Source organism: Lentzea sp. NPDC036955, from assembly GCF_055608005.1.
On sequence record NZ_JBVJRC010000009.1, the window covers coordinates 112,134 to 169,314 of the forward strand.

47 protein-coding genes and 2 pseudogenes (1 of these 49 running past the window's edge) are annotated in these 57,181 nt (G+C 72.4%); 20 read left to right on the top strand and 29 right to left on the bottom strand.

Translation table 11 applies throughout. The features are described 5' to 3' along the window. The 3 genes in view from ACZ7CF_RS29845 to ACZ7CF_RS29855 are tightly spaced (at most 3 nt apart) and all read left to right on the top strand, a layout consistent with a single transcriptional unit that may run on beyond the window. On the top strand, positions 1-1,667 hold the 3' portion of the coding sequence (locus ACZ7CF_RS29845) for a SpoIIE family protein phosphatase (RefSeq protein ID WP_470371125.1). It extends 2,542 nt beyond the left edge of the window; 1,667 of the gene's 4,209 nt are visible here — the last part of the coding sequence; its start codon lies beyond the left edge, outside the window; its stop codon occupies positions 1,665-1,667. Further along, positions 1,597-1,890, top strand: a complete 294-nt coding sequence (locus ACZ7CF_RS29850; RefSeq protein ID WP_470371126.1) for an STAS domain-containing protein — start codon at positions 1,597-1,599, stop codon at positions 1,888-1,890. The genes ACZ7CF_RS29845 and ACZ7CF_RS29850 overlap by 71 nt, the downstream gene beginning before the upstream one ends. Before the next feature lie 3 nt (positions 1,891-1,893). Next, the gene (locus tag ACZ7CF_RS29855) at positions 1,894-2,334 is read left to right on the top strand and encodes an SRPBCC family protein (protein WP_360392992.1); all 441 of its coding nucleotides are present in this window, start codon (positions 1,894-1,896) and stop codon (positions 2,332-2,334) included. Between the two features lie 4 nt (positions 2,335-2,338). On the opposite strand, the gene ACZ7CF_RS29860 is transcribed toward ACZ7CF_RS29855, so the two are convergent. Both ACZ7CF_RS29860 and ACZ7CF_RS29865 read right to left on the bottom strand, forming a co-directional pair. Further along, positions 2,339-3,682, bottom strand: a complete 1,344-nt coding sequence (locus ACZ7CF_RS29860) for a cryptochrome/photolyase family protein (protein ID WP_470371127.1) — start codon at positions 3,680-3,682, stop codon at positions 2,339-2,341. Continuing rightward, entirely contained in the window at positions 3,667-4,506 is an 840-nt protein-coding gene (locus tag ACZ7CF_RS29865) for a YhjD/YihY/BrkB family envelope integrity protein (RefSeq protein ID WP_360392986.1), read from the bottom strand. The genes ACZ7CF_RS29860 and ACZ7CF_RS29865 overlap by 16 nt, the downstream gene beginning before the upstream one ends. Before the next feature lie 55 nt (positions 4,507-4,561). Here ACZ7CF_RS29865 and ACZ7CF_RS29870 point away from each other — a divergent pair, with 55 nt between their 5' ends. Beyond that, a complete protein-coding gene (locus ACZ7CF_RS29870; RefSeq protein ID WP_360392983.1) occupies positions 4,562-5,275 on the top strand; it encodes a CDP-alcohol phosphatidyltransferase family protein in 714 nt (237 codons plus the stop codon). Here ACZ7CF_RS29870 and ACZ7CF_RS29875 read toward each other — a convergent pair. The 5 genes from ACZ7CF_RS29875 to ACZ7CF_RS29895 all read right to left on the bottom strand — a co-directional run bounded on the left by ACZ7CF_RS29875 (position 5,237) and on the right by ACZ7CF_RS29895 (position 10,607). Then, entirely contained in the window at positions 5,237-6,709 is a 1,473-nt protein-coding gene (locus ACZ7CF_RS29875; RefSeq protein WP_470371128.1) for a phytoene desaturase family protein, read from the bottom strand. The genes ACZ7CF_RS29870 and ACZ7CF_RS29875 overlap by 39 nt on opposite strands. Before the next feature lies 1 nt (position 6,710). Next, positions 6,711-7,829, bottom strand: coding sequence for a glycosyltransferase family 2 protein (locus tag ACZ7CF_RS29880; RefSeq protein ID WP_470371129.1), 1,119 nt, complete (start codon positions 7,827-7,829; stop codon positions 6,711-6,713). Beyond that, a complete protein-coding gene (locus tag ACZ7CF_RS29885) occupies positions 7,826-8,845 on the bottom strand; it encodes a carotenoid biosynthesis protein (RefSeq protein WP_470371130.1) in 1,020 nt (339 codons plus the stop codon). The genes ACZ7CF_RS29880 and ACZ7CF_RS29885 overlap by 4 nt, the downstream gene beginning before the upstream one ends. Further along, the gene (locus tag ACZ7CF_RS29890; protein ID WP_470371131.1) at positions 8,842-10,359 is read right to left on the bottom strand and encodes an FAD-dependent oxidoreductase; all 1,518 of its coding nucleotides are present in this window, start codon (positions 10,357-10,359) and stop codon (positions 8,842-8,844) included. Before ACZ7CF_RS29890 ends, ACZ7CF_RS29885 begins: the two co-directional genes overlap by 4 nt. 95 nt (positions 10,360-10,454) lie before the next feature. Beyond that, on the bottom strand, positions 10,455-10,607 hold the full coding sequence (locus tag ACZ7CF_RS29895; RefSeq protein ID WP_360392972.1) for a hypothetical protein: 153 nt from the start codon (positions 10,605-10,607) through the stop codon (positions 10,455-10,457). Between the two features lie 245 nt (positions 10,608-10,852). On the opposite strand from ACZ7CF_RS29895, the gene ACZ7CF_RS29900 reads away from it, so the two are divergent. The 3 genes from ACZ7CF_RS29900 to ACZ7CF_RS29910 all read left to right on the top strand — a co-directional run bounded on the left by ACZ7CF_RS29900 (position 10,853) and on the right by ACZ7CF_RS29910 (position 13,983). Then, the gene (locus ACZ7CF_RS29900) at positions 10,853-11,059 is read left to right on the top strand and encodes a CsbD family protein (protein WP_470371132.1); all 207 of its coding nucleotides are present in this window, start codon (positions 10,853-10,855) and stop codon (positions 11,057-11,059) included. Between the two features lie 121 nt (positions 11,060-11,180). Then, positions 11,181-12,224 carry a TerC/Alx family metal homeostasis membrane protein gene (locus ACZ7CF_RS29905; RefSeq protein WP_470371133.1) on the top strand — a complete coding sequence of 348 codons (1,044 nt, stop codon included), beginning with the start codon at positions 11,181-11,183 and terminating at the stop codon, positions 12,222-12,224. A gap of 235 nt (positions 12,225-12,459) precedes the next feature. Then, positions 12,460-13,983: an anti-sigma factor antagonist gene (locus ACZ7CF_RS29910; protein ID WP_470371134.1), complete on the top strand. Its 1,524-nt coding sequence runs from the start codon at positions 12,460-12,462 to the stop codon at positions 13,981-13,983. Between the two features lie 9 nt (positions 13,984-13,992). Here the strand turns inward: ACZ7CF_RS29910 and ACZ7CF_RS29915 are convergent, their stop codons facing one another. From ACZ7CF_RS29915 to ACZ7CF_RS29925, 3 genes are all read right to left on the bottom strand, one after another. Continuing rightward, entirely contained in the window at positions 13,993-14,181 is a 189-nt protein-coding gene (locus ACZ7CF_RS29915; protein ID WP_360392963.1) for a hypothetical protein, read from the bottom strand. A gap of 332 nt (positions 14,182-14,513) precedes the next feature. After that, positions 14,514-14,825, bottom strand: a complete 312-nt coding sequence (locus ACZ7CF_RS29920; protein WP_360392960.1) for a hypothetical protein — start codon at positions 14,823-14,825, stop codon at positions 14,514-14,516. 139 nt (positions 14,826-14,964) lie between these two features. Next, positions 14,965-15,201 (bottom strand): hypothetical protein, encoded by a 237-nt coding sequence (locus tag ACZ7CF_RS29925; protein WP_360392957.1) that lies wholly within the window; start codon positions 15,199-15,201, stop codon positions 14,965-14,967. 332 nt (positions 15,202-15,533) lie between these two features. Here ACZ7CF_RS29925 and ACZ7CF_RS29930 point away from each other — a divergent pair, with 332 nt between their 5' ends. After that, complete coding sequence (locus ACZ7CF_RS29930) at positions 15,534-15,887, top strand: STAS domain-containing protein (protein WP_458434366.1); 354 nt, start codon at positions 15,534-15,536, stop codon at positions 15,885-15,887. Here the strand turns inward: ACZ7CF_RS29930 and ACZ7CF_RS29935 are convergent. From ACZ7CF_RS29935 to ACZ7CF_RS29950, 4 genes are read right to left on the bottom strand one after another with little or no spacing between them, the layout of a single operon-like run. Then, entirely contained in the window at positions 15,859-17,028 is a 1,170-nt protein-coding gene (locus ACZ7CF_RS29935; protein WP_470371135.1) for a glycosyltransferase, read from the bottom strand. The two genes, ACZ7CF_RS29930 and ACZ7CF_RS29935, sit on opposite strands and share 29 nt — an antisense overlap. Then, positions 17,025-17,912: a DUF3152 domain-containing protein gene (locus ACZ7CF_RS29940; RefSeq protein ID WP_458431441.1), complete on the bottom strand. Its 888-nt coding sequence runs from the start codon at positions 17,910-17,912 to the stop codon at positions 17,025-17,027. Before ACZ7CF_RS29940 ends, ACZ7CF_RS29935 begins: the two co-directional genes overlap by 4 nt. Positions 17,913-17,925: 13 nt before the next feature. Continuing rightward, positions 17,926-18,663 (bottom strand): hypothetical protein, encoded by a 738-nt coding sequence (locus tag ACZ7CF_RS29945; RefSeq protein ID WP_458431440.1) that lies wholly within the window; start codon positions 18,661-18,663, stop codon positions 17,926-17,928. Continuing rightward, positions 18,660-20,264 carry a hypothetical protein gene (locus ACZ7CF_RS29950; RefSeq protein ID WP_470371136.1) on the bottom strand — a complete coding sequence of 535 codons (1,605 nt, stop codon included), beginning with the start codon at positions 20,262-20,264 and terminating at the stop codon, positions 18,660-18,662. The genes ACZ7CF_RS29945 and ACZ7CF_RS29950 overlap by 4 nt, the downstream gene beginning before the upstream one ends. Positions 20,265-20,479: 215 nt before the next feature. On the opposite strand from ACZ7CF_RS29950, the gene ACZ7CF_RS29955 reads away from it, so the two are divergent. Beyond that, positions 20,480-20,848: a hypothetical protein gene (locus tag ACZ7CF_RS29955; RefSeq protein ID WP_360392943.1), complete on the top strand. Its 369-nt coding sequence runs from the start codon at positions 20,480-20,482 to the stop codon at positions 20,846-20,848. 63 nt (positions 20,849-20,911) lie between these two features. Here ACZ7CF_RS29955 and ACZ7CF_RS29960 read toward each other — a convergent pair whose 3' ends face one another. Then, positions 20,912-21,349 carry a hypothetical protein gene (locus ACZ7CF_RS29960; RefSeq protein ID WP_360392940.1) on the bottom strand — a complete coding sequence of 146 codons (438 nt, stop codon included), beginning with the start codon at positions 21,347-21,349 and terminating at the stop codon, positions 20,912-20,914. 3 nt (positions 21,350-21,352) lie between these two features. Further along, positions 21,353-22,159, bottom strand: coding sequence for a lysozyme (locus ACZ7CF_RS29965; RefSeq protein ID WP_360392938.1), 807 nt, complete (start codon positions 22,157-22,159; stop codon positions 21,353-21,355). 216 nt (positions 22,160-22,375) lie between these two features. Here ACZ7CF_RS29965 and ACZ7CF_RS29970 point away from each other — a divergent pair, with 216 nt between their 5' ends. Next, entirely contained in the window at positions 22,376-24,823 is a 2,448-nt protein-coding gene (locus ACZ7CF_RS29970) for a penicillin-binding protein (protein ID WP_470371137.1), read from the top strand. Positions 24,824-25,066: 243 nt separating this feature from the next. Here the strand turns inward: ACZ7CF_RS29970 and ACZ7CF_RS29975 are convergent, their stop codons facing one another. The 6 genes and pseudogenes from ACZ7CF_RS29975 to ACZ7CF_RS30000 form a co-directional block, all read right to left on the bottom strand. Continuing rightward, positions 25,067-27,199, bottom strand: coding sequence for a helix-turn-helix transcriptional regulator (locus ACZ7CF_RS29975; protein ID WP_470371138.1), 2,133 nt, complete (start codon positions 27,197-27,199; stop codon positions 25,067-25,069). 215 nt (positions 27,200-27,414) lie between these two features. After that, positions 27,415-27,879 (bottom strand): annotated as a pseudogene (locus ACZ7CF_RS29980) (AAA family ATPase); the annotation flags it as partial. A gap of 141 nt (positions 27,880-28,020) precedes the next feature. Beyond that, complete coding sequence (locus tag ACZ7CF_RS29985) at positions 28,021-29,583, bottom strand: hypothetical protein (protein ID WP_470371139.1); 1,563 nt, start codon at positions 29,581-29,583, stop codon at positions 28,021-28,023. Between the two features lie 156 nt (positions 29,584-29,739). Next, a complete protein-coding gene (locus tag ACZ7CF_RS29990) occupies positions 29,740-30,612 on the bottom strand; it encodes a helix-turn-helix domain-containing protein (protein ID WP_360392927.1) in 873 nt (290 codons plus the stop codon). Between the two features lie 146 nt (positions 30,613-30,758). Then, positions 30,759-31,970, bottom strand: a complete 1,212-nt coding sequence (locus ACZ7CF_RS29995) for a S8 family peptidase (protein WP_470371140.1) — start codon at positions 31,968-31,970, stop codon at positions 30,759-30,761. A gap of 199 nt (positions 31,971-32,169) precedes the next feature. Beyond that, complete coding sequence (locus ACZ7CF_RS30000) at positions 32,170-32,754, bottom strand: TetR/AcrR family transcriptional regulator (RefSeq protein WP_470371141.1); 585 nt, start codon at positions 32,752-32,754, stop codon at positions 32,170-32,172. Between the two features lie 93 nt (positions 32,755-32,847). Between ACZ7CF_RS30000 and ACZ7CF_RS30005 the strand changes: the two genes are divergently transcribed. Then, a complete protein-coding gene (locus ACZ7CF_RS30005; protein WP_360392919.1) occupies positions 32,848-33,882 on the top strand; it encodes an NAD(P)-dependent alcohol dehydrogenase in 1,035 nt (344 codons plus the stop codon). 37 nt (positions 33,883-33,919) lie between these two features. On the opposite strand, the gene ACZ7CF_RS30010 is transcribed toward ACZ7CF_RS30005, so the two are convergent. Further along, a complete protein-coding gene (locus ACZ7CF_RS30010; protein WP_360392916.1) occupies positions 33,920-34,627 on the bottom strand; it encodes a TetR/AcrR family transcriptional regulator in 708 nt (235 codons plus the stop codon). A 52-nt stretch (positions 34,628-34,679) separates the two neighbouring features. On the opposite strand from ACZ7CF_RS30010, the gene ACZ7CF_RS30015 reads away from it, so the two are divergent. From ACZ7CF_RS30015 to ACZ7CF_RS30035, 5 genes are all read left to right on the top strand, one after another. After that, a complete protein-coding gene (locus tag ACZ7CF_RS30015; protein ID WP_470371142.1) occupies positions 34,680-36,113 on the top strand; it encodes an MFS transporter in 1,434 nt (477 codons plus the stop codon). Positions 36,114-36,191: 78 nt separating this feature from the next. Further along, on the top strand, positions 36,192-37,457 hold the full coding sequence (locus ACZ7CF_RS30020) for a glycosyltransferase 87 family protein (RefSeq protein ID WP_360392911.1): 1,266 nt from the start codon (positions 36,192-36,194) through the stop codon (positions 37,455-37,457). Positions 37,458-37,541: 84 nt separating this feature from the next. Then, the gene (locus tag ACZ7CF_RS30025; protein WP_360392908.1) at positions 37,542-38,096 is read left to right on the top strand and encodes an RNA polymerase sigma factor; all 555 of its coding nucleotides are present in this window, start codon (positions 37,542-37,544) and stop codon (positions 38,094-38,096) included. Further along, complete coding sequence (locus ACZ7CF_RS30030; protein ID WP_360392905.1) at positions 38,093-39,190, top strand: CU044_5270 family protein; 1,098 nt, start codon at positions 38,093-38,095, stop codon at positions 39,188-39,190. Before ACZ7CF_RS30025 ends, ACZ7CF_RS30030 begins: the two co-directional genes overlap by 4 nt. Before the next feature lie 95 nt (positions 39,191-39,285). After that, positions 39,286-40,713 (top strand): phenylacetate--CoA ligase family protein, encoded by a 1,428-nt coding sequence (locus ACZ7CF_RS30035; protein ID WP_470371143.1) that lies wholly within the window; start codon positions 39,286-39,288, stop codon positions 40,711-40,713. On the opposite strand, the gene ACZ7CF_RS30040 is transcribed toward ACZ7CF_RS30035, so the two are convergent. Together ACZ7CF_RS30040 and ACZ7CF_RS30045 are read right to left on the bottom strand one after the other, a co-directional pair. Continuing rightward, a complete protein-coding gene (locus ACZ7CF_RS30040) occupies positions 40,708-42,801 on the bottom strand; it encodes an ATP-binding protein (RefSeq protein ID WP_470371144.1) in 2,094 nt (697 codons plus the stop codon). The two genes, ACZ7CF_RS30035 and ACZ7CF_RS30040, sit on opposite strands and share 6 nt — an antisense overlap. Positions 42,802-43,138: 337 nt before the next feature. Then, positions 43,139-43,726 (bottom strand): annotated as a pseudogene (locus tag ACZ7CF_RS30045) (glycosyltransferase family 87 protein); the annotation flags it as partial. Positions 43,727-44,144: 418 nt separating this feature from the next. Between ACZ7CF_RS30045 and ACZ7CF_RS30050 the strand changes: the two are divergent. The 4 genes from ACZ7CF_RS30050 (at position 44,145) to ACZ7CF_RS30065 (ending at position 50,746) form a co-directional block, all read left to right on the top strand. After that, on the top strand, positions 44,145-46,487 hold the full coding sequence (locus ACZ7CF_RS30050; protein WP_470371145.1) for an ATP-binding protein: 2,343 nt from the start codon (positions 44,145-44,147) through the stop codon (positions 46,485-46,487). A 253-nt stretch (positions 46,488-46,740) separates the two neighbouring features. After that, positions 46,741-48,228 (top strand): sigma-70 family RNA polymerase sigma factor, encoded by a 1,488-nt coding sequence (locus ACZ7CF_RS30055; RefSeq protein ID WP_360392892.1) that lies wholly within the window; start codon positions 46,741-46,743, stop codon positions 48,226-48,228. Between the two features lie 410 nt (positions 48,229-48,638). Next, positions 48,639-49,658 (top strand): LacI family DNA-binding transcriptional regulator, encoded by a 1,020-nt coding sequence (locus tag ACZ7CF_RS30060; RefSeq protein ID WP_360392889.1) that lies wholly within the window; start codon positions 48,639-48,641, stop codon positions 49,656-49,658. Positions 49,659-49,771: 113 nt separating this feature from the next. Next, positions 49,772-50,746 carry a LacI family DNA-binding transcriptional regulator gene (locus ACZ7CF_RS30065; RefSeq protein ID WP_458431424.1) on the top strand — a complete coding sequence of 325 codons (975 nt, stop codon included), beginning with the start codon at positions 49,772-49,774 and terminating at the stop codon, positions 50,744-50,746. On the opposite strand, the gene ACZ7CF_RS30070 is transcribed toward ACZ7CF_RS30065, so the two are convergent. The 4 genes from ACZ7CF_RS30070 to ACZ7CF_RS30085 form a co-directional block, all read right to left on the bottom strand. Then, positions 50,715-52,061, bottom strand: coding sequence for a pyridoxal phosphate-dependent decarboxylase family protein (locus tag ACZ7CF_RS30070; protein WP_470371146.1), 1,347 nt, complete (start codon positions 52,059-52,061; stop codon positions 50,715-50,717). The genes ACZ7CF_RS30065 and ACZ7CF_RS30070 overlap by 32 nt on opposite strands. Before the next feature lie 49 nt (positions 52,062-52,110). Continuing rightward, on the bottom strand, positions 52,111-53,496 hold the full coding sequence (locus ACZ7CF_RS30075; protein WP_470371147.1) for a radical SAM protein: 1,386 nt from the start codon (positions 53,494-53,496) through the stop codon (positions 52,111-52,113). Further along, on the bottom strand, positions 53,496-56,018 hold the full coding sequence (locus ACZ7CF_RS30080; RefSeq protein WP_470371148.1) for a glycosyltransferase: 2,523 nt from the start codon (positions 56,016-56,018) through the stop codon (positions 53,496-53,498). Before ACZ7CF_RS30080 ends, ACZ7CF_RS30075 begins: the two co-directional genes overlap by 1 nt. Positions 56,019-56,348: 330 nt before the next feature. Then, the gene (locus tag ACZ7CF_RS30085; protein ID WP_360392860.1) at positions 56,349-57,125 is read right to left on the bottom strand and encodes a DUF1684 domain-containing protein; all 777 of its coding nucleotides are present in this window, start codon (positions 57,123-57,125) and stop codon (positions 56,349-56,351) included. Between the last annotated feature and the right edge of the window lie 56 nt (positions 57,126-57,181).

Genomic DNA, 57,181 nt, shown 5'->3' on the forward strand with positions numbered 1-57,181 from the left:
GCGCCCTGATGAACCCGGCTCGCGACCCGGACAGCGGCGACACGATGACGGTCGGCACCTTCCGCGACGTCACCGCAGAGCACCACGCCCGCAGGCGGGAGGCCGCGCTCGCGGAGATGAGCATGCGGCTGTCGCAGGCCACGGACACCGGCGACGCGCTGACGAGTGCGATCGAGCAGCTGGAGGGTCTCTGGCGGACGGAGCACGTCCTGGCCGTCGTGTTCGCACGGCACCACGACCCGCTGGTCGTCAACGGGTCCGCCGGCTTCGTCTGGGAGGACATGCCGGAGCACGAGCGGGTGGTGCTGACGTCGTTCCGGGAGCACCAGGCGCTGGTCCCGGTCGTGCTCGGCGACGGCAGCGTCGTGGTCACCGTCGAGCACCCGGACGGACCGATGGTGCTGTGGCTGCGCATCGACGCGTTGCAGCAGTTCACCGAGCAGGACGAGCTGCTGTTGTCGGTGCTGGCCGGTCACCTCACGCAAGGCCTGTCCCGCGCGCACCAGATCGACCAGCAGCGGGAGACCGCGATCGCGTTGCAGCGGGCCATCCTCGGTCCGTCGCTCCTGCCGGGCGGGTTCGCCGTGCGCTACGAGCCGGCCGCACGGCCGCTGGAGGTCGGCGGCGACTGGTACGACACGTTCGAGCTGCCGGACCGGCGCATCGGCATCGTCGTCGGCGACTGCGTGGGCCGCGGGCTCACCGCGGCGGCCGTGATGGGCCAGCTGCGCAGCGCCTGCCGCGCCCTGCTGCTGCAGGAGATCGGTCCCGCCCGCGCGCTGGAGGCGCTCGACCAGTTCGCCGCCGGGGTGCCGGGGGCGTTGTGCACCACGGTGTTCTGCGGTGTCCTCGACCCCACGACCGGTCACCTCGTCTACTCCAGCGCCGGGCACCCGCCCGCGATCCTGGCGCTGCACGACGGCACCACCCGGCTGCTGGAGGACGGCCGGTCCATCCCGCTCGCGGTCAAGCCGGGCGTGCGGCGCGCGGAGGCCGAGTGCACCCTGCCGCCCCGCTCGACCCTGCTGACCTACACCGACGGCCTGGTGGAACGCCGGCGCCGCTCGCTGACCGAGGGCATCGAGAAGGCGGCGGAAGCGGTGCAGCAGGGCCGGTCCAGCGGCCTGGAGGACCTCGCGGGCGAGATCATGCAGACCCTGGCCCCGGCCGGCGGCTACGACGACGACGTCGCGTTGCTGCTCTACCGCCACCCGGCGCCGCTGGAGCTGAACTTCGCTGCCGAGCCGAACCAGATGCACGGTGCGCGCAACACGCTGCGCACCTGGCTGGGCCAGTGCGGACTGTCCACGACGCTGGCGCAGGGCGTGCTGCTGGCCGTGGGCGAGGCCTGGACCAACGCCATCGAGCACGCCTACCGCGACGAGACCCGCGAGAACGTGCGGGTGCGCGTCGAGTCCGCCGGCGACACCGGGCTGCTCGTGACCGTGGTCGACACCGGCACCTGGAAGACCCCGAACACCGACCCGGCCGCGCGCCGCGGCATGGGCACGACGATCATGCGGACGATGATGGACGAGGTCGCCATCCTCCCCGAACCGACCGGTACGACCGTGACGATGCAGGTGATGATTCCTGATGACGACGCCGCTGAAGCTGACCAAGACCACCGCCGCGGACGGCCGATCGGTGGTCAAGGCAGCGGGTGAGATCGACCTGAGCAACACCGGGGCGTTCGCCGCCGCGCTCTCCGGCACCACCGGCCCGCTCGTGGTGGACCTGACCGAGGTCCACTACATCGACAGCGCCGGCATGAGCGTCCTGTTCGCGCACGCCGAACGGGCGGAGCTGATCGCGACGCCGCTGCTCACGCCGATCCTGGAGATGTCGGGCCTGACCTCGTTGACGACCGTCCGCGGCACGGAGGGGTAGCCGGTGCGCAGCACCTCGGTGACCAGGACGGTGCCCGCGGCGGCGGAGCGGATCTTCGACCTGCTGGCGGACCCGGCGAAGCACCCGCTGATCGACGGGTCGGGTACGGTGCGCGCTCCCCGGCCGGGCGCGCCGGCCCGGTTGTCGCTCGGCGCGACCTTCGGCATGGACATGCGCATCGGTGTGGCGTACCGGATCGAGAACACCGTGGTGGAGTTCGAGGAGGACCGGCTCATCGCCTGGCGCCACTTCAACGGCCACCGGTGGCGGTGGCGGCTCGTCCCGCTCGGCGACGGCACGACCGAGGTGACCGAGACGTTCGACTGGTCGACCGCGCGCACGGCGTGGCTGCTCGGGCTGTCCGGGATTCCCCGGCGGAACGAGGTGGCGATGAAGCGGTCGCTCGACCGGTTGGCGGGGCTGTTCGGCGCGGCGGCGGCCTGAGCGGTCAGCGCCTGCGGTTCTGCTGTTTGCCCTGCTTGTGCTTCCTGCGGGCGCTGACGAACCGCGCGTACCCCTCTTCCAGCCCCACCACGGGTCCCGGGTAGTCGAGTCCACTGCGGACGGACGCGTCGAGCTCCCACGGCCGGTGCACGAGCGGACCGGGCACGGACCGCAGCTCGGGCACGTACCGGTGGACGTAGGCGCCGTCCGGGTCGTGCTGCTCGCCGTGCCACACCGGGTCGAACACCCGGCCGGGGCGGGTGTCGGTGCCGGTTCCCGCCACCCACTGCCAGTTGAGCTGGTTGCTCGCGAGGTCGCCGTCGACGAGGTGGTGCAGGAAGAACGCGGCGCCCGGCCGCCAGTCGAGGTACAGGGTCTTGCAGAGGAAGCTCGCGGCCAGCAGGCGGGCGCGGTTGGGCAGCCAGCCCTCGGTGGTGAGCTGGCGCATGGCGGCGTCGACGACCGGGTAGCCGGTGCGGCCCCGTTGCCAGGCGAGCAGGTCGGCCGGGGCGTGGCGCCACCGGTCACCGCGGTCGCGGTAGTCCTGCCACGCGGCGTCCGGTCGTGCGGCGAGGACCCGGAGGTAGAAGTCGCGCCACGCCAGCTGGCGCACGAACTGGCCGGCGTGCGCGCCGACGGCGTGACGGGTCTCGGCCGCGGAGAGCGAGCCGAAGTGCAGGTGTGCGGACAGGTGTGACGAGCCCTGGCGGGCCAGGTCGTCGCGGTCGTCGGCGTACCGGTGCACTCCGGTTCGCGCCCAGGAGTCCAGCAGGGCCCGGCCGTGGCGTTCGCCGCCGGGTGGCAGGCCGGGTGCCGGGATGCCGCGGGAGAAGGTCTCGGCCGAGGGGAGCTCGCCGGGGTCGACGCTGGGCAGCCGCAGGCCGCCGGGTGCGGGCAGCGGGGTGCGTGGCGGGACCTCGTTCCAGCGCTGGAAGAACGGTGTGAAGACCGGCTCGAACGGACCGGTCGGTGCCACGGCGGGAACGACGTCGTCGTGCACCACGAGCCGGTCCCCCACCGCCTCGCGCAGGGCGCGCTCGCGGCGGTGGGCGTATGCGCTCGCGTCGGCGGACACGTGGACGCGGGTGATGTCGTGCTCCCGCACCAGGTTCGCGACGACGGCCGCGGGGTCGCCGTGCCGGACGACCAGTGCGCTGCCCCGGTCGGCGAGGCCGCGGGCGAGGTCGCGCAGGCAGCCGGTGAGGAACGCGGCCCGGTTCGGCCCGGCGAAGTCCGTGCGGGAGACCACGAAGAGCGGGAGCACCTCGCCGGCGGTGGCCGCGGCGGTGAGCATCGCGTTGTCGTGCACGCGGAGGTCGCGCGTGAAGAGCGCTAGCGAGACGGGCAACGAACCCCCTGCGGCTGGGCGGTGAGCACCTCGTGCGTGCTCAGTGTCGCCCGGTACCCGAACAACAGCAGGGCGTGCAGCAGGAACAGCCACAGCGCGAGCGCCGCCACGACGCCGGGACCGGCCAGGCCGCCGTAGGGGATCGCCCAGTCCACCGGGATGGCGAGGAACAGCACGAACCCGTGCAGGAAGCCGGTGAGGACCGCGCCGACGGCGACACCGGCCGCGAAGCTCGTCCTGGCAGGCAGGTCGACGGGTCCGGCGAGGGCGAACACCAGGCCGACGGTCGCGCAGACCGGCACGAGGTCGGCGTGGAACGACAGCACGACCCCGAGCACCGCGGACCAGCCGCCCTCCGCGTACAGCGGGGCGACGACGGGGGTCACCGCGAGCGGCAGCGCGATCAGCAGCGGCGCCAGCGCGAGCACCGGCAGGAACGCGATGCGGCCCGCCCACCCGGTCCACTTGGTCACCTTCTCACCGGCCGCCTGGCCCAGGCCGCGGCGCAGCCCCTCGCCGTAGAGCGACGCGGGCAGCAACGACGCCGCCAGCAGCGGCCACGGCGCGGTCACCGCCGCCTCGGCCAGCCGCACGAGCCCCTCGGTCGGGTTCCGCGCGGCCGCCGGGAGCGCGTCACCGAGCAGGCGGGCGCTGTCGAGCACGAACCCAGGCCCGAACAGCAGTGCCGCGCCGCGCAGGGCCAGCAGCAGCAGCGGGACCAGGCCCAAGCCGGCGAAGAACGTCAGACCGGCCGCCCACAGCAGGAGGTCCCGGCCGTGCAGCGCCGAGCGGGTGGCTGCCACCACAGCGCGGAGTACCTGCATGATCGGGAGGTACCCGAACCTGCGTGATGTCACCCCTCCGCCTACGGTTGTGGTTGTGACCGGTGCTGAGCGAAATCCCGTCGCCGAGTGGTCGCGGGTGCACGGCGAGGACGTGTCCGGCAGCCGGCTGGTCGTCGGCTGGCTGCGGTTCGTGCACGCGCTGGCCCGCCCGTTCGACCGGGTCCACCCCGACGTGTTGTCCGCGGCCGGTGTCGTCGTCGCCCTGGGTGCCGTCGGTGCCGCCGCGGCGGGCGGGTGGTGGGCCCTGCTGGCGTTGCTGCTCGTGGTGGGCACCGGGGTGCTCGACGGGCTGGACGGCGCGGTCGCCCTGCGCACCGGCCGGGTGCGGCCGCTGGGTGCGGTGGTCGACGCGGTCGCCGACCGGCTGGCCGACGTGTGCCTGGTGCTGGTGCTGCTGGTGCTCGGGGCGCAGGCGTGGTGGTGTGCCGGGATCGCGATGTCGTTGCTGCTGCACGAGTACGCGCGGGCCAAGGCGCAGGCCGTGGGGATGACGTCGGCGGGTGCGATCACCGTCGCGGAGCGGCCGACGCGGGTGGTCGTGGTCGCGGTCGCCTGCGCGGGAACGGCCCTGTCGCCCGGTGGCACGCCCGTCACCGGGTGGGGCTGGGCGGCGGTGTCGGTGGTGCTGTGGGCGGTGTGCGCGGTCGTGGGGTTCGGTCAGCTCGCGGCCGGTGTCCGGCGGGAGCTCGCCGGCCGGCCGTGGACCGGGTCAGGCCGGGCCCACCAGCCGAGCGACGATCTGCGCTGACATCGCCACGAGCGGCAGCCCGCCGCCGGGGTGGGCGGAGCCGCCGACGAGGAACAACCCCGGTACCGGCGACCGGTTGGCCGGGCGCAGCAACGCCGCCCGCGGCCCGTTGGACGACGAGCCGTAGATCGACCCGCCGACCGAGCCGGTGTCGCGGGCCCAGTCGGCCGGGGTGCGGATCTCCCGCAGCCGCACCCGGTCGCGCACGTCGAGGCCGCGGTCGGCCATCACCCGCAGGACGCGGTCGGCGTAGGCGGTGGCCAGCCCCGGCTCCGTCCAGTCCACCGGGCTCTGCCGGGGCGCGTTGACCAGCACGAACCACGCCTCGTCGCCCTCGGGTGCCACGGCGGGGTCGTCCGGTGCGCACACGTAGACCGTCGGGTCGGTCACCGGGTGCGGGTGCCTGCCGAAGATCGCGTCGAACTCGGCGTCGTAGTCGGCGGGGAACAGCACGCGGTGGTGGGCCGGGTCCGGTGTCCGGCCCCGCAGCCCGAGCAGCAGCACGAACCCCGACAGCGACGGCTGGGTCTTGGCGAGCATCCGGCGCGGGCGGCGGGCGCGCCGTTCGGTGAGCAGCTCGCCGTAGAGGTGTTCGGCGTCCACATCGGACACGACGACGTCGGCACCGTGCCGTTCGCCGCCGGGCAGCAGCACGCCGGTGACGCCGCTCGCGTCGGTGTCGACGCCGAGGACCGGTGTGTCGAACCGGAAGCGCACGCCCAGCTCGGCGCAGCGTTCGAACAACGCGTCGCCGAGCCGGCGCAGCCCGCCGCGGACGTACCAGCCGCCGAACCGCTGCTCGATGAACGGGACGACCGTCATCAGCGCCGGGGTGCGGCGCGGGTCGGACCCGCTGTAGGTGGCGTAGCGGTCGAGCAGCATGCGCAGCCGCGGGTCGGTGAACCGCCGCTCCCCCACCCCGCGCAGCGTGCGCCACGGCGCGATCGCCATCAGGTCGCGGACGCTCGCCGAGCGGCGCACGAGGTCGCGCACACCGCCGAGCGGGTTCTGCAGCACCGGTTCGCCGACGAGGTCCCACAACCGTTCCGCGTCGGTCATCACCGCGCGCCACTGCCGGGCGGCCTGCGGTCCGAACGCGTCGGCGATGGCGTCGTCCACCTGCTTCTCGGCGTGCGGCAGGTCGAGCTCGGAGCCGTCGGGGAAGCGGTAGCGGCAGGTCGGTTCCACCGGCACGACGTCGACGAGGTCGTCGAGCGGGGCGCCGGTGGCGGCGAAGAGGTCGCGGTAGACGTGCGGCAGGGTCAGCAACGAAGGCCCGGTGTCGAAGGTGAAACCGCCGCGCCGCACCGTGCCGAGCTTGCCGCCGTGCCCGGCCGCCTGCTCGAACGTCGTGACCTCGTGCCCGGCCTTCGCGAGCCGTGCGGCCGCGGCCAGTCCGCCCATGCCCGCGCCGATGACCACCACCCGTGCCACGTCAGCTGCTCCCCTTCAACGAACGGCCCTTCCAGTGCAGGCTGCCCGCCCGCCGGGCCCGCCACGACCGGGCGACCAGGGTCAGGAACACCCCCACCGACACCGGGTGCGCGAGCGCGTCCGGCCAGACCCGGCCACCGGTGTGCCGGGCGGCCACCACGCGGCTGAGCACCCCCGCCGCGTACCCGACCGCACCCGCGCGCGACCCGGTGAGCGCCGCCAGCGGTGGCAGGACGTACAGCCAGGCGAACAACGCCGACACGGCGACCGCCGCCGCCGGGGTGCCGGTGGCCGACCACAGCGACTTCTCGTAGCCCTGCCGCACGTCCGCCCAGTCCTCGTACATCCGGCAGGCCGCCACCGTGCTGCCGTCGACGACCACACCGCGGCCGCCGCTGCGTTTGACCGCCCGCATCAGCGCGATGTCGTCGAGCACGGCGGTGGCGACACCGGCGAAGCCACCGCAGCGGTGGTAGGCCTCGGCGTCCACGACGAGGAACTGGCCGTTGGCCGCGGACAGCGCGGGCCGCGGCGAGGTCTCGGCCAGCCGCAGCGGCAGGAACACGAGCCACGACCACTGCAGCAGCGGCTGCACGAGCCGGGTCGCGGCACCGTCGGCGAGCTGCCGCGGGAACGGCGAGACGATGTCGAGCCGGTTGGCGCGCAACAGCTCCACGGCCGCGGCCACCGCGTGCGGGGCGAGCACGACGTCCGCGTCGACGAACACCAGCACCCGCCCGCGGGCCAGCTCGGCCAGCTGCGCGCAGGCGTGCGGCTTGCCCGGCAGCCCGGCGGGCGGCCCGTCACCGGTGACGACCTTCAGCCGCGGGTCGCCGGCCGCCACCCGGCGCACCTCGTCGGCGGTGCCGTCGGCCGAACCGTCGTCGAGCACGACGACCTCCAGGTCGGGCACGCCCTCCTGCTCCAGCACCGAGCGGATGGTCGGCGCGATCCGATGGGCCTCGTCGCGTGCGGGCACCAGCACGGACACCGGTTCCACGCACTCGCGCGGGTCGGCGGGCGGCACGCGCATCAGCCGCGCGTTGACCACGGTGTGCACGGCGGCGGCAACGGCCCCGACAGCGGCACCGCGCACCGCGGCGGTGACCAGTCGCCTCATCGGTGCGCTCGCCACAGCGCCACCGCGAACGGCATCGCCACCGCACCCATCAGCAGACCGGCGACCACGGACACCATGGGGCGGCCGAAGAACGCCGTGTGCGCCCACACCGACGACCCGTACGTCCACAGGTACAGCACCGGCGCCGGTCCGGACCGCAGGTCCAGCTCGTGCGACCGGCGCGCTTCGGCCGCCGCGTGCGGCACCGGCGCCCGGTCCAGCTCACCCGACCGGCGCGCCTCGGCAGCCCGGTGCGGCACCGACGCCCGGTCCAGCTCACCCGACCGCGTCCCGACGCCCCGGTGGGGCACCGGTTCGCGCGTCCGGATCAGCTCCACGACCCGCCGCCCCAGCGGCACCCGGTGCAGCTCGCGCGCTTCCCCGACGGTGCGCTGCAACGCGGTCATCATCAGCACGGCGACCAGCAGCCAGCCCGCGTAGTTCGTCAGCGGCACGTCGGCCACACCGGGCAGCGCAGGGGTGGGGTGCGCCCACTCCCAGTGGCCGGCGTCGACCATCTGCGGGTCCAGGAACACGTCCCACGCCGCCAGCGCCCACGCACCGAGCGCGACCACCGGCCACACCGGCCGGTCCGCGCGCAGCCACCGCGCCAGCGCCCGGCCGGCGAGCAGCGCGGGCCAGCACATCATCACCCAGGCCAGCGGCACGACCACCGGCACTCCGGCGACCTCCAGGCCCAGCGTGCCGGTGTAGCGGTACTCGCCGAACGGGAACCCGGTGTGCACGCCGATCGTCTCGGCCAGCAGACCGCCACCGCCGGCGACGGCCACCAGCAGTCCCGCCGCACGCGGGCCGAACCGCGCGTACGCGTCGCACACCGACGCGACGGCGAACGCGAGCACCGAGCCGACCGTCGTGAACAGGCGGTCGGCCGGGTCGGTCATGGAGTAGACGATCTGCGCCAGCACCACCAGCGCGCCGAACAGCCACGCGACCGCTGCCGCCGCCCGTGCGCCGGTGGCCCCTCTGCCGGTCGGCTGCCCGGCCGCGGTCACGCGGACCTCCGCCGGCGGGCCGCGGCGCGCAGCAACGGCACGCGGCCCTCGGACGGCACGGTCCACAGGTCCGTGCCGGTGACGCCCCAGCGGCCGAGCAGCTGGTTGGCGGCGACGAACCCGGTGGTGGCCGCGCGTTCCATCAACGCCACCGGCAGGTCGACCCGCACGAGGTCACCGGCCAGCACGACGAAGTCGTCCGGTGTGCGCACGCGCGGCCGGTGCTCGTAGCCACCGGCGGGGAACAGCGGGCAGTCCTCGCGCCATTCGTGCCGTTCGTCGACGACGGTGGCCCGTTTGGTCTCGGGGTAGATCTCGGTGAGCTGCTGCCAGAGCCGTTGGCGGGCCTCGGCCTCGTCCACGTCGGCCGGAATGGCGTACCCGTGCAGCTCCACGACGGAGCCGCCGGTGCGCGCTGCCCACGCCCGTGCCTCGTGCTCGTAGTTGTCGAGCACGCTGACGTTGTCGAGCAGGTCGTACCCGCTCGTGCCGACGAAACCGGGCCGGTCCACGGGTTCGTCGAGCCAGTACCGCGACACCAGGAACGGCGGCGCGGTCCGCAGCGCCGCGATCCGCTCCCGCCACGGGGCGTCGCCCAGGTCCGGGGACGCGGCCACGACCTTGCGCAGACCGGGCACCTCGGCGGCGAGGACCACGGCGTCGGCGTCGATCGTGCCGCCGGCGGTGGTGACGGTGAACCGCCGCTTCCCGCCGCGGGCCACCGACCGCACCTCGGTGCCGGTGCGGACGTCGGCACCGAGCTCGACGAGCCGGCGTCCCAGCGGGTCCCACAGGCCGTGCGGGAACGGGTCCGCGGCGACGTCGAAGAGCAGGCCCTCGCTGGAACCGAGGAAGTAGATGTGGAACATGACCGCGAGCTCGGCGGCCGACATGTCCCGCGGGTGCGCGAAGAAGCTGCGGGAGAACACCTCGAACGCCAGCGCGTGCGCGGCTTTCGGGAACCGGACGCGTTCCAGGTACTCGACGGCGTCGATGCGGTCCAGGTCGTCGTAGACCTCCGGCACCGACACGTCCAGCAGCTTGAGCGCCGCCTCCGGGTTGATGCCGGGCAGGTCGCGCCACCGGAACGTGGGACTGCTGCGCAGGAACGCGAGCACGTTCCACGGCGCGGTCGTCGGCAGCCCGGCGAATGAGTCGCGGTCGCCACCGGCGTGCCACAGCGGGTAGTCCGGCATCGGCGTGAGCGCCCTGCCGCCGGGGTCGACCCGCCCGAGCAACGCGCGCAGGTTGTAGTACTGCCGGAAGAACGCGTGGAAGCCGCGGGTCATCGTGACCTCGCTGCCGTCCTTCAGCCGCGTGCTCCAGCCGCCGACCCGCCCGCCGAGGTAGTCCTCGCGTTCGCACAGCACCACCCGCGCGCCGCGCTCGGCGAGCACGGTGGCCGCCGAGAGCCCCGCGATCCCGCCACCCACGACGACGACGGCGGGAACGTCGTCGGTGAACCCCGGCCGTCCCGCGGGCGCGGCGATCCGCACCGCCTTGCGATCCCTCACCGCTGCTCCTGTCCAGCCCCAAGCCCTTTGGTCGACCGTATGGGTGACCGGGCCGGTGTGCACGACGAGCGGGTCAGCGACGTCGAAAGCGCTGGTCAGGAAGTGGGCTCGCGGAACAGGTCGGTGTAGAACCCCTGCTTGGCCGCGACGGCGGTCTTCGTGGTGGCCGGCTGCACGTCCGGGTGGCTGAAGAGCCCGTCCGCGACGACGTCCGCCGTCGACTGCGCCGAGGCACGCTGCGAAACCATCTGGTTGTTCATGGGAATGCGACTCTCCGAGTGCTGTGCCCGCCGGCGGCAGGCGGTGGTGCTCCAGCTTTCCCGCGCGGGACCCACCGGAAACCGGGAACGGCGACGAATTCGTCCATAATGGAATGCAGGGGTCCGCGGCCGGCCCGTGACGACGCTCACCCGGTGTTCACCTGATCAGGGCGTGACGCCCGCCGCGGAGCACGTGTCCTCAAGACATCCGGAACTCGACTGAGGAGGACGCGATGTCGCTGGCGGACAAGTTCGGCAACAAGGCGGAGGACCTGGGAGGCAAGGCCAAGGAGGCCGCCGGCGAGGCCCTGGGCGACGAGCGGCTCGCCGACGAGGGCCGCGCCGACCAGGCCAAGGCTGCGCTCAAGGACGGTGTCGAGAAGGTGAAGGACGCGGTCGGCGGCATCGTCGACAGCGTCACGAAGAACCTCAAGAAGTAACCGGAGCGAGCCGGGACGCCCGCGCCGGGGTGTCCCACCCGCTCGCGGGGAGCACGGAGGTTCGCGGACACCGGTCACCGGGAACCCGGTGCGACATGGACACGCGAACGGCGACGGCCCCATGAACGCCCAGCAGCTCGACATCAGCTTTCTGACCTGGGCGGTGACGGTCGGTCTGGTCGTGCTGCTGCTCGCGGTCGACCTGCTCGTCGCGGCCAAGCGCCCGCACCACGTCGGGTTCGGCGAGGCGACGGCATGGTCGGTGTTCTACGTGGCGGTGGCCCTCGGGTTCGGCGTCTGGTTCACGCTGCACTACGGCGGCGGGCCGGGTTCGGAGTACTTCGTCGGCTACCTGGTCGAGAAGAGCCTGTCGGTCGACAACCTGTTCGTGTTCGTCATCATCATGTCGACGTTCGCGGTGCCCGACCAGCACCGGCACAAGGCGCTCACGTTCGGCATCGTGCTCGCGCTCATCATGCGGACGATCTTCATCGCGCTCGGCGCCACGCTGCTGTCGTTGTTCTCGTTCGTGTTCCTGCTGTTCGGGCTGCTGCTGATCTACACGGCGGTCCAGCTGTTCCGCCACCGCGACGAGGACCCCGACATCGAGGACAACGTCGTGGTCAAGACCTCGCGCCGGGTGCTGCCGGTGACCGACGACTACGTGGACGGCAAGCTGTTCACCCGCGACAACGGCAAGCGCATGGTCACGCCGCTGTTCGTGGCGCTGGTGGCGATCGGGACCATCGACCTGCTGTTCGCGCTCGACTCGATCCCCGCGGTCTTCGGCATCACCGCCCAGCCCTACGTCGTCTTCGCCGCGAACGCCTTCTCGCTGCTCGGGTTGCGCGCGTTGTTCTTCCTCGTGCAGGGGTTGCTGGACCGGTTGGTGTACCTGTCGGTCGGGCTGTCGCTGATCCTCGCCTTCATCGGCGTGAAGCTGATCCTGCAGTGGCTGCACGAGGACGTCGACGAGAGCGTCCCGGAGATCCCCACGCTGCTCAGCCTCGGGGTCATCGCCGTGGTGCTGCTGGTGGTCACGGTGGCGAGCCTGGTCAAGACCAAGCGCGACCCGTCCGCGAAGGCCCGCCCCGCCTCGCTGCGGACCCGGCGCGCGTCCGCCGGACGGACCCGGCGCGAGGAAGACGACCGGGCGCGTCGCTGACCGTTGCGGCGGGCCGGTTCTTGGACACTCCACAGTGGACTTGCCTCCCGCGTCGAGATCACCACGCGTGACCCCTTCCTCCCGGTCGGGCGGAAGTGCGCACCTCTCCCGGGTGACAGTCGCACGTCGAGTTGTGGGCCCTGCCGTTCCGGGCCTAGGTTCGGAGTCCTGACGACCTGACGTGCGAGTTGAGCCTGCAGCTCGGTGACCGGCCTCGTGCGAGGGAGAACCCGAGATGCCGCACCCCGTTCCAGGGCTGACCGACCGCTGGTCGCTCCACTCGACGTCGCACGACGGGATCACCGTGGTCGCCGTGGCCGGCGAAGTGGATACAACCGCGGCCCCGGCACTGGCGGCCGAGCTGACCGCACAGGCCGAGCAGCAACCCCGTGCCCTGCTGGTGGACCTGGGACAGGTCGTCTCGCTCAGCCCGTGCGGGGTCGGCGCCCTGCTCGACGCGCACGACCAGACGGCGAACCGGGGCGTTCCGCTGCACCTGGTCGCCGCCGGGCCGGAGGTGCTGCACGCGTTGGAGGTCAGCGGCCTCGCCGACCTCGTGCCGCGGCACCGGACGCTGCTCGACGCGTTCCGCTCGGCCGGCCCGGCGGTGGTGCGGCGCATGCGCGTCGCCCTGGTGTCGGAGCAGGCAAGCCCGCTGGTGGCCGACCACGGGCAGGGGGAGCACGTCGGACAGCTGTCGGCCGCGTTGAGCGGGCTGGGTCACGAGGTGGTGGTCTACACCCGGCGGAACGGCCCCTCACCCCTGGACCGCGTGCGGACCGCCGAGGGCTACGACGTCGTCCACGTGCCGGCCGGGCCACAGCACCCGCTCACCGAGGACGAGACCGTGCCGCACCTCGGCGAGTTCGCGGAGTTCCTGGCGCGGGAGTGGCGGGCGCGTCCGCCGGACGTGGTGCACACCCACCACTGGACCTCCGCGCTGGTGGGCGTGATCGGCGCCCACCTGGTCGGGGTCCCGGTCGTGCACACGTACACCGCGGTGGGGGCGGAGCGGACCGGCCGGCGGGCCGATGCCGAGGTGCTGGTCGCGCACAGGGCGTCGGCGATCGTGGCGATGAGCGCGCAGGAGGCGCAGGAGCTGTGGCGGCTGGGGTTGCGCCGCACGCAGGTCTCCGTGCTGCCGTGCGGGGTCGACCCGGTGCTGTTCCGCCCCGAGGGCCCGGTTGCGGTGCGCAACGCCCTGCGGCGGGTCCTCGTGACCGGCGGGCCGGCGCACCGCGGCGGGGTCGCCGACACCCTCACCGCCGTGTCCACGATGGACGACACCGAGCTGGTGGTCGCCGGGAGCTGCGGTGACGACGCGGACCTGCGCGAGCTGGCGGGCCGGCTCGGCGTGCGGGACCGGGTGGTGTTCGCGGGCGCGGTGCCGCGGGCCGAGCTGCCGCGACTGCTGCGCTCGGCCGACGCCGTGGTGTGCGTGCCGTCGGCGGAACCGTTCGGTGTCGCGGCGTTGCAGGCGATGGCGTGCGGCGTTCCGGTGGTGGCCACCGCGGTCGGCGCGTTGCTCGACGTCGTGGTGCACAACGTCACCGGCCTGCACGTGCCCGCCGGCAAGCCCGCCACACTGGCCAGGGCGTTGCGGCGGCTGCTGGCCGACGACACCTGGCGGGAGGAGTTCGGCGTCGCCGGACGGGACCGGGTGCTGGCGCGCTACTGCGGTGACCGGATCGCGAGGGAGGCCGTGGCGGTCTACGAACGGGTCGCGGCGTGCCGGGGTGTCACGACGAAGTCCGACTGAACCGGGTGCTCAGCTCGGCCACACGAACGCCTCGTGCTTGGCCGCGTGGTGGTGCTGCGCCGCGGGCGGGTGCTGTCGCTCGTCTCTCGCCGTCGCCGGAGGAGGCAGGACGGGCCGTTCCGCGACCGCCGCCCCGGCGCGAGGCGCGCCGGTGACGTACTTGGCGTACAGCTCATCGAAGATCGGCGTACCAGTCATGCGGACATTGTGGCGGCAAGAATCGCGGAAAAGGACCGAAAACCTGCAAACCGCGAGATCGGGTGACGCCACGTCGTGGCAAGCGGAACAATGTCGTTGCCCGGCTGCGGAGGTCACCGGCAAATCTACGGGTTCCGAACGCGAAGCAGCGCCCGGCTGGTTTGCCCAGCCGGGCGCTGCTTGGTGGGGACCACCGGTCCGCTGAACCGCGAACCGGCACCCGCCGACCTCAGTCGCGATGTTCGCCCAGGTCACCCGCGTCGTGTTCGAGAAAACGGAACCGGACGTCCGGACATCGCCGAAACGGTCGGGGTCACGCAGCGGTCAGACGATCAGTCGTCGTCGCCGTCGTGGGCGTGGGCCTCGACCACGTCGATGTCGGTGTCCGGGTTCGCGCAGACGCCGCTGTCGTTGTTCGAGAGGATCGGCACCGCGATGACGTTGACGTCGACGTGGCAGACGTTGATGTCGCTGAGGACCTCGGAGTCCTCCAGGTTCAGCAGGCCGACCTGGTGGGTGTGGTCGTACTCGGCGGCCATCGCCATCATGTGGCCGAAGTCCTCGGACTCACCCGCGAACGCCGGCGTGCCGACCAGCAGGAAAGCAGCACCGACAACAGCAGCGGCAACAGTCTTCTTCAGCATGGAGAATCGCTCCTCTTCGAGCACTCGTGGTTGGGTCTGACTACGTGCAGGTGCTGGAGAAGGGGAACGGAGTGCGGCACCCCGGCCTCGGCCCCGCTCCCACCCACGACAACGGCGCAACCTGGGTTGCGCCGTCGCGTCACTTGTCGTCGGGGTTGCCGCACAGACCGCTGTCGTTGTCCGACAGGACCGGCACCGCGATGACGTTGACGTCGATGAAGCAGGCGTTGAGGTCGCTGAGGACCTCGGAGTCGTTCAGGTCCGCAACACCCACCTGGTCGGTGATGTCCAGCTCGGGGGTGTCGGCCAGCGCCTGCGAACCGAAACCGAGGAAAGCGCCCGCGATAGCGACGGCCGCCCCTGCCTTCTTCAGCACGAAAATCTCCTTGAGTGATTGAATCGATCGGAATGCGCCGAGAAAATCGAACCGGCCGCAACTCCGCGAGAACCGTATCCAAGTGCTCTCGGAACGCAAAATCAGACATCACGCGATGGTGTGAACGAATACAATTCACCACTCGATCGAGTGATCTTGCGTTTCCCGCGTTTGGGGAATTTTCGGCACAGGAACCGGACTGGTGCCGGAAATGGCGGCGGGGATGGCCGGTGCGCCGGCCGCCGGCCGCCGGCCCGCGTCGTCACGGACACCGGTCGTGCATCGCGCGTCCGCGACCGGGATGCTTGTCGGGAGCGGAAGGCGGACTGGTGATGCGGATAGCGGTCTCGGCGCAGGACGGTGTCGCCGTCGTGCGGCTGGCCGGCGAGGTCGACATGACCAACGCCGACCAGGTGCACGGCGCACTGGCGAAGGAGCTGGAGGCGCGCCCGCGGGGTCTGGTGCTGGAGCTCGCGGTGGAGTTCTTCGACTCGGCGGGCCTGTCCGTGCTCGTGGCGGTCAACCGGCTCGCGGCGGAGTCCGGGGTCGCGTTCGGCGTCGTGGCGAGCGAACGCGCCGCGCGGCAGCCCATCGAGATGACCGGGCTGCACGAGCTGCTGACGATGTTCGCCGATGTGCCGACCGCGGTCGGGGCGTTCACACCGGCGTCTTCTGCCACCGAGTGACCACCGGTCCGCTCGCGGACATCACCCGTTCGTAGGTCGTGGCCGTCTCCAGCGCCACCCGCTCCCACGCGTAGCGCACGCGGGCGCGGTCCTGGGCTGCGAAGGAGAGCTCCTGGCGCCGGACGTCGTCGCGCAGCAGTGACCGCAGCGCCCGTGCCAGCAGGCCGGGTTCCCGCGGTGGCACGAGCAGTCCGGTGGCGCCGTGCACGACGCTCTCGGCCAGGCCGCCCACCGCCGAGGCCACGACCGGCACACCGCAGGCCATCGCCTCCAGCGCGGCCACGCCGAACGGTTCGCGCCGCTGCGGGCACGCCACGACGTCCGCGGAGCGGTAGAGGGCGGGCAGCTCCGCGTGCGGGACGGGGCCGCGGAAGGTGACGCGGTCGGCGACGCCGAGCTTGACGGCCAGGGCGCGCAGCCGGCGCAGCTCGGGGCCGTCCGCGCCGCCGGCGACGACGAGCTCGGTCCACGCCACCGCGGGCAGCGCGCCGATGAGGTCGTCCACCCCCGCGTCGGGGCCGAGCTCGCTCACCGCGAGAACGCGGCACATCCCGGTGCGCGGTGCGGCCGGGCCGGTCGGCGTGAAGACGTCCGCGTCGACACCCCACGGCACCGTGGTGATCGCGGAACGGCGCAGGCCCAGCCGGACGAGCTCGTCCACCTCGTGCCCGGACGTGGCGATCACGGCCGCTGCCGTGCGCCCGACCAGCCGCTCCGGTCCGGCGGAGTCGCCGCCGACGGGTGCGTGGAAGCTCTGCACGACCGGGATTCCACTCGACCGGGTGGCGAGCACCGCCGCGAGCCCCGACGTCCAGTGGTGGGCGTGCACGACGTCGGGTGCCGCCGCACCGGACCAGCACCCCTGCAGCCGCCGCACGAACTCCCCGATGTGCGCGACGACGACGTCCTCCTCCAGCGGTTGCTCCGGGCCGGCCGGCAGGTGCACGACGGCGAACCCGTCGGCGACGCGCACCCGCTGCGGCAGCCTGCGGTCGGTCCGGCGGGTGTACGCGGTCACCTCGTGGCCCTGCCGGCGCAGCGCCTCGGCGAGCTTCGCGACGTGCAGGCGCGGGCCGGCCGCATCCGGGTCGGTCAGTGCGGTCAACGGGTTGGTCTGCAGCGAGACCATCGCGATCTTCACCTGGTCACCTCCGGGTTCGGCCACGGGTTGGGCCGGCACGTCCTGCCGTCGCGCGGCACCGTCCTGCCCTGCGGGGTGGCGGCGGTGACCTCGGCGAGCCGGTCGTTCGAGACGGAGAGGGTCTGCTGCATCATCACCGGCGCGAGCGCGCCGTCCTGCGGGCAGACCTCGTGGCCGTGACCGAGGTGGTGCCCCACCTCGTGGTTGACGAGGTACTTCCGGTAGCCCGCCAGGTCTCCCCCGAACGACTCGGCGCCGCGGAACCACCTCGGAGCGCTCACGTACACGACCCCGTCGATGTAGCAGGACGTGTCGTAGGGCAGCTCGAACCCGCAGGTGGCCCTGGCGGTCGCCGGTGCGGTGAGCCGGATGCGCACGTCGGGTTCCTCGACGTCGACCCGGCGGAAGGCGACGGTCCCCGACGCCGTCCACCCGCGCGGGTCGGCCAGCGCCGCGTCCACGGCGGCGGCGAACGGCTGGTGCTGCGAGGGCAGCACCGCGCCCTGCTCCACCTCGACCGAGTAGGTGTGCACCTGCCCGCGCCCGACCTGCGGGGTGGTGCCGGCGATGGTCCGCCACCAGCCCTCGCCCGTCTCGCGCACGTACTCGCCGGGCGGCAGGTCGGGTCCCGGCTTCGGGGTGTCCGGGCTGGTGAGCGCGAGGACCTCGGTGCCGGGCGCCGGGCTCGGTGTGCTCGACGGGCTCGGCGGCGTGCTGGTCGAGGAGGGTCCAGGGCGCACGGAGATGCGCGAGTCGATCACCGGGACCTGGGGCTGCGCGACACCGTTCTGCACGTCCGATGGCGGCCAGCTCCTCAGCAGGCCGAGCGTCACCCCCGCCAGCATCGCGGCGAAGACGTACATGACGATCCTGCCGGTGGTCATCGGTGTTCCCCCGTCATGAGCAGCTGAACAGCACCGGGCAGGGCGCGCGGTGCAGTGCCGCGAGCGCGGCCGGTTGCAGACCCTCCGCCGGCCCGCGTTCCCGCCCGGACACCACGAGCAGGTCGCTCGGGTAGAGCCGGGTCTCGTCGTCGACGGACCTGGTCTCGTGCACCAGCTCGACGATGACGTCCGGGCACGCGGAGTGGACGACGTCGGCGGCGTCGAGCGAGTCGACGACACCGGCGTACGGCCGCGTCAGCACCCGCAACCGGGTGGCCCGGCGCGCCCGGCAGTGCACGACCGCCCGCCGCAGCACACCTTCACCACCCACGGGGTCGATGACCGCGGTCACGACACCGTAGCGCCCGGCGAGCGCGGCGGGTTCCCCGCACACCACCACGACGTCGCGGCAGTCCCGTCCGGCGAGCGGCGGCGCGGCCTGGGCGGTCGCGCGGGAGATGACCACCAGGCCGCCTTCCCAGCGCGCGGGCGGCTGGTCGGGGTGTTCGACGTGGACGGTCAGGTCCGGGTGGCCCTCCAGGAGCTGTGCCACGCGGTGCGGGGCGTTCCCGGCCCGCACCACCAGGCCGACGCCCAGCGCCTCGGCGCACGTGGCCGCCCAGCGCACGCCCGTGCCGCCGCAGTCCTGGAGGTCGACGACGACGCAGGTGGCGGTGACGTCGGCCGGGTCGGCGGTGAGGTCGTCGGTGGTGAGGTCGTCGGTGGTGGGGCGGTCGGCGATGGCGGTCATCGGGTCACGCTCAGCGGGTCGGTGGTGGTGCGGGTGGTCTCGGCGGGCGCCTCGGGCGGCGCGGTGACGGCGGCGGGGCCGGACGCGGGGTCGGCGTCGAGTTCGGCGCCAGGCTCGGTGCCGGGTTCTGCGCCGGGTTCGGTGGCCGTGGAGTCGGCCGGTGCGGCGTCGGACTGAGCGACACCGGACTGAGCGGTGTCGGGCTGGACGGGGTGGGTGAACAGCTTCTCGACCAGGGCCGGGTCGGCCAGCGTCGTCTCGGCCGGTGCGGCGTCGGACTGAGCGGTGTCGGGCTGGGCGATGTCGGTCGGTGCGGGGTGGGTGAACAGCTTCTCGACCAGGGCCGGGTCGGCCAGCGTCGACTCGGCCGGCGCGGGTGCGGGCTCGTCCAGCAGGGGCAGGCCCGGGGTGGTCTCGGTCAGCGCGGCCATGGCCGGAGCGGAGTCGAGCGGCGCGGACGGCGCAGCCGCGGCCAGCGCGGTCCCAGCCGGTGCGGGCTCGATCGACGCGGACTCGGTCGCCGCGGCCATGGTCAGCGTCGACTCGAGCGGCGCGGACTCGGGAGCCGCGGGCTCGGTCAACGCGGTCATCGTCAGCGTCGACTCGGCCTGTGCGGGCTCGGGAACCGCGACCTCCGCCCACGCGGGCTCGGCCAGCGCCGACCTGCGCAGCCTGCGCCGCACCACCGCGGGCTTGGCGTCCTCGGCCTCGGTCCGCACAAGCGCAGCCGGTGCGAGCTCGGTCGAACCCGGCCTCACCCGCCCCGGCTCCGCCCGTCCGGTCTTCCCCGACCCGGGTTCGTCCACACCGGACTCACCCACCCCGGACTCACCTCGCCGGAGCTCGTCCACTCCGGACCCACCCCGGCCGGACCTGCTCCGCGCGAGCTCGTCCCGGCGGGAACCGTCCATCCCGGACTCACCCCGGTCGGCCCCACCCCGCCCGAACTCGTCCCGGCGCGACTCGTCCGCCTCGGACTCCTCCGGCTCGGGCTCCTCCCACGCGGCACGTGCCTGCTCCCCCGGCTTCCGCTCCGGTTCCGCCTGCCGGGGCAGTGGCAGGCCCTGCACGGTCGCCAGCTCGGTGTACCACTGGTCCAGCAACCGTTGCCGTTCCCCGAGATCGGCGAGCAGGGAGCGGGACTGCTCCAGCGCCTCTCCCACGATCTGCCGGGCGCGCTGGCTCGCCTCCGCGAGGCGGCGCTGGGTCTCCTGCTCGGTCTCGTCGAGGAGCCGGGCGTGCCGGCCGGCGGCCTCCTCGGCGCGCTGCACGGCGTTCTCGGCGCGGGCGCGGGCGTCGGTCTCGATCTCCTCCGCCTTGCGGCGGGCGACGTGCAGCAGGTAGCGGATGCAGCCGGAGACGGCGTTCTCCTTGCTGTGCCCCGCGTGGATCATGCGGTACTCGGTGAGCTCCGAGCGGGCTTCCTCGAGGTGCCGGGCGAGGTCCTCCGCGGTGGCGAGGGCGGCGTCGCGGTCGGCGCAGGCGACCTCCAGCTGTTCCTCGAGGCGGGCGAACGCCTCGTCGACCTGCGCGCGGTCGTAGCCGGGCCAGCGGGTGCGGAAGCCGTCGTGGCCCTCGTTCAGGAGTTCGTCGATAGCCATTGCCCCTGTCCTTTCCCTGAACGTGGGCTGTGGTCGTGTCGTGGTCGGCAGGTACCCGCGACCTGGCCATTCAGTCGTTCCGGACCAGGTATGCACTCGCTCTAGTGAATTCCTCACGGAGTGTCATCAATTCTGGTGGACGGTTCATCCGTCACGGGGGCGCAGGGCGGTGACCCTCGGGTATCCCGGTTCAAATCCGGTTGGAGGTGGATGCGGTGAGCGAACACGGAGCACTCGACAACGCCGACTGGCGGCCGTTCACGACCGCCCTGTGCACGGCGGCGGCCACGTGGGACGCCGACCTCGGGCGGCTCCTGGTCGGCGACGACACCGAGGTGCCGATCAGCCCTGCCGACGCCGAGGACGTCATGCGCGCCATCGCCGCGCTGTCGCAGCGGATGGGTGCCGCCACGGCCTCGATCGTGCGCGCCACCGCGCAGACCCGGCTCGACGTGGCCGACACCGGCGAGCTGGCCGGGCACGTCGAGTCGCTGGGCCTGATGGCGCTCTACGCGGAGGCGATGCACCGCGCGGCCGACCTCGCGCGCGCCGTGGTGGCGTGCGCGGAGACCGCCGACGCCTGAGGCGGCCCGGGAGCACGGGCGGGACGCCCGTCGAACGGGACCTCGGCACAGACCCGGCACCTGTCAGGAGCCGCCGGCGGGCGTGCTCACCTGGAGCCCGGCCCGCCACGGTTCCGAGGTGTTGTCCACGGTGAACTCGAACGCGACCTCCGCGGTCAGCGACAGCGACGTCGGGCTGGGGGCGCGGACGACCAGCACGTGGTCGCCCTCCGCGAGCTTGACCTCGTTCAGCACCAGCCGCTCGCCGACCCGACGGGTCGCGACCACGGTGTCGTCGACGAGGACCTCCACCTCGTTCAGCACGCTGGGGTCGCTCGCGGAGACGCTGACGTTGCGCATCGCCGAGACGGGCACGACCGACCCGTCCTCGATCCCCTCGACCACGAGGCCGGTTCGCTCGATGTGCACCACCGAGATCACCACGAGTGTCGACGACACCGCGAAGACCACGGCGAGGAACACGAGCAAGATGAGGTTCGACCTGCTTGCCGAGAGGCTCATGGCTCATCCTGTGGCCAGTGCGGCTAGCCGGTCGGCGCCGCCGTTGAAGACGTTCTGGTCGATCGGTGAGGACGTGAACTGCCAGATCGTGTGGAACGGCCACTGGAACGGCATCGGGCCCACCGAGGGCGCGTACCTGGCCACCCACAACGGGTTCGTGGAGCTGAAGTCACCGGTGCGGCCGGTGCACCTGTCCCACCACAGCGTCGAGGTGTAGATCACCGGCCAGCGCTTGGTGAGCGCCTGGTAGGTGTCGCTGAAGCTCTTGATCCAGCCCACCATCGCGGCGGGGCTCAGGCCGTAGCAGGTGTCGCCGCCGTAGGGGTTGTACTCGATGTCGAGCGTTCCCGGGAGCGTGCGGCCGTCACGCGACCAGCCGCCGCCGTTCGCGACGAAGTACCGCGCCTGCGTGGCGCCGTCGGAGCGGTCGGGCAACGCGAAGTGGTAGGCGCCCCTGGTCATGCCGACGTTGTAGGAACCGTTGTACTGCTGGGTGAAGTTGGGGTTCTTGTAGTTCGTCCCCTCGGTGGCCTTGATGTAGGCGAACCGCTTGCCGTTGTTCCACCAGTGTCCCCAGTCGACGGCACCCTGGTGGCTGCTGACGTCGATCCCGTCCACCCGGCCCACGCCGAGGTCCGGTGGTGTCATGAGCATCTCGCCGGTGCCCTCGTGCTTGGCGATCTGCGAGCCCGCGAAGTGGTCCTCGGCGCCTTCTGACGCCTGTGCGGGCGCGGTGCACAGCGCGCCCACGACCAGCGCGACCGCGGCGGCGCGAAGTACGAGGTGGCCAGCACTTGGTTGCGACGGCATTGGACTTCCTCCCCGTGTGTGAATCGTCTGATGGCCAGCTACCCGTGCCGGTAACGGAAAAACCGGACACCCACGGGTTGACACGAGCGGGTGGACGGACGGCCCGGAAAGCACTCTCGGTGACCGGTTTCGCGGACCGGGTTCATTCGAAGCGGGCGCCTGATCACGGGGACGGCGGGTAACCGTCGGAGGCCGAACCATCGAGGGGAGTCGACAGTGGACCGCAGGAGGATCGCTTCGTGCGTCGGAAAGCTCGCCGGGCTGTGCCTGGCGGCCGGCCTTCTGGTGGCGGGGCTCCTCTTCCCGGCCGCCGGGACGATCGGCACGGTGTCGAACCGGATCAGCGACCAGGTGAAGTCCACACTGGCCCAGATGCTGAACACCCAGCCGCCGTTGATGACGACGGTGGTGGACAAGGACGGCACGCCGATCGCGTACCTGTACGACCAGTACCGGGTGCGCACGCCACCGGACAAGATCTCGTCGCACATGAAGGACGCGTTGTTCGCGATCGAGGACCGCAGGTTCTACGAGCACAACGGCGTCGACTGGCTCGCGACGCTGCGGGCCGCCGCGCGCAACAACGCCAGCGGTGAGGTGGAGCAGGGCGCGTCGACGCTGACCCAGCAGTACGTGAAGAACTACCTCGTGCACGTGCTGGCCCGCACCGACAAGGGCGCGCAGCAGGACGCGCAGGAGCAGAGCCTGTCCCGCAAGCTGCGGGAGGCGCGGATCGCGGTGGGGCTGGAGGTGGCGCTGAGCAAGGACGAGATCCTCTCCCGCTACCTCGACCTGGTGCCGTTCGGTTCGACGATCTTCGGCATCGGTGCCGCCGCGCAGGCGTACTTCGACACGACGCCGGACAAGCTGACGGTCACGCAGTCGGCCACGCTCGCCGGCATGGTCAACAGCCCGACCGCGCTCGACCCGGAGGCGCGGCCGGACAAGGCCCTGCAGCGCAGGAACATCGTCATCGACGCGATGGTGGCGGAGAACAAGCTGCCCAAGGAGGAGGCCGAACGGCACAAGGCCGCGCCCCTCGGGCTGCAGGAACCCGTCCGTCCGCTGCAGACCGGGTGCGTCGGCGCCGGGCCGTCGCACGGCTTCTTCTGCTCGTTCCTCATCGAGTACCTGACCGAGGCCGGGTTCAACCTGGAGGAGCTCAAGATCGGCGGGTACCGCATCGAGACCACGCTGGACCCGAAGATCACCGAGCAGGCCAAGCAGGCGGTCGAGGCGCAGGCGCCCAAGAACACGCCGGGCGTGGCCAACACCATGGCGATCGTCAAGCCCGGCAAGGACTCCCACGAGGTCGTGGCGCTGGTGGCCAACCGCGACTACGGCCTCGACAAGGAGAAGTTCCAGACCCAGTTCGACCTGCCCAGCGGTGTGGAGAACAAGTTCGGCACGGGCTCGGTGTACAAGGTGTTCACCGCGGCCGCCGCGCTGGAGAAGGGCATCGGCATCGACACGGTCATCCCCTCCCCCAACTCCTACACCTCGCGGGTGTTCAAGGGCGGCGCGGCGTCCTGCCCGTCGACCGGGGAGCCGAACACCTACTGGTACTGCCTGTCGAACCACAACGACCGCTACCCGCCGCAGATGCCGTTGCGCCAGGCACTCGCGACCTCGCCGAACACGGCGTTCGTGATCCTGGAGGAGAAGACGGGCCTGGACGCGGTGGTGGACATGGCCTCCCGGCTGGGGATGCGCAAGACGATGGCCACGAACATCGCCGGTGTGGCACCGGACCCCAAGGCCGTCAAGGAGCTGCGCGTCTCCCAGGCCGAGTACTACAAGGCCAACGCCAACGCGTCGTTCACCCTCGGCCCGGCCCCGTCGAGCACCCTGGAGCTCGCGAACGTCGCCGCGACGATCATGAGCGGCGGCAAGTGGTGCAAGCCCACGCCGGTGCGCAAGGTCTACGACCGCGACGGCAAGCCCGTGGAGCTGGTCAAGCCGCCGTGCGAGCAGGCCGTGGCCGAACCGCTCGCCAACGCGCTGGCCGTCGGCCTGAGCGAGGACAACAAGGGCATGGGCACCACGGCGTACGCCGCGCGCCAGGCGGGCTGGACGCGCCCGATGATGGGCAAGACCGGCACGACCGAGGAGTACAAGTCCGCCGCGTACATCGGCGCGACCCCCGACTACGCGGGTGCCGTGCAGGTGTTCAACGACAGCACCTCGCCGCAGGGCATCTGCATCAGCTCGGGCCCGCCGCGGCTGTGCCCGGAGGGCAACATCTACGGCGGCACGGCTCCCGCGGCCACCTGGTACCAGACGATGATGACGGTGCACGCGGACCTGCCGGAGAAGCCGCTGCCGGAGGTGGAGGACCGCTACCGGCACGGCGACCAGCAGCAGAAGATCCCGGACGTGGTGGGCGCGGACCTGGAGAAGGCGACGGCGATGCTGCGCGAGGCCGGGTACCAGGTGTCGACGGTGTCGGTCAGCTCGACGAAGCCGTCCGGCTCGGTGATCTCCCAGTCGCCGCAGGGGGTCGCGATCCGCGGCACGGCGGTGACGCTGTCGGTCAGCAACGGCGCTCCCCGGCCGGCCCCGGCGGCGCCGACGACCCCGGAGACGACCGCGCCGCGGCCGGAGCCGGTGGCACCGGTGTCCTCGCCGGCGGAGGAGCCACCGTCCTCCGCGCCCACCGGCTGACGCGGTTCTCGCCGGTGGTCTCAGCTCGGGTGCGGGCCGTGCTCGCCGTCGAGGCCGAGGGTGTGGTCGTCCGGGTCGCCGCCGAGCGCGGCGGCCCGTCCACGTCCAGATCGTCCGAGCGGCGCTGACCCGACGCACACGGACCGCGGTCGCGCCGGGTCCGGCGGGCACCGCATCGCAGAACGGCCTCCGGCCAACGCCGGCACCCCGTCGAGGCCGAGCGCGGCGGTCCGGTGAGCGTGATCAGGCCAGGTGCGCGGACCGGATGTCCCGCCGCGAGCCCAGCCCGAGCTTCCGCAGCACGCTCGACGTGTGCTGCTCGACGGTCCGCGGTGACAGGAACAGCACCTCGGCGATCTCGTTGTTCGTGAGCCCGGCGACCAGCAGCCGCGCCACCTCCCGTTCCCGCGGCGAGAGGTCGTCGCCGTAGCCGCGGCTGCCGCGCCGGGACGGGGTGACCGCGCCCAGGCCGCGCAGCAGGTGGCGGCAGCGGGCCGCGTCGTGGGAGGCGTCGAGCGCCTCGAACCGGTCGGCGCAGCGGGTGTAGGCGGTGATCGCGGCGCTGCCACCGCGGCGCAGCAGGTGCGAGCCGGCCCGTTCCCACGCCAGTGCCGCGAGGTAGGGGGCCCGGCAGTCCTCGTAGGCGCGGGCGGCGGCGGTGAAGCACGGTGTCCCGTCACCGCCGGTGTGCGCGGCGAGGGCGCCCCGGCAGGAGTGCAGCGCGGCGGCGGCCAGCGGTGCGGCCGCCTGTGCGATGCCCTCCTCCAGGTCGCGCACGACGTCCCTGGCGTCGTGGACGCGGTCAGCGGCCAGGTAGGCGTCGACCGCCGCCTCGGCCAGCTCTCCCGCCCACGCCCACACCTGCTTGCGCCGCGCGAGTGCGAGCCCCGCGTCGGCTTCGTGGCCGGCCCGTGCCACGTCGTCGCGCAGCGCGAGCCGGACCAGACCGGCGCTGCCGGCGAGCGCGACCGGGGTGACGGCGTCGCGCGGGGTGCGCACCCCGGTCTGCTCCAGGTGCGCCGCGGCGGCGGCCCACTGGCCGCGGGCCAGTGCGAGCAGGCCCAGCACCAGGTGCAGCTCGCCCGCCACCGCCACCAGCCCGCGGTGCTCGGCCAGCAGCGCCGCCGCCCGTTCGGCCAGCCCGTCCCACTCGCCGGTGAACCAGGCAAGCCGCACCTCGGTGCTGTGCGCGGTGCTCAGCACGTACCGCGCGCCGCTGTCCCGTGCCGCCTGCGTGCCGAACCGCAGGTGGTCGCCCGCCTGGTCGAAGCGGCCGACGATGGTGAGCGAGTCGGCGAGGTTGCAGTGCGCCCGCGCGACCTGGCGCTGTTCGCCGAGGGTGCGGCCCGCCCGCGGCAGGCTGTCGAGCCGGTCGAGCACCGCCCGGTCGCCGACCGCCACGAGCGAGCCGACAACGTTGGCAACGAGCGAGATGCGCAGCTCACCGTCCTCGCAGCGACCGGCGATGGCGTCGGCCTCGCGCAGCCACCTGGTCAGCGACGGCAGCGGCGCGTCGCCGTTGAACGGCTGGGCCAGCGCGCTCACGCACTTCGCGGCCAGCTCCGGGCGCCCTGCCAGGTCGTCGACGGCGAGCTCCAGCTGCGCGCGGCCCTCGGCGAGGGTGTCGGACTGGCGGGCCAGCAGCAGCCCCAGGTGCATCCGCACCTCACCGCGCGCGGCGGGCGAGAGCCGTTCGTCGGCCAGCAGCGGTTTGAGCACCGCCACCGAGGCGGCGACGTCCAGGCCCAGCAGCGACGCCTCCCCCAGCTTGGCACCCAACCGGTCGACGTCGGCACCGGACAGCGACGCCTCGGCGAGCAGCAGCCGCAGCAACGCGGTGGCGGTCGTGGCGTCGGCGGAGGCCAGTGCCTGGTCGGCGGCCCGTTCGCCGTAGGTGAGCCACTCGTCGCGCCGGTGGGCGAGGCGGCTGTGCTCGGCCAGCTGCACCAGCGGCGGCGGGTCGGCCGCGGCCAGCGACCGGACCGCCCGCGCGTGCAGCTCGGTGCGGTGCATGACGCCGACGGCGCAGTACACGGCCTGCCGGGCCAGCGCGTGCCGGAACCAGTAGGTGTTCTCCCCCGTCTGGTGCAGCACCGGGCGGGCCAGCGCCTCGTCCACCGCCGCGCGCAGCCGCTGCCCTGCCAGGTCCGCCACCTCGCCGAGCTGCTCCGCGGTGACCGGCTCGGTGAACACCGAGGCCGCGCGGACCAGCCGGCGCGCGTCGGGCGTGAGCGCCGCGACCCGTTCCGCCACGGACTCCCGCACCAGCACCGGCACCCCGCCGTGGCCCGCACCGTGACCGCGGATGGCCTCCTCGACGACGAACGGCAGCCCCGCCGTGCGTCCGTGCAGCTCGGCGGCGACCGCCTCGCCCACCGCGGGCACCCCAGGACCGCCGCGGCCAGCTCACCGACCTGCGCGACGTCCAGCGGCGCCAGCTCGACGATCTCCGTCGTCACCCCGGCGGCCGGCCGGAACGCGGTCCCCAGCGGCATCCCGCCGGTCACGTCCTCGCGCCGGAACGTGATCACGACCGCCAGCCGCGCGGGCGGGTCGGACAGCAGGAACCGCAGGAACGCCAGCGTCGCCTCGTCGGCCCAGTGCAGGTCCTCGACGACGAGCACCGCCGGTCCCGCGACCGCGAGCACCTCGCGGACCGCCCGGAACAGCAGGTGCCGGTCGAACCGCGGGTCGGCGGCGGTGACCGGCGCCGGCAGCACGTCCGCGAGCTCCGGCACGACGGCCCGCAGCGCGGCGGTGACCGGCGACAGCCCGCCACCGGCCAGCACCCCGCGCAGCCCGCGCAACGCCTCCAGCACCGGCCCCAGCACGAACGGTTCCGGCGTGCGCTGGCACCGCCCGGTCAGCACGGTCGGCAGCACCGGCGCGACGGCCGCGACCAGCTCCCGCACCAGCCGGCTCTTGCCGACCCCCGCCTCGCCCTCCACCTGCACCAGCGCCGGTCTGCGCCCCACGACGGCGGCCCGCAGCAGGCCCAGCTCGGCGGCACGGCCCACCAGGGCCGCGGGGGTGGACGACGACTGGGCTCCTGGCATGTGGTCCCTCCGGACGAACGTGCGTTCACCGGTGTAGAGGCGCCCAGGGCCGGAACGGGATGCGCGGGAGCGGAATCCGCCGGAAACCCGGCAGCGCGGGACGCCGCCGTGAGCCCACCGGCGACGTCCCGCGCTCACCGCCTACGCGCTGCGGTAGTCGATCGTGTGCCGGTAGACGAGGTTGCGGGTCGACGCGGACACGTCCAGCCCGGCGGCGGGCCTGCGGGAGAGGAACCACTCGCGGAGGTTGCTGGTGCGGTTGCCGGCGAGGCTGTCGAACGTGCGCACCGGCCCGTTGTCGACCTCGCGCCACAGCCGGATCAGCGCGCCCGCCACCCTGGCCTCCACCTGGTCGCCGTTCTGCAGGTTGGTGGCCGAGGTCGGCTGGGACGGGTCGAACCAGCGGGTGTTCATCAGGTCGACCTCGACGCCGTTGACGTAGACGTACTTGCCGTCGCCCATGACGTAGCCGGCCAGTGCGTTGGCGAAGCCCTCGGTCCACCCGCAGTTCGTGCCGCTGACCCGGTTCGGGTAGTGCGGGCTGGGGCAGTCGTCCCGCGGCCACCACCCCTGGTGGAGCACGTCCATCAGCCCGTGCCCGGCCTCGTGGATGACGAGGTGCTCGGAGTCGGGGTCGGCGGCGGCCAGCTCGACGTGGCGGTCAGCGAGGGCGACGGAGTTGTCCCAGTGGGCGCCGACCGTGCTGTCCGGGTGCCACCAGAGGGAGAGCTTGCGGCAGGTCCCGGTCTCGGCACCGGTCCAGCACCGGCTCTGGCCGTGCACGCCCCACAGGCGGGTGATGGTGTCGAACGCCCGCCAGCCGCGCATCTGGAAGTCGGCGGGGGCGGTCGCGCCGAAGTCGACCTCGGTGCCGGTGGCGACCGAGGTCATGGCCGCGGTGTAGCTGGTGTAGGGCGTGCTGGTGGTGAACGGCCGCACCTGCCACAGGCCGGAGTCGGCGGTGAAGCGCACCCACACCTGGGACAGGGTGGTCGTGGCGGGGAAGCACACGCGGTACGAGCCGTCCTGGGCGCTGGTCAGGCCGGTGCCGTAGGTCGTGACCTGGCTGCCGGCCGTGGTGCGTCCCTCGATGCGCACACCGGCGTTGCGGACGGGCTTCCACGTGTTGTCCGGGGTGGCGTGGCTGTAGCTGCCCTTCGCGCAGACCTGGTTCGCCGCGGCCTGCGCGTTCTGGACCGCGGTCCGCGACACGGTGGCCATGTCGGCGCCGTCCGCACCGGCCCTGGACGCACCGGGCTGTCCGGCCACGGTGAGCGTCGCGGCGGAACGGGCGGGGCGCAGCCGGGCGTCGGTGCGCACGGTCGCCTCGACCTGGGCGGGACCCGCCTGCACGGCCGTGACGCCGAAGCGCACGGTCCGCTCGGCGGTCAGGCCGATCGACTGCTCGGCGACCGTGCCGAACCCGGCCGTGCGCGGTGCGGAGAGCCCGCCGCGGTCGGTCAGCCGCAACCCGGCCGGCAGCCGCACGACGAGCTGGGCCCGGTCGACGCGGGCCTTCGGGCGCAGGTGCAGGGTCGCGGTCGCGGACTCGCCGACGGCGGGCAGCCGGTCCAGCGCGAGCTCCGTGTCCACACAGGACTCGGGTGCCGGCGGGCACTCGGCGGCGGCGGCGGTCGCGGGCAGGGGGACGGCCAGCGCGGCCGCCGACGCGACCGCCAGGGCGGTGATGAGGTGGGGAACCATTGCAGGGGAGCCTTCCGGGCCTGGTCACACCGTTGTGACGACCGAAAGGATGAGTCGCGGGGCCCGCCGCGGCAATGACGTCGGGACGGCCTCGCCAATTGTGTGAAAAAGGTGCCGCCACGGCCGGGACGCGGCCTCAATGCTGTGAAAAACCGGTCACCAGTGCCAGCGGGTGCCGACCACGCACGGCCGCACGTCGTGGACGACCAGCGCGCTGGTGCCGGACGCGCCGACGTGCAGCGGCTCGGTGGTGTGCTCGGGTGCGGCCGGTCCGTCCTTGCGGAACGTGTGCCCGCCGGCCGGTGGGTCGCCTTCGAACCGGACCAGCTGCGCGTACTCGCCGACGGGACTGCGCAAGCGCCGGGAGTAGAACTCGACCGGCGGACCGGGCGGCGCGCACAGCCCGTACTCGACGACGGTGTGCTCGCCGGGTTTGAGCGGCCGGTCCAGCAGCAGCTCGGCCACGATCAGCCCGGAGGCGGCGTCGACCACCGTGCGGCCGACGCGGCAGAAGTCGACGGCCGTCAACGCGGGCGTGGTGCCCGGTTCGTCGGCCTCGTAGCGCACCAGGTACCGGTGGACGAGTCCGCTCAGCCCGCGCAGGACCACCCTGGACCGCACACCGCGTTCGGTGCGGTCGGCGCGCACGGTGAAGACGTCGTGCGCCGACACGAGCCCGCACCGGCCCTCGTCCGGGTCGTCGAGCTCGGCGACGAGCGGTGCGACGTGCGGGCTGTCCGGCCGGGTGACCCAGCGCCCGCGCGGGCGTGGCGCGCCCAGCAGCACGACCAGCGAGGCCGGTGGCAGGCCCAGCACCCGTTCCAGCAGCTGCACCGCGCGCAACGACTCCGGCCCCTCGGGGCGGCGGTGGCCGCGGCGCCAGTAGCTCAGGGTGGCGATGCCGATCTCGGTGCCCTGCTCGGCCAGCCGGTGGCGGACGCGGTCGAGCGTCAGCCCGCTGGCGGTGATCGCGGCGTCCAGCGCCTCGGCGAACGACGCGAGCCGTTCCCGGCCGACCTCCTGGGACATCACCGGCCTCCTGGAACTCGTCGTCCCGGTATGGTCGGCGGCTTCGTGCGGGAGTTCAAGTGCGGGATTTGCGATGTGGACGGTCGTGTGGTGGCACAGCGCCCGGCGAGTCCTGGTCTCGCCGGGCGCCGTGCGTTCAGGGGGTGTTACGCCGCGCCGTTGAGGAACGCGGTGTACAGCAGGGCGTTGGGCGAGCTGGACCCGATGCCCGTCAGGCGGTTGGTGGTCGCGTTGCGCACGAGCGCGTCACGCACCTGCGCCGGCGTGGCGGAGGTGTTGCGCGCCAGGTACAGCGCCGCCGCACCCGCCACGTGCGGCGAGGCCATCGACGTGCCCGACATCGTCGCCGTGCCGGTGGTGCTGGAGTAGGAGGCCGACACGATGTCCGTGCCCGGCGCCCAGATGTCCAGGCACGAGCCGTAGTTGCTGTCGAAGCGGCGCTCGTCCTCCCAGGTCGCGTTGCCGACGGTGACGGCAGCCGCGACCTTCTGCGGGCTGTAGTAGCAGGAGTCGTCGGTGGAGTTGCCCGCCGCCTGCACCCACTGCACGCCGCTGGCCACGACGGCCTTGACGGCGTTGTCGATGGCGGGGGTGTTGCACCGCTGGCGGCAGCCGATGCTGTAGTTGACCACCGCGGGCTTCACGGCGTTCTTGGCGACCCAGTCGGCGGCCGCGAGGATGTCGTCGTCGTAGGCGTCGCCCTTGCAGTTGAGCACGCGCATCGGCACGATCGTCGCCTTCTTGGCCACGCCGTACTTCGTGCCCGCCGCGGTGCCGGCGACGTGGGTGCCGTGGCCGTTGCAGTCCTGGGGCGTGCGGTCGTCGTCGACGTAGTCGTAGCCCGCCGCGATCCGGCCGGTGAACTCGCTGTGGCTCGCGTTGATGCCGCTGTCGAGGATGTAGATCCGCACGCCCTGGCCCGCGCTCGACGGGTAGCTGTAGCTCCTGTCGAGCGGGTAGTCACGCTGGTCGATCCGGTCCACGCCCCAGTTCGGCGTCGGCGTCTGGGTGTCCATCGTGGACATCCGGTTGACCTGCTGGACGTAGGCGACCTTCGGGTCCTTGGCGAGCTTCGCGGCCTGGGTCACCGACATGGTGGCGGAGTAGCCGTCGACCACCCGGTCGTAGGTCTTGCGCACCGTGCCGCCGTACCGCTGGACCATCGCCGCGGCCGAGGCGTCAACGTTGTCCTCGCCCTTGAACACCACGATGTAGCGGTCGGCCACGGCGTCCGAGGCACCCGCGTTCAGGATCGCGGGTCCGGCCGCGGGTTGCGATGCGGCGGTGCCGGCGGTCATCGCCACCACACCGGCCGCGGCGGCCGCGCAGGCGACCGCCCTCATGATTTTGTTGCGCATCGACGTGCACCTTTACTTCGCAGGGGATGCGGGTTCAGGGACCGCGGTGGTGACCGCGGTTGCTCCGCTCCACGAACGTAAAAGTGCGGTTGTGCAGCCGACAACACTCAAAGCTGCGGCCGGGACGACCACGTACCGCACCACCTACCGCTAACGGCGGGCGAACGACCGTTATCCGTTATCCGGTACGTGGACGGTCTTAGGGCGCTACCGCGCGGCGCACGCTGTCGCGCAGGAACGCCCGGCGCCGCTCGTGCTCCTCGGCGGCTTCGTCGGCGGTGGCCGCGTACACGTTGCTGACCGGCGACCACGCCATGGACATGGCGATCACCACGGCCATCACGTCGAACGGCTCGCCGGCGCGGACGAGCCCCGCGGCCTGCGCCTGCGCGATGGCCTCCAGCTTGCCCGCATCCACCCGGTCGGCGTCGGCGACGAGGTGGCCGGTGGGGCGGCGTTCCAGCCGGGCCCAGGTGGCGAGCCGGATCAGGTCGGGCCGCTCCAGGTACTCGTCGTACAGGCGCACGGCCCAGCCTGCGAGGTCGGTGGCGTCGATGGGGACGACGTCCATGATCCGCTCCAGCGACCCGGAGAAGATCGCGTCGAACAGCCCGTCCTTGCTGCCGAAGTAGCCGTAGAGCTGGGCCTTGTTCGTCCGTGCCGCGGCCACGACCCGCTCGATGCGGGCACCGGCGATGCCGTACTCGGCGAACTCGCGGGTGGCGACGTCGATGATGCGCTGCCGCGTGGCCTCGCCGCGGGCGGTCAACCGCTGGTCGGACATGGTGCCAGCCTACAGACAGAACAGTTGGTTTGCTTTACCGGACGCCTGGGGTTAGCATGAAATAGACAGAACAGTCTGTTTGGAGGAGAGCCCATGAGGACCACCACCGGCTGGCGGGCCCACGACGCGACCACGGTGCGCGCCGCCCCGATCCCCCGCCGCGACCTGCGTCGTGACGACATCGCGGTGCGCGTGGACCACTGCGGTGTCTGCCACACCGACCTGCACTCCCTGCGCGCCCACGACGGCGGGACCGTGCTGGTGCCCGGCCACGAGTTCACCGGCGTGGTCACCGAGACCGGCCAGGACGTGACCGCCTTCCGCGTCGGCGACCCGGTCGCGGTCGGCAACATCGTCGACTCGTGCGGCACGTGCCCGATGTGCCTGGCGGGCCAGGAGAACTTCTGCCGCGAGTTCCCCACGCTGACCTACGGCGGCACGGACCGGCACGACGGTTCGACGACGCTGGGCGGTTTCTCCCGCGAGTACGTCGTGCGCGAGAGCTTCGCCCATCCTCTGCCGCCCGGCCTGGACCCGGCCGCCGCCGCGCCGCTGCTGTGCGCGGGCATCACGGTGTGGGAACCGTTGCGCGCCTTGGGAGTCGGCCCCGGCACGCGGGTCGCGGTGAGCGGCCTGGGCGGCCTCGGCCACCTCGCCGTGAAGTTCGCGGCAGCCCTGGGCGCGGAGGTCGCGGTCGTGACCCGCTCGGCCGACCGCGCGACCGACGCCACCCGCCTCGGCGCGCACGACGTGGTCGTCTCCACCGACCCCGGGCAGATGGCCGCGGCCCGCGACCGCTTCGACGTCGTCCTCGACACCATTCCGGTCGCCCACGACCTGAGCCCGTACCTCGGCCTGGTCGCCCTGGACGGCACGCTCAGCCAGGTCGGGCACCTCGGCCCGATCACGGTCGAGGCGCTGGACCTGCTGGTGGGCCGCAAGAAGCTCAGCTCCGCCGGCAGCGGAGGCTTGGCCGCCACCGCCGCCATGCTGGAGTTCTGCGCCACCCACGGCATCACCGCCGACGTCGAGGTCCTGCCGTCGGCGCGGGTGAACGAGGCGCTGGACCGGCTGGCGCGCGGGGACGTGCGGTACCGGTTCGTGCTGGACCTGTCCGACCTGTCCTGAACCGGAGCACCGCGGCGAGATCGCGTCCGCCGGGTGGTCAGAGGCCGCGCAGCAGCAGCTCCAGGGCGAAGTCGAACCGGTCGTGGCCCTCGCCGGCGCCGATCTTGTCGGCGTGCTCGACGGTGTGCGGGAAACGGCTCATCGGCAGCATGCGCAGCCGCGCCAGGGCCTCGGCGCGGTCGACGACGCGCGTGTCCCGGCCGCCGTCGGGGTGCCGGCGCAGGGACGCCTCGACGGTGTAGGCGCTGACGTACAGCAGTGCCGCGTCGATCGTCCACGCCGCCGCCTGCGGGTCCACGCCGCCGGCCAGCAGGATGCCGAGCATGCCCTCGGTGATGCGGAGCGTGTCGAGGTTCTTCGGCGCGGCCGACAACGCGGCCTGCGCGATGCCGGGGTAGCGCAGGAACTCGTCGCGCAGCTGCCCGCAGACGTCGGCGAACTGGGCCCGCCACCGCTCGGCGTCCGGTGCGGGCAGCGCGACCCGCTTGCCCAGCGCGCCGATGAGCAGGTCGTCGAGCTCGGCCTTGTTGCGCACGTGCGCGTAGAGCGAGGCCGGACCGGTGTCGAGGGCGGCGGCGACCCGGCGCATCGTCAACGAGGCGTAGCCGTCGGTCTCCACGAGCCGCAGGGCCGTGTCGACGATGCGGCCGACCGTGATCGGTTCCTTGCGCGCCGCGGGCTGCTCGTCCAGTGCCGCGATCTGCGCCGCCCACTCGTCGCGTGCCGAGGCGCTCTTCCGGTTCATGGCACTCAGCCTACAGTTGACACGAACAGCGTTCGTAAGTAGAACAGTGTTCGTGTCAACCTCCACCGCGCAGCCCCGCCTGCGCTCCCCCGCTTCCCTGCGCGAGGCGTGGATCGCCCTCGCCGGACTGTCCGCCGTCTTCCTGTTCGAGATGCTCGACGGTTCGATCCTCACCGTCGCGCTGCCCACGATCGGCCGCGACCTGCACGCCTCGACGACCGCGCTGCAGTGGGTGTCGAACTCCTACGCCGTCGTGTTCGGCGGGCTGATGCTCGTGTTCGGTGCCGTGGCCGACCGGGTCGGGCGGCGCCGCGTGATGCTCGCCGGGCTCGTCCTGCTCGGTGCCGCGAGCCTCGCGACGCTCTTCGTCACGTCCGTGGGCGAGCTGGTCGCGGTGCGGTCGGTCATGGGCGTCGCGGCCGCGATGACCACACCCGGTTCGATCGCGCTGGCCTTCCGGCTGTTCCGCGCCGACGACCTGCGCGTCCGCGCGATGACGCTGATCTCCACGGTCGGTCTCGTCGGCCTGGCCATCGGCCCGCCGCTCGGCGGCGCCCTGCTGACCGTGGCGCCGTGGCAGGCGCTGCTGCTGGTCAACGTCCCGATCTCGGTGCTGGCGTTCGCCGGCATCGGCCGCGGCGTCGAGGCCGACACCGCGGCCGAGCTGCACCGCGACCCGGCGGACCTCCTCGGCGGCGTGCTCGGCACCGCGACCATCGTGCTCGCCCTGGTCGTGCCGACGTTCTTCGTCGAACGGGGCGCCTCGTCGTGGCTGCCGTGGACCGCCTCCGCCGCAACGGTCGTGGCAGCGGTTCTGTACGTCGTCCGCGCGCGCACGGCCAGCCATCCGTTGCTGGACCTCAAGCTCGTCGCACGGCCGCTGGTCGCCAGCGGTCTCGCGCACAAGGCGGCGACCGGGCTGGCGGCGGCCGGTCTCACCTACCTCGTGACGTTGCAGCTGCAGCTCGACTGGGGCTGGTCCCCCGCGCTCGCGGCGGCCGGGATGCTGCCGCAGGTCGTCGTGCTGATCGCCGGTGGCCCGCTGGTCACCCGGTTCGTGCGCGCGGTGGGCCTGGACCGGGCGGCGTGGCTCGGCGGGAGCTGCGTCGTGACGGGCCTCGCGGTGTACGCGCTGCTCGGGCGGCTCGGCTACGCGCCGGTCGCGGCCGCTCTCGTGCTCGTCGCCATCGGCATCCGCGTGGTCGGCGCGGTCGCGGGCGTGAACGTGCTGAAGGGCCTGCCGGAGAACCGGACCTCGATCGGTGCGGCGCTCGTCGACACCGCCTCGCAGGTCACCGCCGCCGCCGGGGTCGCCGTCAGCGGCACGGTGCTCGCGGTGCTGTTCGCGGGCGGCATCGCCCAGCCGGGGTGGAGTGCCGCGCAGACCGCGCAGTTCGAGCGGGCCGTCACGATCGGCGGTCTCGCGCTCACCGCCCTGTCGGCCGCCCTCGTCGGCTGGGGCTTCGTGCGCGCCCGGCGGGTGTGAACGGCGGACGTGAGCGGCGCTCGAGCCGGCCCCGAGAGCATGAGAGCGCTCTGGTCTCGGACGAGAGGGTGCACGCCGATGCTCAGCCCTGCCAAGCCCAGCACCACCGCCTCCCCCACCGCTCCCAGGGCGCGCTTCGCCCGCCCCGCGGCTCTCGTGGCAGCGGTCGTGGCCACCTCGGTCGCACTGGCGCTCGTCGCCCACGCCGTCTACACCCGCGACCCGTACTGGGGCCTGCGCTGGACGGTGGACCTCAAGGTGTACCTGGCCAGCGGGCAGGCGGTGCGCGACGGCCGGTCGCTCTACGACCTGGTGGTGCTGTCGCCGCTGTACGGGCCGATGTCCTACACCTACCCTCCGCTGGCCGCCGCCGCGATCTTCGCGCCGCTGTCGTTCCTGCCGGCCGGAGCGGCGGGCCTGCTGTGGAACACCGCGTCGCTGGCAGCGCTGGGCGCGGTGGTGTGGCTGACGGTGCGGATCGCGGGGGTCCGGCGGCACCGCGGCCTGCTCGTGGTCGCCGGTCTGGTCCTGGTGTCGTTGCTGCTGCCGGTGCGCGTGCAGCTGATCGCCGGGCAGATCAACGCGTTCCTGCTCCTGCTGGTGCTGCTGGACTTCCGCCCCGGCGCGGGGCGGTGGCGGGGTGTCGGCATCGGCATCGCGGCCGGGCTGAAGATCACGCCGTTGCTGTTCATCGGCTACCTGCTGGTGACCCGGCAGTGGGCGGCGGCCCGCACTGCGGCGCTGGCGTTCCTGGGCACGGTCGCGGCCGGTTTCCTCGTCGCACCGGGTGACTCGGCCCGGTACTGGGGTGGGCTGGTGCTGGAGTCGTCGCGGGTGGCCGACGTGTACGTGACGCCGAACCAGTCGTTGCCGGGCGCGCTGGCCAGGGCGCTGGGCACGGTGGGGTTCGACCGGTCGTGGTTGCCCGTGCTGGCGCTGGTGGCGGTCTGCGGCCTGGCGGTGGCCCGGTCCGCGCACCGCCGGGGGTCGGACTTCCTGGGGTTCTCGGCCGCGGCGGTCACCAGCCTGCTCGTGTCACCGGTGAGCTGGGAGCACCACTGGGTCTGGGTGGTGCCGCTGCTGGTGTGGCTGGCGGCCCACGCGCACCTGCGGCGGTCGCCGGGCCTGGCGGTGCTCACCGCCGTGGTGTTCGTGGTGTTCGCCGTGCGGTGGTTCGCGCTGCTCGACGTGCCGGAGGTGCCGCCGCTGTCCGGCGGGCTGACGGTGTGGCAGCAGCTCGCGGCGGGGCTGTGGCCGCTGACCGGTCTGCTGCTCCTGCCGGTCGTGCTGGCCGCGGCCCGCGCACCGGCGCTGAGCAGCACACCCGCGGCGCGGGCGGTATAACGTCCACTCCGGACTCATCAGCGCGCAGTGGTGACGGCGGTCACAGTTCGGGGACGCTCGGGGCCGGAGCGGACAAGTACCAGCGTGACCAAGCCCAAGGAGCGCGCCGTGGACGGCAGCAGGCCGGACCTCGACGGTGAGGACCCGGCCGCCGCGTTCACCGCGCTCTTCGACACCCATGCCCCTGCCCTGCGCGGCTACCTGGCGGGCCGCGTCGGGCTCGACACCGCCGACGACCTGGTCGCGGAGACGTTCCTCGTGGCCCTGCGCAGGCGCGGCGCCTACGACCCGGCCCAGGCGCCGGTGCGCGGCTGGTTGTACGGCATCGCGACGAACCTGCTGCGCAACCACGTGCGCACGGAGCTGCGCGGTTACCGGGCGACCGAACGGCTGCACACCGAGACCGAGCACTCCCACGACGCACAGGTCGCCGCCAGGGTGGACGCCCAGCGCCAGCTCGCGCGGGCGTTGCCGAGGCTGTCCGCGCAGGAGCGGGACCTGCTGCTGCTGACGTCCTGGGCCGGGCTGGACCCGTCCGAGGTCGCGACCGCGCTGAACCTGCCTGCCAGCACGGTCCGCTCACGCCTGCACCGCGTGCGCACGAAACTGCAGGCACTGCTCACAGGGGAGTCGTCATGACCGAGTTGGACGAAGCACTGGACCTGCTGCACCGGGCCGACCGCACGAGCACCCGCCCGCTCGACGCCGTGCGCGCCAGGGTCGTCGAAGCCGCGGCCACGGGCACCGTGGTCCCGCTGCGCCGCCGCAAGCTGCTACCGGTGACCGTCGCCGCGGCCGCCGTGGCACTCGTCGCCGCGGGGGTGGTCGTGGTCCACGACACCGACGCACCGTCCCAGGCACCGCCCGCCGCCGCACCCCCGGTGTCCGCGTCGCCGAGCCCCACCGAACAGCAGGTGGCGCTGCTGTCCGCGGCCGAGCTGCTCGACGACGCGGCGGGCAAGATCACGCCGGTCGACCAGCCGGTCGGGCCCGGCCAGTACCGCCTCATCACCGAGCACGGCACGTACGCGCGCGGCATGATGTTCGGGTCCTCTGTGGACAACCCGCAGCCGATGAGGGGCGCCACCTACGCGGTGGAGCTGACCTACCAGACGTGGATCCCCGCGGACGTCACGCAGGAGTGGGTCAACCGCCGCACCCAGAACGGTGAGGCGAAGTGGCTGGGCGGCAACGTCCCGCAGTCCGAGGCGCCTTACACCAACCAGGACACCGACACCGGCGAGCGCCGCGGCAAGTGCGGTGACTTCTTCCCGAAGTCCCAGCCGCGCAAGGTGTGCGGCGACCCGACCGACTGGGACTCGCCCGCGTTCTACGCCGCGCTGCCGCGTGACCCGGCGGCGCTGTACGAGTGGCTGCGCAGCACCACGAGCCAGCGCGGTTCGACGCCCGCGGCCATGTTCGCCAAGGCCACCGAGATCCTCCGCGCCGGCCTGATGCCCGCGGACCTGCGCGCCGGCTGGTACCGCGCCATCGCGAAGATCGACGGCGTCACGGTCTCCCCGCAGAAGGTGACCATGGACGGCCGCACCGGCGTCGGCATCACGCTGACGGACCGGCACGAGCGCGTGGAGCTCGTCATCTCCCCGGAGACGGGCGACTTCATCGGCGACCGCAGGCTCACCGGTCCCGGCAGCGAGTACACCTGGCTGCCCGAGGGCACGGTGCTGACCTCGACGGCGATCACGACGAAGGTCGTCGACAGCGTCGGCTGAGCCGGTGGCTCGGGAAGGCCGGTCGCGGTTTCCGCGGCCGGCCTCCGCCCGTGCCGGGCACGCGCACCGAACCGCCGTCTGGCAAGGTCGGGACCATGAGTGATCGGCAGGCCCGTGTGCTCCGCGCGTTCGAGACGTTCTTCGCCCCGGCGGCGGAGGCGTCCCCGTCCTGGGTGCTGGACCTGTTCCGCCGCACCGCCACCATCGTGCCCGCCTACCGGGACTTCCTGGCCGAGCACGGGATCGAGCCGGAGTCCGTGCAGGCGTTCGCGGACTTCCAGCGCCTGCCGCTGACGGAGAAGGCGAACTACCACCAGCGCCACCCGCTGCCCGACCTGTGCCGCGACGGCACCCTCGCGGCCTGCGACATGATCGCCGTCTCGTCCGGTTCCAGCGGCCGGCCGACGATCTGGCCGCGGTCGCTGGAGGACGAGCTGCACGTGGCCCGCCGCTTCGAGCAGGTGCTCGTCGACGGCTTCGGCGCGGACGAGCGCAGCACGCTGGCGGTCGTGTGCTTCCCGCTCGGCACGTGGGTCGGCGGCCTGTTCACGCAGGCGTGCGTGCGCCACCTGGCCGCGAAGGGCTGCCCCATCACGGTGGTGGCGCCGGGCAACAACAAGGCGGAGGTCCTGCGCGTCCTGCCCGAGCTCGCACCGCACTTCGAGCAGACCGTCCTGCTCGGCTACCCGCCGTTCGTCAAGGACGTGGTCGACTCCGGCACCGACTGGTCGTTCGACGTGAAGCTGGTGCTGGCCGGCGAGGTCTTCAGCGAACAGTGGCGCGACCTGGTCGCCACCAGGGCCGGCATCGCGGACCCGGTGCACGACATCGCCGCGCTCTACGGCACCGCCGACGCGGGCGTGCTCGGCACCGAGACCGCGCTGTCGGTGGGCATCCGCCGCTTCCTCGCCCACCGCCCCGACCTGGCGCGGCTGGTGTTCGGCGACCCGCGCCTGCCGACCCTGGTGCAGTACGACCCCGCCAGCCGCTTCTTCGAGGTCGTCGACGACACCCTCGTGTTCACCGCGGACGGCGGAATCCCGTTGGTGCGCTACCGCATCGGCGACGAGGGCGGCCTCCTCCCCCACGCCGAACTGCTCGCGCTGTGCGCCGAACACGGCTTCACACCCCCCGACGGCCCGCCGCTGCCGTTCGTCTACGTGTTCGGGCGCTCGCTGTTCACGGTGTCGTTCTTCGGGGCGAACGTGTACCCGGAGAACGTGACGGTGGGGCTGGAACAACCGGAGATCAGCGCGACGGTGACAGGGAAGTTCGTGATCGAGTCAGTGGAGGACGCGGACCGCGACCGGTCGCTGCGGATCACGGTGGAGGTCGCGCCAGGCGCGACCGCCGACGCACCCGCGATCGCGCAGTCGGTGCGGGCGCAGCTGCTGCGGCTCAACAGCGAGTTCGCGAACTACGTGCCGGTGGAGCGGCAGCTGCCGGAGGTGGTGCTGCGACCGGCCGGGGACCCGGAGTACTTCCCGGTGGGGGTGAAACACCGCTACACGCGCCCCTCATAGCCTGCTCCGCACCTCGGCGAGATCCTGCAGGCACATGGTGTGCACAGAACCGGAGTCGTACTCGGGACACAGGGCGACCGCCCTCTGGAGCACCTCGACCGCTTCCTGGAGACGCCCCGCGTCTCGGTACGCACGACCGAGCAGACTGAGCTTGTAGGCCTGGGCAAGGGGATGCCGCACGCGGCCTTGCGCCCGAACCAGGCCCAGAGCGCTTTCATGGCACTGGATCGCCTCTTCCAGGCGACCCAGCCCCCGGCAAGCCTCACCGCGGTTGCTCAGGAGGTTGTCCTCGTAGTGGTCGATCTGCTCCAAAGCAGCCTGCTCCTGCTGCTCGCACCACTCCAGCGACTCGTTCCACCTGCCCAGCTCACCGCTCGTGCCGGCGAGGTTCCCCAGCAGGGTGGGCAACCAACCCGCGTAGCCGATGTCCCGGGCCACCTCCAGTCCTTGCAGCAAGAGCTCACGAGCACGTTCGAGCCGACCTGCTTGTCTCAACGGGAAACAGATGTTGTTGAGGGTGACGCACTCCCCGTGCCGGTCCCCGTGCGCACGCCGCAGGTCCAGGGCCCGGCTGTGACAGGCGAAGGACTCCTCGTGCTGCTGTTTCTGGGCGAACAGAATTCCCAGGCTGTTCAGGACCTCGGCCTCGGCCCAGGTGTCACCCAGGAGCGTGGCGGCGTCCAACCCGATGTGGGTGGCGGTGTGCCATTCCTCCCAGCGGTGTGTGTTCATGTAGTAGCGCGTCAGCAAGGCCGGCAGCTGCCAAGCCGGCCCGTTCACGCCGCTGTCGTGTGCGCGTCGTGTGACCGCGACCAGGTTCGCGTGCTCGTCTGCGATCCACGCCAGCGCCTCCTCCCTGGAGCGGAACCTCGACGGCACGACCCTTGCCGGCAACGGATCCGGTGTGAGAAGTCGGTAGTGCGGGTCCAGCACCCGTTGTGTGTTCGCGACGGTGTGCACGTACCAGCCGGCCACGCGCGCAAACGCTTCACGTTGCTCGGCAACGGTTTCGTCCCGGCGCGCACACTCGGCCGCGTAGAGCCGCACGAGGTCGTGGAACCGGTAACGCCGACCGTGCGCCTCCAGCAGGTGCGCTCCGACCAGCCGTTGCAACGACCGCCGAGCCTCACCGCCGACGAGTGCGTCAACGGCGGCGGCACTGATGTCCGGTCCCGGGTGCAAGCCGAGCAAACGGAAGGTCCGCGCGTCCTCTGCGGACAACGCGCGGTACGACGAAGCGAAGACGGCCCGCACCGCGCTGGGGTCCGGCGACAACGCCTCGAGCCGTGACTGCTCGTCCGCCAGCTCCGCGACGAGGTCCGGCAGTGGCACGTTCGAGGCGGCGGCCCGTTCCGCGATGATCCGCAACGCCAGCGGCAGCCGCCCGCACAGCTCGGCGAGGTTCTCGAGCGCCGCCACCGGCATGTCGTGCAGCTCGGCGGCCAGGAGCTCGACCGCCTCGCCGAGCGGCAGCACGTCCACGGTGACGCGGTGGGCTCCCTCGCGTGCCACGAGGCTCGACAACGCGCTGCGGCTCGTCACCACGACGCGGCAGAGGTTGCTCCCGGGCAACAGCGGACGCACCTGGTCCGCGGTCGCCGCGTTGTCGAGCACGATCAGGACCCGGCGGTCGGCGAGCAGCGACCGGTACAACCGCTGGCGGGCTTCGAGGTCGATCGGGATGTGCGCGTCGGGCACGTTGAGGGCGCGCAGGAAGCCTTCGAGCACCAGCCCCGGTTCCGCGGACGGTTCGACGGGGTCGTACCCCCGCAGGTTCGTGTACAGCTGGCCGTCCGGGAAGCGGTCCTGGACCCGGTGCGCCCAGTGCACCGCGAGCGCTGTCTTGCCCACCCCTCCCGCTCCGGCGAGCGCGGAGATGACCAGCGCACGCCCGTCGGCCTCCAACAGCCGGTCGAGCCGGTCGAGGTGTTCCGCGCGGCCTGCGAATCCCCGCACGTCGCACGGCAGTTCCCGCGGTACCGGCAACGCGGGCGACGAGCCGTGCACGTGCACGTTCCCGGCCTGCACCACGGTCCTGACGTCGCCGTGCACCGTGTTGTGCGTCAAGTTGTCCGGCTTCTCGGCCATCCGAGAACCATACGCACCCGAACAATCGGCCGGTCGACGTGGCCGCGTGGCCGCAACCCGTGCTCAGCTTCACCGCGGCTGTGGTCGGGGTGGCGACGATCCGCGACCGGTACGCCAGCACGCTCAACGCCACAGCCGCCAGCGCCACATAACCGTCAACCTCGTGCACAGGAATCATGAACACCGCGGTGACGATGACGAACATCGGCCAATGACCGCGCAGCGCGAGCAACAACAACACAGGCACGCACCACACCCAGTGGTGCAGCCACGAGACCGGGGACGCCAACAGGCCGGCGGCCGCGATGACGAACAACGCGACGACGTCGTCATCGGAGCGCCACGCCACGAACGCCGCCGCGGCCACGGCGACGACCGACAGCGCCACCCACAGCAGCGACCGGGTGCCGGACTCCAGGCCGAGGCCGCGCAGCAGCCCCTGGATCGACTGGTTCGTCTGCAGCGCGACACCGCTGATCCGTTCGGGGTTCACCATCGCGTGGAACCAGAACTGCACCGAGTCGCGCGGCGCCACCAGAAAGCCCACCACGGCCAGGCCGGCGGAGGTGGCGGCGGCGGTCAGCGCTGCCCGCCAGTCGCGGCGGACGAGGAAGTACAGCACGAAGATCAGCGGTGTCAGCTTGACCGCCGCCGCCACGCCGACCAGCGCGCCGCGGAAGCGACGGTCCGTGACCGCCAGGCAGTCGACCACGACCAGGCCCAGCAGCAGGAGGTTGATCTGGCCGTAGCCGAACGTCGACTCCACCGGGTCCAGCGCCAGCGCGGCGATCGGCGCGACCGGGCCGAGCGTCCACCGCAGGCCGGGCCGCACCCGGCCCGCGACGGTGACGCACACGGCGGTCAAAGCGACGAAGCCCGCGGTCAGCAGAAGCGGGTTCAGCGCCCACCCCGGAACAAAGCTCATCGCACTGAACGACACGGCCGCCAGCGGCGGGTAGGTGAATGGCAGCCCCGGGTCGAGTGGCGGGCCGGTGAACCCGGAGTAGAGCGGATTGCCCGTCAGCCAGGCGAGGCCGCCGAGCCGGTACACGTCGAGGTCGATCGGGTAGTGGCCGTGCCAGCGGATCAGCAGCCCGACCAGCGCCAACACCCACGCCAGACCCACCACCGGACGAATTCGGTGATTTTCTGCACGCTGGAGCAACCCATTGAACTCTGACACGTCTTTTCCCCGGTTCGAACAAAGAAGAACGATTACCCCGACGCTATCCGCGGAATGCGCGCACCACCTTGACGATTGACCGGCAGAACCTCCGGAAGAAATTCTCACCGAAGCGACGAGGACGCGAACGAGAACTGCCGGGTCGTGGCAACATGGCCCGGTGAGCTCGTTCGGGGACTTCCTGCGCTTCTACCGATCCCGCGTGCCGCTGACCCAGGAGGAGCTGGCGGACCGCACCGGGCTCAGCATGCGCGCGATCAGCGACATGGAACGCGGCCGGACGCTCACCCCGCAGTCACGCACGGTGCAGCTGCTCGTGAGCGGGCTCGGGCTGGCCGGGGACGAGGCCGCCGAGTTCGCGGCGCTCGCGCGGGCAGGGCGGGTGCCGGAGGCGGAGGTCCGGCCGGAGCCGCCCAGCGCGGTGCTGTCGGCGGCGAGCCTGCCGCCGGTGCTGCTGGAGCTGACCGGCCGGGAGGCCGAGCAACGGGCCGTGGACGGGTTCGCGCGCGAGGCGGAGTCGTCGGCGCTGGTGCAGATCGCGGTGCTGCACGGGCCGCCGGGCGCGGGCAAGACGGCGCTCGCGGTCGACGCGGCGCACCGGCTGGGCGCGCGGTTCCCGCACGGCGCGGTGTTCCTGGACCTGCGCGGGATGGACGCCGAGCCGTTGTCACCGGGGCGGGCCGCGCACCGGTTGCTGCGGTCGTTCAACGTCGACGAGCGGCAGATCCCCGCGGACCCCGAGGACCGGCTGTCGCTGTACCACTCGTTGTTGCGGGACCGGACGGTGCTGCTGGTGCTCGACAACGCCGCCGGCGAGGCCCAGGTGCGGCCGCTGATCGCGTCGAGCCCCGGCACGATGGTGCTCGTGACCAGCAGGAACACGCTTACCGGCCTGGACGCGCGGCACCGGCTCGCGGTGGACCTGCTGCCGCTGGAGCGGTCCGTCGCGCTGCTGCGCGCGGTGGCGGGCGACCGGGTGGACACCGAGCCCGAGGCGGCCCAGCGCGTGGCGGAGCTGTGCGGGGGCATGCCGCTGGCGCTGCTCATCGCGGGCAACCGGCTGGCCAGCAGGCCACAGTGGACGGTCGAGCACTTCGCGACGCAGCTGGCCGACGAACGGCGGCGGCTGTCGTTGCTCAAGGCGGGCGACCTGCAGGTGCGCACGGCGTTCGAGAACTCCTACCACCAGCTCAGCCCGGACGCGGCACGGCTCTTCCGCAGGCTGGCGCTGGTCCCGGGGCCGGACACGAGCGTGGAGCTGGCCGCGGTGGTGGCCGGCGAGGACGGCGGGCACGGCGCCGAGGAGGTGCTGGAGGAGCTGGCCGACGCGAGCCTGCTGGGGGTCAGCGAGACGCCCGGCCGCTACCGGCGGCACGACCTGCTGCGGGTGTTCGCCGCCGAACGGCTGGAGCTCGACGAGGACCCCGCCGTGGTGCGCGAGCTGAGCACCCGGCTGCGGCACTCGCTGCTCGACATCGCCACGACGGCCGCGCGCCACTTCGACCACGACGACCCGCCGGTGCGCTCGGAGTCGTTGCCCGACAAGGAGTCCGCGGGCCGGCGGCTGGTGATGGAGCTGGAGCACTGGCGCGGTGCGCTGCGGTCGGCGGCCCGGCTCGGCGAGCACGAGCGGGTGCTCGCACTGGCGCAGGCGATGCACTGGTACTCGGACCTGCACGGGGTCGGCGAGCTGTGGCGTGAGGTGTTCCAGGCGGGAGCGGACGCGGCGCGCGCGTTGGGCACCCCGCGGGACACGGTGGAACAGTTGAACTACCTGGCGTGGGCGCAGTACGCGTTGTGCGGGCAGCCGCGAGAGGCGTTGGTGGCGCACGAGCAGGCGGCGGCGATCGAGGTCGACGACACGGTCACGCAGGCGTGGACGTGGTACTACGGCTCGGCGATCCTGCGGCGCAACGGGGAACCGCGGCGGGCGGTCGAGCTGGGGCGGCGCGCGCTCGCGTTGTTCGAGGAGGCCGGGTACCCGATCGGCGAGAACCTGGCGTTGTCGTTGCTGGGCCTCATGCTGCACGGCACCGGTGAGCTCGGCGAGGCGGTCGAGGTGCAGCGGCGCAGCGTCGAGCAGCACCGCGCGGCCGGCGGCGACGAGGAGCTGCTGGCGATGATGCTCATCCGGCTCGCGACCAGCCTGGCCGCCACGGGCGACGTGGACGGGGCGCTGGAGTTGCTGAACGAGGCGGAGTCGTTGTTCTCCAGGCACGGCACGACCGCCGGGGTCGCGCGGGTGCGGCATAACCGCGGTCTGGTGCTGATGGACGCGGGCCGGCTCGGCGAGGCGCGCGAGCAGCTGCTGTCGGCGCTGGACGAGGCCCGGCTGTCCGACCACCGGATCGAGGTCATGGCGCGACTGGCGGAGCTCGCCGACGTGGCCGGTGACGCCGCGCAGGCGCGCGAGCTGCGGGTGCGGGCGCTGGCCGAATGCGACCGCTACGACACGCCCGCCGTGCGCGCGATGGCCGCCAAGCTGACCGCCGACCTGGCCTGAGCAGGGGCACGGCCGGTCCGCCAGAGGAACAAGACCCGTCTTCGGCACTGGGGATCGGGCCGCGGCGCCCGGTGAACAGGACCGCCGTCCCGCGATGTGGATCGTGCCCCGACGGCGGCGGCTGCGGAAGACCAGCCCAAACAACGTCCATTGTGGACTCCCAATGCATTTGGTTCGGATGCGTGGATTGTTCGGGTTGACGTGTCTCGATAAGGTCCGCCTATCACCCGTTGCACGGAGATAGGCGGAAAGCTTGATCGACGAGGAAGGCGCTCCTCGGCCGCCTTCGGACGCGGAGCTGATCGACGCCGTGCGCCGCGGTGCGGTCGAGGCCTACGGCCGGCTGTACGAACGGCACGTGCGCGCGGCGCTCAACCTCGCCCTGCAGCTCACCGGGTCGTCCGCCGACGCCGACGACTTGGTCTCGGACGCGTTCGCGAAGGTGCTCTCGGCACTGCGCACGGGTGGTGGCCCCGACGCGTCGTTCCGGCCCTACCTGCTCACGGCGGTGCGCCACACGGCCTACGATAAGACCCGGCGCGACAAGCGGCTGGAGCTGGCCGGTGACGTCGAGGAGGTGCCCGGCGCGACCCGCGTGACGAGCGTGCAGTTCAGCGACACGGCGGTGGCCTCGCTGAACCAGTCGCTGGCGGCCACGGCGTTCGAGTCGCTGCCGGAACGCTGGCAGACCGTGCTGTGGCACACCGCCATCGAGGGCCAGTCGCCCGGCGAGGTCGCGCCGATCCTGGGCCTGTCCGCCAACGGCGTCTCCGCGATGGCCCACCGCGCCCGCGAGGGCCTGCGCCGCGCCTACCTGCAGGCCCACGTGGCCCGCGACCCCGCGGAACGCTGCCGCGCGACCGTCGCCAAGCTCGGCGCCTGGACCCGCGGCGGCCTGTCCGCGCGCGAGTCGATGCAGCTCGACGCCCACCTCGACCGCTGCGTCGAGTGCCGCGCGATCGCCGGTGAGCTGGCCGACGTCAACGCCGCCCTGCGCTCCGTCGTCGCACCCCTGGTCCTCGGCGGTGCCGCCGCCGGTTACCTCGGCTTCAGCAAGGCGAGCGCGCTGGCCTCCGCGGGCGTCTCCTCGTGGTTCACCGTGGCCGCCGCCTCGACCGCCGCCGTCGTCATCGTCGTCACCGCCGGCGTCAGCGCCCCGCTCAACCCGCCGAGGGCCGACACCACCGCTCCCCCGGCCGCCTCGTTCACGTCGACCGCGCCCACCACCGGCCTGACCACCTCGGGTTCGGTCGTGACCACCACGTCCGGCACCGCCGCAACCGAGACCGCGACCTCCGGCGCGGCCCAGACCTCCGGTGCCGCGAACGCACCCGTCCCCGGCGCCCCCACCACGACCACCGGCCAGGACACGTCGAACGGCGAGCCGTCGCTGGTGATGGGCTCGCCCCCGGACGTCGGCATGACCACGAACGGCCCGCCCACCCCGGTGGAGATCTCCCTGAGCAACGTCGGCTCCGGCACCGCACCCCCGTCCACGCTGACGCTGACGCTGCCCGCCGAGCTCAAGACCGTCGGGGCGGGTTCCACGGGCGCGGGCGAGGTCGGTTGCCCGGCCGGCAAGGGGCAGGTGACGTGCTCGGCGGGCGAACTGGCCGCCAACGAGTCGGTGCGGTTCGTGCTGCGGTTGCAGGCGGGGCCCAAGGCGAGCAGCGGGGTCATCACGGGGGTCACGAACACCGGGCTGCGGGTGCAGATCCGGGTGACGATCACGCCGAAGTAGCCGCACCCGGTTCGCCGGCAAGACCGACGCCCGGGCACCCGGCCGATCCGCAAAAGGGTGACGCGGTCGTCGTTGTCGAACAGGTCGGGATTGGTCTCGATCACGGGGTGCGACGGAAATCCGACGGTGCGCGGATACCCGTTGCGGCCCGCGTGCCGCCGCCGGAACCGCACCATTTCCGGCGTGAACAAACGCGCCGGCAGCCGGTGGCCGCCATGGCGGACCCGCGCGGAGCAGCGGGTCGCGCCCCGGTAAAGCGCGCGCAGGACGATGTCGTTGCCCAGACCCGAATGCGCAACGCGGCATTCGAGCCCGATTAGCCGCGCCCGCCGATGTCATTGAACTGTCCGGTTTCCGACATGAGCGCGCCGCACCGCCGCCGGATTCCGCCGGAGCCCTAGGATGACGTCATGACGGAGACGGCGAAAAGACGACCCGGGCCTCGCATCGAGGAGGTCGCGCGGGTCGCCGGGGTGTCGAAGTCGACCGTCTCCCGGGTCATCAACGGCGAGCCGTACGTCAGCACGAAGGCGCGCGAGGCCGTGCACGCCGCCATCGCGCAGCTCGGCTACTCCCCCAACCAGGCCGCCCGCGCGCTGGCCGGCAACCGGGCGAACGCCATCGCGCTCGTCGTGTCGGAGCCGACCGGGCGGGTGCTGAGCGACCCGTTCTTCGCGGGCGTGCTGCGCGGGGTGCACTCCGAACTGGCCGGGCGGCACGTGCAGCTGCTGCTGATGATGAGCCAGCCGTCGGACACCGACGACCTGGTCGCCTACCTCGCGAGCGGGCACGCCGACGGTGCGCTGCTGGTCAGCCTGCACGGCGAGGACCCGCTGGTGCCGATGCTGCACGAGATGGGCATGCCGGTCGTGGTCGGCGGGCGGCCGCTGGGCAACACCAGCGTGCCGTTCGTGGACGCCGACAACTTCACCGGTGGCCTGGAGGCCGCGCGGCACCTGGTCTCGTTGGGGCGCAAGCGGATCGGCACGGTCGCCGGCCCGAAGGACATGGCGGTGGGCGCGGACCGGCTGAGCGGGTTCCGGCGCGGGCTGAGCGAGGGCAAGATCGCCACGGACCTGGTGGCGCACGCGGACTTCACGCCGGAGAGCGGCGCGCGGGCCATGGCCGAGCTGCTGGAGCAGGCGCCCGACCTCGACGCCGTGTTCGTGGCGGCGGACATCATGGCGGTGGGGGCGTTGCAGACGCTGCACGCGCAGGGCAAGCGGGTGCCCGACGACGTGGCGGTGATCGGGTTCGACGACTCGGTGCTGGCCGCGACCTCGACGCCACCGCTCACCACGATCCGCCAGGACGTGGAGGAGCTCGGCCGCACCATGACGTGGCGGCTGCTCGCGGAGCTGGCCGGTGAGGACGGTCTGCCGCCGTCGCTGCTGCTCCCGACCTCGCTGGTGCGCCGCGCCACCGCCTGACGAACTGAGAGCACCCCCTCGTTCGCTTGACGCGCCACCCGGCTGCGGTAAAGACTCCTCACTGTTTCTGGGAGCGTTCCCAGAACGCCGCCGCCGCCAGAGGAAGTCGCCAAGTGAACAGACGAGCCGGCATCGACGAGGTCGCCCGGCTGGCCGGGGTGTCCAAGTCCACCGTGTCCCGCGTCCTCAACAGCGCACCGCACGTGAGCGAACGGGCGAAGGCTGCGGTCAAGCGCGCCGTCGTGCAGCTCGACTACACTCCGAACCAGGCCGCGCGGTCGCTGGCCGGGCACCGGGCCAACGCCATCGCGCTCGTGCTGTCCGAACCGAGCGGCCGGGTGCTGTCCGACCCGTTCTTCGCCGGCCTGATGCGCGGGGTCCACGCCGAACTGGCGGGCCGCACCCAGCTCGTGCTGATGATGAGCCAGCCCGGTGACGTGTCCGCCTACCTCACCGGCGGGCACGTGGACGGCGCGCTCGTGGTGAGCCTACACGGCCACGACCCGCTGCTGTCGGTGTTGCAGGAGAACGGGTTGCCCGTCGTGGTCGGCGGCCGTCCGCTGTCGGGCGGCACGGTGCCGTTCGTGGACTCGGACAACTTCACCGGCGCCCAGGAGGCGACCAAGCACCTCATCTCGTCGGGACGGCGGCGGATCGCGACCATCGCGGGCCCCGCGGACATGGCGGCGGGCCTCGACCGGCTGGCCGGGTGGCGCCGCGCCATGAGCGGGCGGGCCGCCGACCTGGTGGTGCACGGCGACTTCACGTCCGAGGGCGGTGCGGCCGCGATGGCGGCGCTGCTGGACCGGGACCCGGCGCTGGACGCCGTGTTCGTGGCCGCGGACATCATGGCCCTCGGCGCGCTGCAGGTGCTGCACGCCCGCGGCCGGTCGGTGCCCGGTGACGTGGCGGTGATCGGGTTCGACGACTCGGTGCCCGCCGTACCGCCGCTGTCGACCGTGCGGCAGGACGTGGAGAAGTTCGGGCGGATGCTGACGTGGCGCCTCCTCGCCGAGGTGGACGGCGAGGAGGGACTGCCGCCGTCGGTGCTGCTGCCTACCTCGCTGGTGCTGCGGACAAGCGCCTGACCAGGTCTGCGAACTCCGCCACGTGCTCACGGTGGGTGCGGTGGCTGAGCACGCACAACCGCAGCGCGAACCGGCCGTCGAGCCGGGTGCTGGACAGGAAGAACCGCCGCGAGTCGTTGATCGCCGTGAACAGCCGCTCGCTCGTCGGGTCGTCAGCGGCCCGGAACACGACGACGCTCAGCTCCGAGGGCAGGACTTCGAGGCCTTCGACGTCGGCGAGGGCGGTGCGGACCTCAGCGGCTAGGTCGAGCTTCTCGTCCAGCGCCTCACGGAACGCGGCCACGCCGTGCAGGTGCAGCGGGAGCCAGACGCGCAGGCCGCGGAACTCGCGGGTGAGCTCGGGCCCGAGGTCGGAGTAGTTCGGCACGCCGGTGTCGTGGTCGAGGTCCTGCAGGTAGTCGCCGTCGGCCACGTGGGCCGCGCGCAGCCGTGCCTCGTCCCGGACGAGCAGCACACCGGTGCCGTAGGGCAGGAACAGGCTCTTGTGCGGGTCCCAGGCGATGGAGTCGGCGCGCTCGATGCCGCGCAAGGCCTCCCGGCCGCGCGTGGTCAGCTGGAAGGCGCCGCCGTACGCGCCGTCGACGTGGAACCACAGCCCTTCCTCGTGCGCGAGGGCGGCGATGGCGTCGAGCGGGTCGACGATGCCGGTGCTGGTGGCGCCCGCGGTGCCGACGACCAGGAATGGCTTCAGGCCCGCCCTGCGGTCCTCGGCGATCAGGGCGCGGGCCGCGTCGACGTCCATGCGCAGGCCGGGCACGACGCGGACGCGGTCGGCGGGGAAGCCCGTGATGCGCGCGGCTTTCGCCACGCAGTGGTGGGTGTGCGCGGTGACGTAGATCGTCCCGTCCGCGGTGTCGCCGCGGTCCTCGCGGGCGGTGTGGACGGCGGACAGGGTGGCGAGCGAGGCCCCGGTCGTGAACACACCGCCGGAGCCGCCGGGCAGGCCGAACTCGGTGCAGAACCAGCGGATGACGCTGTGTTCCAGCGCCACGAGCGCGGGCGCGGTGGAGGCGACGCCGGTGTAGCGGTTGGTGACCTGGGCCAGGAGCTCCGCCAGCGCCGAGCTGTAGAGGCCACCGGCCGGGAAGTAGGCGAGGAAGCGCGGGCCCGCGGTCTCCACGGACTGGCGTGCGGCCTCCCCGAACTGCGCCAGCAGGTCGGCCAGCTCGCCGGGGGCCTCCGCCGGTGGTGGGGGCAGCAGCGCCCGGCCCGGTGTGGAGGCGGGCGCGGCCTCCAGTCCCTCGACGAACTCGTCGACGAACGCGGTGACGGCCTTCATCCACTCGGCCCTGGTCTCGCGGTCCGGTTGCAGCATGAGCACACGGTACGAAGGCCGCGCGGCGCCGCGCTCGCGGGATGCGGTCCTACAGCTCGGTGTTGATGATGGCCTCCACCAGCACCTCGCCGTCGTCGGTGAGGGTCACGGCGTCGGCGTCCATCGTGAACAGCCCGCGTTCCCGCAGCGAGGTGAACTTGGCGAGCCACGGCTCGTCGAACAACGACCGCCCGAAGCGGGCGCGGTGCAGGTCGTCGCGCACCGGCTGCAACGTGGACAGCGCCATCTTCACGCTCCTGGCCTCCTGCGCCTCCTCGGTGAACCGGGTCGCCGATCCGAGCGGCACGCGGCCGGCGTCCACGGCCTCCGCGTAGGACTTCCACTGCACGTCGGTGATCGCCTCCGAGGCGCGGCAGCTGGAGCTGCCGCCCAGGCCGATCGCGACCTCGGCCTCTTGGCGGTCCTGGTCGACCATGATGGACTTCCACTTCTCCGGGCCGAGGCCGTCGCGTGCGAAGTACATCGTGGGGTGCTCGGTGTAGCCGGCGGCGCGCAGCCCGTCGGTGAGCACCTCGCGCATCCGGTACTGCTCGGCCAGAGTCGGCCAGAAGTGGCCGTTCTGCACCAGCTTGTCGCGGTAGGCGGGCAGCTGCCACGGTGCCGGCTGCTCTCCGGCGACACCGGTGCGGGTGTCCGAGTAGGACTTCAGGTGCAGCTTGGTGCAGACGACGGCGGTGATCTCCTCCTCCAGCACGACGTCGAGGTCGCGCCGCACGCTGTCGACGGTCTGGTCGAGCAGCCCGTACATCAGGTCGATGCTGATCCACTCGAACCCGGCGCTCTTCGCGTTGCGCACGAAGTCGACGCACATCTGCGAGGTGTGCTCGCGGCCGCACTCGCGCAGCACCGGGTCGTCGAACGACTGCACGCCGCTGGAGAGCTTGGTGCAGCCCAGCTCCCGCAACGCCGCCAGCTTCTCCGGCGTGAACGTGCTGGGGTCGCCCTCGAACCGGATGGTGGTGTCGTCGGTGAAGCCGAAGTTGTCCCGGTAGAAGTCGAGCAGCCGGCGGATCTGGTCGAGCGGCAGCAACGAGGGCGTGCCGCCGAAGACGTTGAACTCGCCGACCGGCGCCTTGGCCAGCTCGGGCACGCGGGCGAGCCACAGCTGGGCCTCGCGGATGTTCCAGTCCACCCACCTCGTCAGCTTCTCCGTCGCGTTCGCGCCCTTGACGAGCACGACGGGGTACTGGCAGAAGCGGCACTTGTAGGCGCACGTGGGGATGTAGGACCACAGGTGGATGGGTGCGGTGCCGACGAGCTGGTCGCTGAGGTCGTCGAGGAAGCCGTCGACCGGATAGCCGGGGACGTTGCCGGGGAAGACGTGCGCCCCGAACGGGTCCTCGGTGACGTACTCCAGCAGGTGGGCGTTGGCGGGGTCCTGCAACGAACGCCAGACCCTCGGTTCGCGGTCCATCAGAACACTCCTCCGTTGCCGAAGTAGTTGTGCGCCTCGCCGGACTCGCGGTCCTCGCAGTAGTACTTCACGAACTCCGCGAACCGCTCTTGCGGCACGTCGGCGAAGCACTCCGGCAGCGGCGGCGGGTAGCCGATGTCCTCCCCCACCGCCGCGCGCAGCCGTTCGAAGAGCTCGTCGCGGAACTCCAGGTAGAGCCGGTAGGAGGGCGTCTTGTAGGAGTGGATCGGGGTGAGGTCGACGACCCGCATCTCGTCTTTGATCTCGGCGATCCGCCGGCCCAGGCGCTCGGCCAGGTCGGCGCCGAAGAACGCCACCACCGCGTCGTCGTCGAGGAACGACGGGGTGAGCAGCACGGGCAGGATGGTGTTCTTCGGCGTGAAGTCCTTGATGGAGAACTCCCACGCCTGCAGCGCTTCCTCCTCGGTGAGGTCCGCGGTCTGCGCCTCGGTGTCGGGGCGGATGTCGCGCATGACGATGATGCCGTCGGACCCGTAGGCGCGACCGGTGATGACCTCGTCGATGGCGTGGTTGACCCGCCGCGGGTTGATCTCGACCTTCGACAGCGGCGCGTAGGTGATGTCGAAGCCGGAGCCGCGGACCTTGATGCCGAAGTCCCAGTCGTCGGAGAGGTGGTTCACGAACCGGCCGTTGTGCAGCTGGTAGCAGATCTCGATGCCGCCGACGCGTTCGTAGGCCTCGCGTTCGACGGCAAAGCCCTTGCCGTCGGGGAAGCCGCCGAACAACGCGAACGTGACCGCGCGGCACCGCAGGGTGCGCTGGATGGCGTCCCACAACCGCGGCCGGCCGGTGAAGTGCTCGGCGTTGTAGTAGTAGTCGCACACGCCGATCGCGGCCTTGTCGTCCTCCATGGCGGCGAACAGCTCGGCGAGCCATCGGCGGTCGACGCGGCAGTCGGCGTCGGCGGAGACCAGGTAGAACCGCTCGCCGGGGTCCTTGCGGGCACGGCTGCGCTGGGCCGCGTAGTCCATGCCCGCCTTGCGCGCGCACGCCACGCCCTGTTCGGGTTCGGAGATCACGTGCAGCGCGAGACCGGGGTGGTCGGCGGCGAAGCGGTGGGCGATGGCGACCGTGTCGTCGGTGGAGTTGTTGTCCACCAGCACGATCTCGTACCGGTCGCGCTCGATGCCCTCCTGGTCGTGCAGGCTGGTGAGGACGGCGTCGAGGTTGGCCGCCTCGTTGTAGACGGGCAGGACGACGCTGAGCCGCACGTCCTCCCCCATGGCCGGCGGGAACAGCCGGTCGACCAGTTCGTTCGCCGCGGTCCTGCTGTGCAGGCCGAGCTCCTGGTTGTGCGCCACCACTTCCGCCCTCCTCTCCGCGTTGGTCATCAGCTCGTGGACGTCTCTTGCGAACTCCGGTGTCGGCAGGTCGTGGGCCAGGACGTCCAGCACCGGCGCCCGAAATCCCGGGTAGACGGTGTCGTACAACGCGTACCGGCTGGTCAGGTACGGCACGCCGGCCGCGACCGCCTCGCTGATCGGGTTGCCGTAGCTCTCGTAGTCGTACGAGGTCAGGAACGACACGATGTCGGCGTGCGCCAGCAGGTCTCGCACGGAGAACGCGGCGCCGGCCGACTCGGCCTGGGCGAGGGTGCCGCCGAAGACCACGCGCCGGGTCAGGCCGAGCTCGTCGGCGAGCGCGCGCAGCTTCACGGTCTCGGCGGGGTGCTCACCGGTGTCGCCGGCGATGAACAGGTGCACGTCGTCGGGCAGCAGTCGGAGCAGGTGCAGGTCCCTGTCGATGCGCTTCTGCGGGATGATCCGGGTGAACCGGGCGATCAGCCGGACGTCGTCGGGGATGCCGTGGTGGCGCTTGAAGTCCGCGCGGCCCGCGCGGTGCGGCGGGCTGAAGGTGTTGGGCAGGACGTCGATGTTGCGCAGGTGCGGCTGCCACTCCAGGGTGCGGCGCAGGGCTTCCTCGTGCAGCGCGAAGTAGTGGATGTGCGGTGAGTCGCGCATCGGCGGCGTGCCCGGGAAAGGGAACGTGCCGTACTTGCCGGGTTCGCTCTGCCACATCATGTCGTGGTCGCGCCAGAACACGAAGCGGCCCAGCGCGTGCCGGGCGCCGTAGCGTTCGATCGCCTGGTGGAGGGCGGTCGTGTAGGCGACGTTCTCGGGCAGGGTGCCGTTCTCGACCATCACCGTCGTGACGCCGCGGTCCTCCCAGGTCTGCTCGATCCGCCGGGCGATCCGGTCCGCGACCTCCCGCACGTAGGGAGTCTCGTCGCGCTGCACCGCCTCCAGGGTGGCGGTGACGAACGCCTGGTCGTAGCCGCTGACCTCGTCCAGGCCGTCGACGCGGTCGAGCGTGATCCAGTCCGGTACCTGTTCGTCCTGGTAGGGGCGGAAGAACGGGCCCTTGTCCGCCTTGATGTCGTAGCCGAGGTCGAGGTGGACCCGGTGACCACGTCCGGCGAACAGCGCGGCGGTCTTGACGAACTCGACCACGACGCCCGACATCGCCGTGGCGTCGAAGGACACTCCCCACAAGACGGCCATGCGCACCCGCTCCTGGTCGAAACCCCATCCACGACCGAACCTAATCCGAAAGCGCTCTCCGGACAGATCGCCGTCTCAGCAGGGGACGTGGGGAAAGGGGTTTCACCACAGATCCGGCACGGGGCGTGACACGTACCGGCGGTTAACACCCGCTCGGCCCAATCTCGCCACAGACCCGGTAACGCTCCGCTGCCGCCGTGGTGCACGGCGACGTCTGCCGGCCGAACGTGCTGGTGCGCCGGAGAGCTGGACGAGGAGGCCGCAGCCGCGGTCAACCGCGACTACGGCCTCGTTCCCGACCCCTCGGGCTCTACTGGGTACCGCTTGCCCCTAACCCTGCTCGTACGGGGTGCGTTCGCCGGCTTCGACCTTGAACGGCAGGTGGTTGCCGGCGGGCGGCAGCGGGCAGGTGGCGTAGGCCGTGAACGCGCACGGCAGGTTCACGGCCCGGTTGAAGTCGAGCACGACCTTGCCGTCGACCGGCTTGGCCGAGATCTCCCGGTTCGCCGCGTAGGTGGTGACGCCGCTGGTCTCGTCGGTGAACAGGATGGTGATGCCACCGTCCTTGCCGTTGAACGCCGTCAGCGTGTGCTCGGCGCCGTCGTGCGTGAACCGCACACGCCCTGGTGCCTCGTACACGTGGCTGAGCCCTTCCACGACCGCACCGACCGTCGTCGGCACAGGGGTGTCGAACGGCTCGAAGACGCCTTCGAGCACCCACGCCTCGTCGGGCTCGTACGCCGGCACGCCGCGGAAGCTGCTGAGCACCTCGGCCTTCGGGTCGTGCACACGCACCAGGTAGCCGCCGCGCCGGGCGATCTCGATGTCCACGTCACCCGCCCGGACGCGCGTGCCGGGGCCGCTCTGGACCAGTTTGAAGCTCGTGGGTTCGGTGATCGGCACGCCGTCGTGCGTGACCTCGGCACCTTGCGGGTCGAAGTGCGCCTCGTCGTCGTCCTGCCACCACAGCCCCGGTATGCCGTCATAGGCGCGAGGCTTGGTCTCCAGCCAGTCGAGTGACACCAGCGCCAGCCATCCGTAGGGATCGGCCAGGCCGCGTTCCCGTTCCGTCTTCCACGTCTGCCAGTTTTCCGCGAAGCCGCTCATGTCATTGCGAACGATCTGCTCGCGCAGCGCCTTCCCCGTCTCAGCTGCTGAGAAGC

Bases quoted from the DNA above. Each gene is read 5' to 3' on its own strand.
- ACZ7CF_RS29850 (WP_470371126.1), top strand. From the start codon at position 1,597: ATGACGACGCCGCTGAAGCTGACCAAGACCACCGCCGCGGACGGCCGA.
- ACZ7CF_RS29865 (WP_360392986.1), bottom strand. From the start codon at position 4,506: ATGCAGGTACTCCGCGCTGTGGTGGCAGCCACCCGCTCGGCGCTGCAC.
- ACZ7CF_RS29880 (WP_470371129.1), bottom strand. From the start codon at position 7,829: ATGAGGCGACTGGTCACCGCCGCGGTGCGCGGTGCCGCTGTCGGGGCC.
- ACZ7CF_RS29895 (WP_360392972.1), bottom strand. From the start codon at position 10,607: ATGGTTTCGCAGCGTGCCTCGGCGCAGTCGACGGCGGACGTCGTCGCG.
- ACZ7CF_RS29900 (WP_470371132.1), top strand. From the start codon at position 10,853: ATGTCGCTGGCGGACAAGTTCGGCAACAAGGCGGAGGACCTGGGAGGC.
- ACZ7CF_RS29905 (WP_470371133.1), top strand. From the start codon at position 11,181: ATGAACGCCCAGCAGCTCGACATCAGCTTTCTGACCTGGGCGGTGACG.
- ACZ7CF_RS29910 (WP_470371134.1), top strand. From the start codon at position 12,460: ATGCCGCACCCCGTTCCAGGGCTGACCGACCGCTGGTCGCTCCACTCG.
- ACZ7CF_RS29915 (WP_360392963.1), bottom strand. From the start codon at position 14,181: ATGACTGGTACGCCGATCTTCGATGAGCTGTACGCCAAGTACGTCACC.
- ACZ7CF_RS29920 (WP_360392960.1), bottom strand. From the start codon at position 14,825: ATGCTGAAGAAGACTGTTGCCGCTGCTGTTGTCGGTGCTGCTTTCCTG.
- ACZ7CF_RS29930 (WP_458434366.1), top strand. From the start codon at position 15,534: ATGCGGATAGCGGTCTCGGCGCAGGACGGTGTCGCCGTCGTGCGGCTG.
- ACZ7CF_RS29940 (WP_458431441.1), bottom strand. From the start codon at position 17,912: ATGACCACCGGCAGGATCGTCATGTACGTCTTCGCCGCGATGCTGGCG.
- ACZ7CF_RS29945 (WP_458431440.1), bottom strand. From the start codon at position 18,663: ATGACCGCCATCGCCGACCGCCCCACCACCGACGACCTCACCACCGAC.
- ACZ7CF_RS29950 (WP_470371136.1), bottom strand. From the start codon at position 20,264: ATGGCTATCGACGAACTCCTGAACGAGGGCCACGACGGCTTCCGCACC.
- ACZ7CF_RS29960 (WP_360392940.1), bottom strand. From the start codon at position 21,349: ATGAGCCTCTCGGCAAGCAGGTCGAACCTCATCTTGCTCGTGTTCCTC.
- ACZ7CF_RS29965 (WP_360392938.1), bottom strand. From the start codon at position 22,159: ATGCCGTCGCAACCAAGTGCTGGCCACCTCGTACTTCGCGCCGCCGCG.
- ACZ7CF_RS29985 (WP_470371139.1), bottom strand. From the start codon at position 29,583: ATGGTTCCCCACCTCATCACCGCCCTGGCGGTCGCGTCGGCGGCCGCG.
- ACZ7CF_RS29990 (WP_360392927.1), bottom strand. From the start codon at position 30,612: ATGTCCCAGGAGGTCGGCCGGGAACGGCTCGCGTCGTTCGCCGAGGCG.
- ACZ7CF_RS29995 (WP_470371140.1), bottom strand. From the start codon at position 31,970: ATGCGCAACAAAATCATGAGGGCGGTCGCCTGCGCGGCCGCCGCGGCC.
- ACZ7CF_RS30000 (WP_470371141.1), bottom strand. From the start codon at position 32,754: ATGTCCGACCAGCGGTTGACCGCCCGCGGCGAGGCCACGCGGCAGCGC.
- ACZ7CF_RS30005 (WP_360392919.1), top strand. From the start codon at position 32,848: ATGAGGACCACCACCGGCTGGCGGGCCCACGACGCGACCACGGTGCGC.
- ACZ7CF_RS30010 (WP_360392916.1), bottom strand. From the start codon at position 34,627: ATGAACCGGAAGAGCGCCTCGGCACGCGACGAGTGGGCGGCGCAGATC.
- ACZ7CF_RS30020 (WP_360392911.1), top strand. From the start codon at position 36,192: ATGCTCAGCCCTGCCAAGCCCAGCACCACCGCCTCCCCCACCGCTCCC.
- ACZ7CF_RS30030 (WP_360392905.1), top strand. From the start codon at position 38,093: ATGACCGAGTTGGACGAAGCACTGGACCTGCTGCACCGGGCCGACCGC.
- ACZ7CF_RS30035 (WP_470371143.1), top strand. From the start codon at position 39,286: ATGAGTGATCGGCAGGCCCGTGTGCTCCGCGCGTTCGAGACGTTCTTC.
- ACZ7CF_RS30040 (WP_470371144.1), bottom strand. From the start codon at position 42,801: ATGGCCGAGAAGCCGGACAACTTGACGCACAACACGGTGCACGGCGAC.
- ACZ7CF_RS30060 (WP_360392889.1), top strand. From the start codon at position 48,639: ATGACGGAGACGGCGAAAAGACGACCCGGGCCTCGCATCGAGGAGGTC.
- ACZ7CF_RS30070 (WP_470371146.1), bottom strand. From the start codon at position 52,061: ATGCTGCAACCGGACCGCGAGACCAGGGCCGAGTGGATGAAGGCCGTC.
- ACZ7CF_RS30075 (WP_470371147.1), bottom strand. From the start codon at position 53,496: ATGGACCGCGAACCGAGGGTCTGGCGTTCGTTGCAGGACCCCGCCAAC.
- ACZ7CF_RS30080 (WP_470371148.1), bottom strand. From the start codon at position 56,018: ATGGCCGTCTTGTGGGGAGTGTCCTTCGACGCCACGGCGATGTCGGGC.
- ACZ7CF_RS30085 (WP_360392860.1), bottom strand. From the start codon at position 57,125: ATGAGCGGCTTCGCGGAAAACTGGCAGACGTGGAAGACGGAACGGGAA.